This window comes from Reyranella aquatilis, from assembly GCF_020880995.1.
GTDB classification, from domain to species: domain Bacteria; phylum Pseudomonadota; class Alphaproteobacteria; order Reyranellales; family Reyranellaceae; genus Reyranella; species Reyranella aquatilis.
This window is the reverse complement of record NZ_JAJISD010000015.1, coordinates 20,001-76,283: the sequence shown is the minus strand read 5'-3', so window position 1 is coordinate 76,283 and position 56,283 is coordinate 20,001. Positions and strand designations below refer to the sequence as shown.

The window sequence follows — 56,283 nt, the reverse complement described above, 5'->3', positions numbered from 1 at the left end:
CGGCATGCCGGCCGATGCCTGGAACGGCACCACGCTGGCCACGGCCAAGCGGCTCGTCTCCGCCCTGCCGGCGGCCCCGCGCAGCCGGGCGCTGCGTGACCTGCAGTTCAAGGTGCTGGTGAGCCAGCTGAATGCGCCGTCACCGGACGGCAGCCCGCCGCCCGGCCTGTTCGCCCGCAAGGTCGACCGGCTGGCGGCCATGGGCGAAGCCGAGAACCTGAACGAGATGGTGCGCAGCGTCGGCGCCTATGCCGATCCCGCGCTCGCGGCGACGACCGTCAACGCCCTGATGATGGCCGGCGAGAAGGCCTCGGCCTGCCAGATCGTCCGCACCGCCCGGCTGTCCGAGCCGTTCGCGCGCCGTGCCGACACCGTTTGCAAGCTGGTGGCCGGCGACAATGCCGGCGCGCTGTCGGCCGCCCTGCCGCTGAAGAGCGGCGATCCGGCCTTCTACAAGCTTGTCGAGATCGCCGCCGAGGGCCTGTCGCCCACAGCGCCGCCGCCGGGCCAGATCGACGGGCCGGCGATGGTCATGCTCGACCTCGCCTTCGTCCAGCCTTCGGCCGCGACCCTGCGGACCACACAGCCGCCGCTGATGCGCTCGCTGGTCGCGCACCGCACGCTGCCGGTGCCGACGCGGCTCGAGATCGCCGAGCGTGGCGAGGCTCTGGCCATCGTCGAGGCCTCGAAGCTGGGAGACCTCTATCTCGACGCGGTGCGCGACAAGGTCGTCCTGCCGGCACCGATGACCCGCCGGGCTCGGCTCGTCGCGGCGGCGCGCGGCGCCCGGAACGCACAGCAGCTGATCAGCGCGATTGCCACCGTCTATGGCGAGGAGCGCGGCGGCCCGCTCTTTCCCACGATCGCGCGCGCCAGTGCGGGGGCGCTGATGAACGTTGCGCCCAAACCCGAGTATGCCGGCGTGGCGCAGGAGGTCATGCGCGGCCTGCTGCTGCTGGGCGATCGCCAGCAGACGCGGGCCTGGACCCGCCTCGCGCTCTCCGCCGCCTTCAACGATGCGCGGGCGATGGGCTCTCTGGAACGATTGCTGCCGCTGATGGCCATTGCGGGCGTCGATGACGCCAAGCGGCTGCCGCCGGAGGATATCAATCGCTGGTACGAGCTGATCGCCCGGGAGAACCCCGCCCAGGCGCAGGTGCGTGGCTACCTGCTGCTCGAACTGTTCCGCGCCATCGGCTTCGACATTCCCGCCAAGTCGACGACGCTGCCGGAGACGCCTGGCAATGCGCGGCTGGTCTCGCCGCCGGCGGCGACGATGCAGGCCCTGCAGGCGGCCGGGACCGGGAAGCGGCGCGCCGAGGCCGCGTTGCTGTCGTCCATCGCGATCGGCGAGACGCCACTCATCGAGCTGCATCCCGCAGCGGCCGGCGCGATCGTGCGGGCGCTGCGGCAGGTCGGCGAGGACCATACGGGGAGGCTGTTCGCGGTGGAGATCGCGATCGCCCACGGGCTGTGAAGCGCAAGCCCGCCTTCGGCCATGCGCGCGAGGTGCTGGCCTTCCTCGAGATGCTGCAGGCCGAACGCGGCGCCTCGAAGAACACGCTGCTCGCCTATGGGGCCGACCTGGCCGACCTCCAGGCGTTCCTGACGCGTCGCAAGCAGGGCCCGCTGACGGCCGATGCGACGGCACTGCGCGCCTACCTGAAGTCGCTCGACTATGTCGGCATGACGCCGCGCACGGTGGCGCGCCGGCTCTCGGTGATGCGCCAGTTCTTCCGCTTCCTGCTGGCCGAGCGGCTGCGCGAGGACGATCCGGCGAGCACGCTCGATTCGCCGCGGCTGGGTCGGCCGCTGCCCAAGGTGTTGTCGCGCGAGGAGGTCGACCGCCTGATCGATGCAGCGCGTGCCCGGGACGCGGTCGATGGCGGACGCATGGCGACCCTGCTCGAAATCCTCTACGCCGCCGGCCTGCGGGTGTCGGAGCTGGTCAGCCTTCCATTGTCCGCCGTCGAACGCGATCCGTCGATGCTGCTGGTGCGCGGCAAGGGCGACAAGGAGCGGCTGGTGCCGCTGTCGGACCCGGCGCGCCTCGCGATCGTGGCCTGGCTGCACATGCGGCGCGGCCAGCTGGCCGAGGGCGAGACCTCGCGCTTCCTGTTTCCCTCACGCGGCCGCACCGGCCACCTCACGCGCCAGCGGTTCGCGCAGCTCCTCAAGGAGGCGGCGCTGGGGGCCGGGATCGATCCCGCGCGCGTGTCGCCGCATGTGCTGCGCCATGCCTTCGCCAGCCACCTGCTGGCCGGCGGCGCCGATCTGCGCTCGGTGCAATTGATGCTGGGGCATGCAGATATCGCCACTACCCAGATCTACACGCATGTGCTCGACGAGAAGCTGAGATCGTTGGTTCAGGAGCACCATCCGCTGGCCCGGCGAAAGCGGCGGCCGGCCGGTTGACAGGATTCGGCGAGCGGGCGACACCTGACCTTCAATGACGACTTACCTCGACTTCGAGAAGCCGATCGCGGAGCTGGAAGGCAAGATCGCCGAGCTCCGTCATCTGCCCAATTCCGGCGACGTGGACATCGCCGAGGAAGTCATGCGCCTGCAGGACAAGGCGCATAAGCAGATCCGCGCGACCTACGCCAAGCTCACGCCGTGGCAGCGCGTCCAGGTGGCGCGCCATGCCGAGCGGCCGCACGCGCAGGCCTATATCGACCGGCTGATCACCGACTACACGCCGCTGGCCGGCGACCGCGCGTTCGGCGAGGACGCCGCCATCGTGGGCGGCATGGGCCGCCTGCAGGGGCGCAGCATCGTGGTGCTGGGCCAGCAGAAGGGCGACGACACCGAATCGCGCATCAAGCACAATTTCGGCATGGCGAGGCCCGAGGGCTATCGCAAGGCGCAGCGCCTGATGCGGCTGGCCGACCGGTTCAAGCTGCCGGTGCTCACGCTCGTCGACACGCCGGGCGCCTATCCCGGCATCGAGGCCGAGGCGCGCGGCCAGGCGGAAGCCATCGCCAGCTCGATCGAGACCTGCCTGGGCTTGGGCGTGCCGTTGGTCAGCGTCGTGATCGGCGAGGGCGGCTCGGGCGGCGCACTCGCCATCGCCTCGTCGGACCGCGTCTACATGCTGGAGAACTCGGTCTATTCGGTGATCACGCCGGAAGGCTGCGCCTCGATCCTGTGGCGCAACAACGCCAATGCGCAGGACGCCGCCGAGGCGATGAAGGTGACCGCCGCCGACCTGAAGAAGCTCGACGTGATCGACGAGGTGATCCCCGAGCCGATGGGCGGCGCCCATCGCGCACCCGACGAAACGATCGACGTCGTGGGTCGTGTGGTCGGCGAAGCCATCGCCGAGCTCGCGAAGCTCGACGGCGACACGCTGCGCCAGCGGCGCCAGGACAAGTTCCTGGCGATGGGCAAGAAGGGCCTCTGACGGCCTTGCCGCTCCGCCTCAGCGTTCTCGACCAGTCGCCGATCCGCAAGGGCGGCACGCCGGCCGAAGCCGTGCGCGACACGCTGGAACTGGCGCAGCTCTGCGACCGGCTGGGCTACACGCGCTACTGGCTGGCCGAGCATCACAGCAGCGAGGCGCTCGCCGGCTCCACGCCCGAGGTGCTGATCACGCGCGTCGCTGGCCTGACCGAACGCATGCGGATCGGCTCGGGCGGCGTGATGCTGCCGCACTACAGCGCCTTCAAGGTGGCGGAGAATTTCCGCATGCTCGAGACGCTGTTCCCCGGCCGCATCGATGTCGGCATCGGCCGCGCGCCCGGCAGCGACCAGCAGACGATGCGCATCCTGGCCGACGGCAAGCCCAACTGGAGCAATGCCGACAAGTATCCCTACCAGGTGCGCGATCTGGTGGCCTGGCTGCATGACGCACTGCCGCTCAACCACGAGGGCACCGGCATCGTGGCCCAGCCGAGCGGCGAGACGGCGCCCGACGTGTGGCTGCTGGGATCGAGCGACGACAGTGCAGCGCTCGCGGCGCATTTCGGACTGCCTTTCTGCTTTGCGCACTTCATCAATCCCGACGGCGGCGACGGCGTCACGCGCGCCTATCGCGCCCACTTCAAGCCCTCGTCGCTGCACGCAAAGCCGATGCCGCTGATGGCGATCTCGGTGCTCTGCGCGGAGACCGATGAGGAAGCCGACATTCTGTCGCGCAGCCGCGAGGTCTGGGCGATGCGCCTGCGCACGCTCGGCAATCCCGGGCCGGTGCCGCCGGTCGAGGAAGCGCTGGAAGCCGCAAAGCAGCCCGGCGCCGAGCGCTGGCTGCCGGCGCTTCGCCGCCGCTCGGTGGTCGGCTCGCCCAAGACGGTCCGTGCCGGTCTCGAACGCCACGCCGCCGCCTACGAGGTCGACGAGATCATGGCGGTGACGATCTGCTACGACTTCGAGAAGCGGAAGCGGTCGTATGAGTTGCTGGCGGAAGAGTTCGGGTTGAGCTGAGAGGGCGCAACCCGCACTACCTCATCCAGAGGAGCGGCCGCAGGCCGTGTCTCGAAGGATGGGCAACGAGCGGGGTGCGCGTGCCCATGCTTCGAGACGGCTGCTGTGCAGCCTCCTCAGCATGAGGCTTTTGGGTGGGCGCGCTGGGTCTTTTCCTTAAAGCCCCGCCAGAGGGAAGCCCTTGCCCCTGCCGTTCTGCGGCCGGCGCTTCTCGATCATCGCGCGGGCCTCGCTCGCGCGGCCGGCTTTCACCATCGCCGAGGTCACGACGTATTCCAGCAGGTCGCGTTGGGCGCGGCTGCCGCCCAGCCGCTCGTGGGTGGCGAGCAGCGGCTCGATCTCGGCGATCGCGCGCGTCCAGTCGCCCTGCGCATAGGCCTCGAAGCCGCGCGCCATCGGTTGCAGCATGTCGGCCGTAGCGCCCTTCGGGGCCTCGATGAATTTTGCCAGCGCCGCGCCGTCGCCCGCCATCGCATAGGCAAGCACCGTGTGCATGTCGACGAAGCCGAGGCCCGGGCGGCCGAACCATTTGGTGTTGTAGTCCGCGATCTCGCGCCAGCGGGCGGCCTGGCGCGGCTCGCCCGCCATCTCGGCGCGAGCGAGGAAGGCGACGCAATCGGTCGCGACGTTGACCTGCGGCCCCCAGGCGACGGCCGGGCTCAGCGCCTCGTCGTAGATACGCCAGGCCTCTTCCCTGCGGCCGGTCTCCATCGACCACAGCGCCAGGTGCCAGTTGTTGTGGACGTGCATCAGCCCGTCCCGCGAATAGTCCTTCATCCACTCCGTCAGAAAGGCGAGGCCGGCCTCGCGCTCGCCCAGTTCGTAGAAGAGATGGCCGCGGATATGCGCGGCGTGCGCGCTCCTGGGGAAAGCCTCCAGCGCGGCATCGATGTTGCGCCGGCCTTCGTCGAGCTTCTGCAGCTCGATCTGTGCGAAGGCCAGCTGCGTGCGGTACCACCAGTCGTCGCCGTAGTGCTTCTCGAAGGGTTCGAGCAGGGCGAGCTGGTCGACCTCGCGCCCCGTCTTGCCGGAAAAGCCGATCAGGCCGAACACGCTGGTCGCCGGCGCGAGCGCCATGGCGTCGCGCGGCCATTCCTTCATGTGCTCGCGGATCGCGTCGAGCGCCGCAGCGCCCTGGCCGGTCAGGATCTTCTCGAAGATCGCGATCTGGCTCTGCTCGCGCGGGCTGGCGCCGGCGGCCAGTTCCTTCGCGCGCGCGAGCGGCGCCTTGGCCTCGTGTCCGCGGCCCAGCAGCTGCTTGGCGCGGGCGAGCGAGATGTGTCCGAGGGCGAAGTTCTCGTCGGCTTCGACGGACTTCTGGAAGGCCGTGTCCATGCCGGGCGTCGCCGCCATCAGGCTCTCGACGCCGGCGAGGTAGGCGTCGCGCGCCGCGGCCGACTGCGTGCCGAGTTCGTTGCCGTAGCGATCCTGCAGAGCCATCACTTCTCCTTGCCCGCCGTGGGATCCCACATTGGCGAGGCCATGGTTTCGCTGAAATTCTTGAACATCAGGTTGAACGAGATGCTGATGCGCTCGCTCTGCCCGTCATTGGCCGGCACCGTGTGCTTGAGCCACGAGGGAAAGATCACCATGCGGCCCTCCTTGCTGGGCGCATTGGCGCCGTTGGCGGTGAGGCGGGTGTACTGGCGCGGCTTGGGCATGATCATCGAGGCCTGGCCGCGCGGATCCTGGAACAGGATCTGCGAGCCGCCCGCGGGGATCGAGACGTAGTATACGCCGCTCAGATAGTTGTTCGGATGATGGTGCATCGGATGGTAGGCGCCGGGCGGATTGACGTTCGCCCAGCAGCCGGTGATCGCCATCGGATACTGATCGACCTGCAGGAAGCGGGCGACGCCGCGTCCCGCCGTCTCGACCAGTTTCGCGAACTCCGCGAAGGCCGGCCGCGTGTGCAGGTCCTGCGGCGTCTGCCAGTTGCTGCCGGCGGGAACCTTGGGGCGGGGCGAGATCAGCCGCTCGATCTCGGCCTTCAGTTTCGCATTGAGGGTGGCCGCGGCGGCCGGCTGGAGATCCACGATCCACAAGGGGGTCGGGAAGATCTCCTGCACTTCCTGCTTCTCGATCATGGCAGCCAATATATCGCGCGATTGCCCGATTGTCCGTTCGGTGGTCCAATCCGCCGCATAACAAGGGCTTGGGAGAAAACAGCCGATGACCCTGTCGATCCATGCCGTGACGCCCGACTTCGTGGCCGAAGTCGGGGACGTCGCCCTGAACCAGGTCTCGCCCGAGGATCTCGCCGCGATCCGCGAGGCTTTCACCAAGTATGCGGTCCTGGTCTTTCCCGACCAGGAATTCGACGACGACGGCCAGCTCGACTTCGCGCGCAGCTTCGGACCACTCGAGACCACGGTGTTCATGGCGCGCAAGGGCCACAATCTGCGTCTGCACAAGAACCTGGCCGATGTCGGCAATCTCGACGCCGAGAACCGCATCCTCGAAACCAACAACCGCCAGCGCCTCTACAATCTCGGCAACCGGCTGTGGCACACGGATTCATCGTTCAAGCGCCTGCCGGCCTACTGCTCGATGCTGCATGCGCGCTCGATCCCGCCGATCGGCGGACACACCGAGTTCGCCGACATGCGCGCCGCCTACGATGCGCTTCCCGATGCCACCAAGCGGCGCCTCGAAGGGCTGGTCGCCGAGCATTCGATCATGACTTCGCGCGGCAAGCTCGGCTTCAAGGACTTCGATGAAGGCGAACGCGAGGCCTTTGCACCCGTGCCGCAGGTGCTGGTGCGCCGGCTGCAGGACTCGGGCCGCATGAGCCTCTACATCGCCAGCCATGCCGGCTCGATCCGTGGCATGGCCGACGAGGAGGCCCGCCAGCTTCTCGACGAACTGACCGCACACGCGACGCAGCGCCAGTTCGTGCACGCCCATCGCTGGCGCGTGAAGGACCTGGTGATGTGGGACAACCGCTGCACCATGCATCGCGGCATGGAGTTCGACGACCAGCGCTACAAGCGCGACATGCGCCGCGCGACGGTCTCCGACATCGCCCCGACATGCGAGCAGATGGGCCTGGCCGTCGCCGCGGAGTGATTCGTGCGTCATCCCCTCACCTGACCTCTCCCCCTAGCGAGGGAGAGGAACATGAAACTCAAACTCCTCTCCCCCGCTAGGGGTAGAGGTTGGGTGAGGAGGCAGCGCACTCCCATCGGAAAGATCGGCCAGGCTGATCGCAGAGCCCAAAGGAAGCTTCCATGACCATCGACATCGAACCGCTCAAGAAGGAACTTGGCCGCAAGATCGAGGACGAGGACGTCGTCACGCAGGCGCCACTCAAGGCGATGATCGCGACCTTCGACCGCGACGACAAGGTGCCGGCGGACGGCGAGGCGATCGCGCCGGGCTGGCATCTCTGCTTCCTGCATTCGTATGCGCGCCGCAACGTGCTGGCCGAGGACGGGCTGCCGACCGAGGGTGGCGTGCTGCCGAAGATCCCGTTGCCGCGCCGCATGTATGCCGGCTCGACCTTCACGTTCGACGGCGACATCCGTGTCGGCGACAAGCTCCGCCGCGAGACGGAGTTCTCCGACGTCCAGCTCAGAGGCGGCGGCACCGGCAGCCTGATCGTCACCAGCCAGACCCGCCGCATCTACACCCCGCGCGGACTCGCCGTGACCGAGGTGGCGAACACGGTGTTCCGCGAGGAGGTGAAAGCGGGTGAGAAGAGCGGTGTGCCGGTGCGCGAGGCCGCACCGACCGATGTGCCGTGGCGGCGCACCATCAAGGCCGACCCGGTGATGCTCTTCCGCTACTCCGCCATCACCTTCAACCCGCACCGCATCCACTACGACCGCACCTACTGCATCGAGACCGAGGGCTATCCCGGCCTGGTGGTGCACGGGCCTTTCGCCCAGCAGTGCCTGTTCGACCTGCTGCGCGACCACAATCCGGGGCGGCCGATCAAGACCTTCGCCATTCGTGCGCGCGCACCGCTGTTCGACACCGCGCCGTTCGACGCGATCGGCCGGCCGACGGCCGACGGCAAGGGGGCGGAACTCTGGACGGTGACCCCTGCGGGCACGATCGCGGCGCAGGCCACGGCGACCTTCGCCTAGACCAGAAGAGGGCATGCAAGCACCGCCCCTGCCGCGGTTCCTGATCCCGCGGCTGCCGTTCTTCTATGGTTGGGTGGTGCTGGGCTGCATCTGCCTCGCGGGCTTCGCGCGGCAGGGGCCGGCGGTGGCGGTGCTGTCGATCTTCGTGGTGCCGATGACCGACGCGTTCGGCTGGTCGCGCACGGAGATGTCGGGCGCGGTCTCGCTGGGCGGCGTGCTGGCCGCCATCATCTCGCCGGTCATCGGCCCGTTCGTCGACCGCCGTGGTGCGCGCCTCGTGCTCTGCCTCGCGGTCGCCGGCACCGGCATCGCCTGCATGGCGCTGTCGCTCGTTCAGTCGCTGCTGCTTTTCTATCTGCTGTTCTGCTTCGCCCGCATGATCTGGGCCGGACCGTTCGACCTCGGCCTCTACAGCGCGCTCAACAACTGGTTCGTGACGCGGCGAGGCATCGCGGCGTCGTTCGCCACGCTCGCGCAGATGTCGGGACTGGTCGGGCTGCCGCTGATTGCACAGTTCGCCATAAGTGGCGCCGACTGGCGTGCGGGCTGGATCGCGGTCGGCGCCACGGTGCTGCTGGTCGGCTTCGTGCCGTGCTGGCTCCTGCTGGTCCGAAAGCCCGAGGATGTCGGCCTGCAGCCCGATCGACTGGCCGACGGCAAGACGCCACCGCCGGTCGAGCCGCGCTGGAGCCGGGCTCAGGCGATGCGCACGCCGGCCTTCTGGCTGCTCTCGCTCTACACAGTCTTCATCTTCCCCGTGCAGGCCGGCGTCAGTCTGCACAATGCGCCGCACCTGATCGAGCGCGGCCTCACGCCGGTGGCGGCGGCCTCGGTGATCGCCTTCGTGGCCATGCTCTCGGGTGCGTCGAGCTTCGGCATCGGCTTCCTGCCGCGCGGCTGGCCGGTGCGCTTCCTGATGGCCGCCTGTGCCACGTTCATGGCTCTCGGCGCCTTCGGGCTGATCTTCGTCTCAAGCGTCGAAACCGCGATGGCGGCCGCGGGTCTGTTCGGCATCGGCATGGGCGGCGTCATGCTGCTGCTGCCGGTCGCCTGGGCGGACTATTTCGGGCGCGAGAGCTACGGCGCGATCCGCGGCGTGGCGCTGTCGCTGCAGGTGACGGCGCAGGCCGCCGGACCGCTGGCGTCGGGCCTGCTGCGCGACTGGAGCGGCACCTACACCGATTCGCTGCTTCTGTTCGGCACGCTGGCGTCGCTCGCGGTGATGGCGGCGCTGGCGACCCGCAAGCCGCGTTCGCTCGCTTTCTAGTCGTTCGCCGCGCCGTAGCGCAGGGGGCGGAAGAAGGCTCTGATGTCCTCGACCAGCATGTCCGGTTCCTCGAGCGCGGCGAAGTGGCCGCCGCTCGGCATGATCGTGTGACGGCGCAGGTTGAAGGCGCGCTCGATCCATTCTCTCGGCGGTGCCGGCGCGATGTCGGCGGGGAAGGCGGCGAAGCCGGTCGGCGTCTCGACCTTCGCGCCTTCCGGCAGGGCGCGCGGCTTCTGCTCGGTGACGCCGCGATAGAGCCAGGTCGAGGTGCCGGCGGTGCCAGTCAGCCAGTAGACCATGATGTTGTCGAGCAGCGTGTCCATCGAGAAACGCTTCAGCGGATCGCCGCCGCAGTCGCTCCACGCCTGGAACTTCTCGACGATCCACGACGCGAGGCCAACCGGTGAATCGGTGAGCGCGACGCCCAGAGTCTGCGGCCGTGTGGCGTGGATGCGCTGGTAGGCAGTCTTGTCGTCGAGCGCGGAGCCCATCTTCGCCAGCCAGGCCTGCTCGTCGGCGCTGAGCGTCGCGGTCTTGAGATCGATGCCGGGCCGCAATCCCATCATGTTGAGATGGACGCCGAGCACGCCGGCCTCGTCCTTCAAGGGGTGATCGAAGGCCAGCCAGGAGGACACGACCGCACCCCAGTCGCCGCCCTGCACGCCATAGGGCCGGCCGTAGTTCAGCTTCTCCGTGACGAGCCGATGCCACAGGCCGGCGATGGCGCGCGGGCCGATTGGGCCCACAGTGCCGTCGGCGCGGATCGGCGGGCCGGAGAAGCCGTAGCCCGGCAGCGAGGGCACGATGACGTCGAAGGCGTCGAGCGGGTCGCCGCCATGCTCCTCGGGATGGGCGAGCACGTCGATCAGGTGCAGGAACTCGACGATCGATCCCGGCCAGCCGTGCGTCACGACCAGCGGCAGCGGGCGCGGCGCATCCTCGACCTCGGTGCCGGGTTCGCGGATGAAATGGATCCGCTGCGGCCCGATGTCGACCAGGTAGTTGGGCCACTGATTGATCGTCTCCTGGCAGCGCTGCCAGTCGTAGCCGTGGCGCCAGTAGTCGACCAGGTCGGCGAGGAAGGCGGGATCGGTGCCGGCGGCCCAGCTGCCGCCGTCTTCGAGGACGGTGGGCGGGCGCCAGCGGCGCAGGCGTTCGTCGAGATCGATCAGCGCCCGCTCGGGAATGTCGACCTTGAAGGGCTCGGGAGTGTCGTAGCGCGTGTCGGCCATGCCCGCAGGCGTAGCGCGGAACTCACCCTTCCAGCAAATCGCGCTTCAGCCGTTCGCGCGCCGCGGCGTCCAGGCCCAGGGCCTTCTCGGCGAAGTCCTCCGGTGTGCCGAAGTCGTCGCGCACCACGTCGAAGGCGGCCTCGAGGTAGGGGGTGCGCGCCTCGATGATGGCGGCGCGGGTGTCGATGTCGAGTTCGGGGTAGCGGCCGATATGGCCGGTCCACAGGTCGTTGGTGCGAAGGTAGTCCTCCATCACTGTCTCCCAGGGAACGCCCAGCAAGGTGAGGAGGAGGGCCGAGGCGAAGCCGGTGCGGTCCTTGCCGGCGGTGCAGTGGAACACCAGCGGCCGGTGCTCACCGTCGCTCAGGGTCGCGAACAGGGTGCGGAAGCCCGGCGCGCAGCGGCGCGGATAGTCGCGATAATGGTCCGTGAGGAACTGCATCATGATGTGCGGATTGGCCGACCCGTCGGCCACCGCGCCGCGGATCTTGTCGCCGACGCCGGGCTCGATGTGGGCGCCGACGATGCGACAGGCCAGGCCGTCGATCAGATGCGGAGTCTCAGCGGCTTCGTTGACGCCCCGCAGGTCGACGATGGTGCGCACGCCAAGCTTGCCCAGCGCGCTGCGGTCCTCGTCGGTCAGGCCGCCGAGATGGGCGGAACGGAACACCGCGTTGCGGCGGACGGTGCGGCCGTCGGCAGTCTTGTAGCCGCCGAGGTCGCGGAAGTTGGAGCCGCCCTTGAGGTGAAGGACGTAGGGGAGAACAGTGTCGGGCATGGGTGTGGTTCTAGCACGCCCTGCCGCCGCCGATCATGTCGATTGCGGGTCAGAATTTTTGCGCCAGCGTCACGAAGAAGGCGCGACGCATTCCGTACTGCGGTGCGCCCACGCCGACGCCCTCGCCGGTGCGCAACTGATAGATGCCGTCGGTCACGTTGATCGCATCGAGGCGGATCTGCGTGCCCTTGCTGCCGCTGATCGGCACCTTCTGCGTCACCGACAGGTTCAGCGTGGCATAGGCCGGCAGGGACGTGTCGTTGGGCGTCACGATGCTGGTGCGCAGGCCGCTGCCGAACAGCATGTCGGCCGAGACGCGCGTGGCCCATTCGCTGCCGGAATTGAAGATGTAGGCGGCGCCGGCGGATCCGGTCCAGCCCTGGTCGTGGTCGGCGGCGATCCAGTAGTTGCCGATATAGGAGAGATCGCCCGGCGAGAAATTGTACTGCGCCGAGGTGATGTTGGTGGCGCTGACCTTGGACCAGGCGAGGTTGCCGTAGAGCGACCACGGGCCCTTGTCGTAGTTGGCGTAGAGTTCGAAGCCCTTCACCTGGGCGTTCGCGTAGTTGAAGGAGGCGAGCTGGATGGGCGCCCCGAACTGGCCTTTGTCGAGATAGTTTTCCGCGAACTTGTAGTAGCCGGCAAAGCCGACGGTCAGGCCGTCGAGCGGCTTCACCGTCAGGCCGACGTCGAAATAGTCGGACCGCTCCGCCTTCACCGGATCGTTCTGGAAGTTCTCCGGCTCGGCGGTGGTGCCGGTACGGACGGCGAGCGAGCCGAAGCCGACCTGGTTGAGCGGCGCGGGCACGAAGTAGCGCGAGTACCCGGCACGCATGCTGATCTGAGGCGTCGGCTCCCAGACGACGTTGATGCGGGGGCTGACCTGGTTCTCCGAGGTCTGGCCGGAGATCGCGTCGAAGCGCGCGCCGAAGTTCACCGTGACGGTCGGCGTCACCTTCCATTCGTCCTGTAGATAGACGCTGTAGGTCCAGCCGACGATTTCCGACCCGTCGGTGAAGCCCACGGGATCGGTACCGGGGATCAGCGCCGTCGGATCGTTGGGATCGGGGACGAGGGGCAGCGCATTGTTCTGGCTGTAGCTCGTGACCCGTTCGCGCTGCACGAGGAAGCCGCCGCGCAGCGTGTGGCTGGGGGCGATCTTCCAACTCGCATCGCCTTGAGCGCCCACCGCGAAGCTCGACCGTTGCGACCAGGGGGCGAGCCCGTTGTAGAGCAGGTCGCCCAGCGCATCCGGCTGGTAGGAGAGCTTGGAGTAGCGTGCAAAGCCGGAGAGCTGAAGGTTGAAGTCCTGGTAGCTCTTCTGCAGCGAGGCGATGCCGAAATAAGTGTCTTCCCACTGGCGCTGATCGAGAATCGCGCTGTTCCAGTCGGAGATGCCGTTGACGGTGAAGGCCGGGACCTGTCCCGGCACGTTCGGGATCTGGTAGCGCGCGCTGGCGCCGCCGCCGATGAAGCTGAGGCGCGTGTTCTCGTCCACAAGGGCTGTGAGCTTTGCCAGCGCATACCATTGCGCGGTGTCGTCGTGCAGCGGCGCCGTCGACGAAGTCGGGTTCTCGATGCCGATGCTGTTGCTGACATACTGGCCGACGGCGAAATAGTCGAACTTGTCGGAGCGGCCGCCGTACTGCAGCGCGGGCTGCAGCCAGTTGTAGGAGCCCGTCATCATCGAGGCTTCGCCCCCGGGATTGGTCGTGCCGGATTTCACCGTGATGTCGACCACGCCCGCGGTGCGCAGGCCGTACTGGGCGGGCAGCGCGCCGGTGATCAGCGACAGCTGGTCGGCGAAGCGCGGCGAGAGAATGCTGCTGAACAGCGCCAGGCCCTCCGGCAGCTGCACGCCGTCGAGCCGGTACTGCAGGCTGCCGTGGTCGCCGCGAACATGGATCTGGCCGAAACCGTCCTGCACCACGCCCGGGGCGCGCAGCAGCACCTGGTTCAGCGTCGCATTCTCGCCCAGTGGTGTGTTGCTGATCGCCGTCTTGCTGAAGTCGTAGCGCGTGGCGCCGAGGCTGGGCTGGATCTCGGCGCGCTCGCGGTCGAGGCGCTGGCCGACCACCTCGATGGCGAGGGAGCCCGATGGATCCGGCGCGGCCGGCGCCGGGGACCCGGGCTGCGCTTCGACGGGAGGCTGGGCCGCGGGAGCGGACGGCTGTGAGGTTTGCGCCGAAGCCGGATGGGCCGCGGAGAGACCTGCGGCCAGAGCCAGTGCCGATACGCCGATCCGCTTCATCCGAAGTCTCCCCACACCAACGCCACCAACGTTATACCATAATGTGTTATATTATAACATCGTTCGGCGTCAATCGATAGGGCGCGGGCAGGAGCCGGTGTATTCAGGTTCCATGAGTCTCGAGATGCGAAGCGGCGGGCCCGGCCGGTCGCCACAGTGGATCGTCGTCGCCTGCTGCGTGCTGATCGTCGCGATCGTGTTGGGCTACACCGCCGTCAATGCGGTGGTCCGGCCGGTCATCTGGTCCGATAGCGGCTGGGGCCTGCTGGGCTGGGACCTGCGTCACGGCCTGCCCTGGAACCACTGGGCCTCGCCTGATCCCCAGGACATCACGAAGGACATCTCGACCTTCATGTCGATCTGGTCGCCCGGCCAGCATGTCGTGCCGGGTGTCCTGGAGGCGCTGGGCCTCAGCCTCGGTCACGCGGTGATCGCGACCGTCGCGGTCTTCTCGGTGATCGGGTTGCTCGGGTGGTGGGTGCTCTACCGCGCCTTCGGCTTTCCGCCGCATGTCATCGCGATCTCGCTGGCGCTGATCGTCTGCAGCCGCGGCTTCGCCTTTCCCTTCGTGATCTTCATCGGCGGCGAAATCCTGCTGTTCGGCATCGCGCCGTGGTTCCTGCTTCTCGTGTGGCGGCTGCGCGCGCTGCGCTGGTTCGCGGTGCCGCCGTTGGTGCTGGGCACGGCGGTGATGTTCTTCGCCAAGCTCTCCGCCGTCGTCCTCGCCTGCGCGGCCATCTCGGCAGCGGTGCTCTCAGGGCCGCATCCGTGGCGGGACCGGAACGACACGGTGCGCCGCGGCGCGATGGCGGCGCTCGCCATCGCGATCGTCGGCATCGCCCTCTACTACGGCTGGTATTCGCGCGGCTGGACGGCGGCCTCGACGATGGCATCGATCCAGTGGTCGGTGTTCGTCACCCACGGCATTTTCATCCTGAGCTGCGTGTGGGGCGCCGCGCTCTCGTTCGGCGAGATGTGGAACTTCATCCTGCTCCACCCCAGCCGCGCGATCTTCGGCTCGCAGCTTGCGGTGGGCTACATCCTCGCGCTGCCGGCGGCGGTCACGCTGTTCGTGACGGTATGGCAACTGCGCAGGCCCCATCGCGACTATCTGGTCTTCGCGGGCCTGACGACGCTGGCCTATGGCACCGTCTTTCTGCTGCTGTGGGCGCGCGGCGCCACGATCGGCCAGGAGGAGCGCTACTTCCGCCCCGTGTCGCTGCTGCTGCTGGTCGGTGCGGTGCAGGCCTTCCTGATCGTGCCGAGCCGGCTGCTGCGGCTGGCGGGAGTCATGATGGCCGTGGTCGGCATGCTCTACGGCCTCGCGGCCCACGCCAGGCATGTCTTCGTCAATCTCGGCCATCCGCTGGGCGTGCGCGACTTCCGGCACTCCACGGCCAACGACGCGGTCGTGAAGTTCATCCGCACGATCGACGTGCCGGCACCCGACCGCGGCTCGACCCTGATCTTCGTGCCGTCGCCCGAGATCGGCCTCGAGGTGCGCAACGTCCGCGTCATGGCAAACCATGCCGACTTCTGGGCGATCGAGGACATGCGGAACCTCAAGTTCCGCGGCCGCGTGCCGCGCCTCTACATCATCGTGCAGCAGAGGCTGGTCGGCGAGGGCAAGGCAAAGGCGATGATGGAACAGTTCGTCGACTACAAGCCGTCGGAGTGGAAGGAGAAGCCGCTCGACGGCTTCGTCTGCTTCTACGTCGTCGACTGAGGCGCGCGCGCCGTGGAGTGCACGTAGAGGGAGTCGGCCACCGGGGCCAGCCACGGCGCGCGGCGCAGAAGTTCGGAGAGCCCGACGATCGCGCGGTGGTGCGGCAGAAAGTTCTCCGAATCCCGCGCCTGGATTCCCAGGCCGAAGAAGCCGTCGATGGCGAGATGCGACGGCCCGATCGCCGCTTCGAAGGCCCGCAGCAGTTCGCCGGGCGTCCAGTAGCGTACGTCGAATGGGCGGGCCGGCGTCCAGGTCTTGCGTAGCTGATGGTAGAGCGAGCGGATGCCGTAGCGGTTGGGCATCTGGATCATGCCCGTGCCACCCGCCGCGAGGATGCGTCCGACCTCGGCCAGGATCCGGCGCGCCTGGTCCTTGCTGAAATGCTGGACGACGGAATAGCTGAAGGCGACGTCGAACGCGCCGTCGGCGAAGGGCAGCCGGCGGGCGTCGGCGCACAGGAAGTCCGCCTCGACGCCCAGTTGCCGGCAGACGCGGCGGGCGATCACCAGGCGGCCGAAATTGTGGTCGATGCCGGTGACGCGATAGCCCTTGCGGGCCGCCGCGACCGACCAGCGCCCCCAGGCGCAGCCGATGTCGAGCAGCCGCCGCCCCTCGCCGTCGGGCAGGCGCAGTTCCGGGATGGGATAGGTGGTGAAGCGGTCGCGTGCGGCATGGAACATCGCGCCACTGGTGGCCCCCTGTATCTCGCGCACGAAAGGATGGAGGGCGGTCGGCGGCGGTGTCGCGCCATCGTCGAGCGCGAGGTCCTCTGCCCGTTCGTCTTCGTCGAGGGCGCGGGCGACGGAAACATGCATCGCCGCGCCGTCGTCCAGCACCAGAACCGGTATGCCGCCGCACACGGGGAAGTGATGCCCCTGCTCGCAGGTCAGCCGATCGCTGGTGGCCGAGAGGCGCGTGCGGTCGCGCGGGCAGACCAGCGCGGCCACTACTTCGGGGCGCACGGCCAGGTCTGTTCGAGGGCCTCGCTCGCCAGCTGGATGAAGTTCTCGTGCAGGCGCGCGGGTATGGCGTTGATGTAGCTGACGACACCGCGCACCAGCAGCCGGCGCGTGGCAATGGCGGGCAGGCAGATGTTCTGGTTCGTGACCTGCAACGTGTCGATGATGCCCGCGCACACGCCGGCGATCAGCAGTCGCGAGGTCGGAATGGGATCGAGCAGGAAGGCCTCGCAGCCGAGCATGATGTAGTTGGCCGAACTGGTGTCCTGCTGCGCGCGCGCGCCGAGCGAGCCGAGCGGAGAGGCGAGGGAAAGACCCACGAGAATTGCGAGAACGCGTGTCAGTTTCATGCGCCAGTCTTCTCTAGGCGCCGCATCGGCGCGGCGCGAATGATACCGCGGCCGGCGGTCATCGGAACAGGCTTTGACCGGCGCCGAGCGGGCTGTGGTAGGTTGCCGGTCTTAACGGGGGGCTTCGGAGTACTGGAATGCCGCTGCGCTGGGAAATCCTGCATGAGCAGAAACTCATCCATGTCGTTGCAGAAGGCGAGGTGACCCTCAAGGAGATGGAGGAGCATTTCGACGCCCTCGTCGTCGCCAACGCACTGGCCTATTCCAAGCTGTTCGACGCGACGGCGCTGAAGCCGGTCTATGACGACAAGGACGTGATGGCGATGGGCGCGCGGCTCAGCGCCTATACCTCGCATTTCCCGAGCGGCCCCCTGGCCGTTGTCGGCACCAGCGACGCCGTGCAACTGGCGTTCCGGCGCTTCGTCAACATCTCGCCGTCGAAGCGGCCGGCGCAGATCTTCAAGACGGAGGCCAAGGCGCGCGCCTGGCTGAAGCAGCAGCCCGCGGCGGTCTAAGGCTTTCTGCTTAGAGCCGTTCCAGGTCACATTGACCCACTTACCTCATCCTGAGGAGCGCGCCGAAGGCGTGCGTCTCGAAGGATGGGCAACAGGCAAGGTGCGCGTTCCCACCCTTCGAGACGCATCGCTGCGCGATGCTCCTCAGGGTGAGGTCGTTGTTTGAATGTTCGGCTTGATTCAATCTCGCCCAGAAGCGCTCAAGGCCTTTCAGGGGCCGTTCATCGTTTCGGATTGAGGACTTCCAGGCTGTCGTACCGGAAGAGGGCCGGGCACATCGGCGGCGGGAAGGTGAACGGGCGGGAAATGCCCACGCCCCTGACCACCAGGACGAAGTCGAACTTCTCAGGCTGGCTCGTCGACAGGGTCACGTGGCATTCGGCCTGCAGCTCGCCGAACGTATAGCCGCTCACGATGAAGCTGCGGCCGACCTGATCGGGCAATGAGATTCCGGCGGCCCGCAGATCCGAATAGACGCTGTCGATCAGACGGTCGTCACGTGACGCAAGGACGCCCGCGAGCTGTCCGACCAGCGGGCCCTTGACGTTGGCGCTCGCAATGTTCCGCTGGACCTGCTCGAGCAGGTAGCGCTTGGCTTCGCGGGCCGACATCGGTTGCGCCTGGGAGGCTTCGGCGACACGACCGGCGCCGCTTGCGTGATTGCAGACGTTCACTGCCTGCTGTTCGAGGCGGCCGAGCGGCGGCTCCGGTCCGCTCGGGCAGGCGCCGACGGTCAGGAACATTTCGTTAGTGTCGACGTACAGCCAGTTATCGGGCGGGCGGGCGAGCAGTTGCGCGATGAAGCCCGGATCCACGCCGAGGTCGGCGGCATAGCGGATCAGGGCCGATGCGCCGGCCCTGCCCAGTCCGAAGCCGCGGGCGATCCCCGCGGTGGTATCGCCCTTGGTCTCGCTCTGGACCACCGTGGCATCCAGCGTGAAGTTGTGGAAGCCGACCTGACCCCCGATTTCGATGACGCGGCTGGGAAGGGCCGTGGGCGACTGGCGGCTGGCCGTGCCGCCCAGGAACGCCATCGCGCAGGCGGAAAGGCAGATGTCGCCCTTGCGCACGATCGTGGCCACCTCGAACTCGCGGAAGAGATAGCCGACCTTCAGGCCCTCGAGCAGGTCGCCGCCGCTGCTGCTGAGTTCGGCGGTTGCCAGCGGTTGATTGGCGATCCGGGTGGTCTTGGACTTGAGGCCGGCCAGCATGAGGCGCAGCTTGTCACTGTCGCCCTGTTCGAGACGGCCGGTGATGCGAAGCGTGTGGGCGACCAGCGGGGCCTTGGGGTTCAGTCCGGGAATCGACTTGCTGTCGAGGGTGATGCTGAAGGCACGGGCCTCCGGCATCAGGCTCCAGCAGAGGAAGCTGATCACGAACGCCGACAGCCACCTAAACAAGGCAGCCGCCGCGTGATGCCACCGGTTCGGAGTGCCTCACGCTAGTTCCCCGTCTCACGGCAACGCCCCGGAAGAATTTCCTGACGTCGGTTGAAAAAACCGTACCATGCAAACTCTTCTGAGTTCACCATCCCTCTTTAGGACATCCGGGCCGGGTCCATGATTGCGCTGGATCAAGGGCGCTGCGGGCAGCTCGGCTAGAGTGGGGTGGCCCAATACGCGATGCGTTGACGTTTCAATAGGATGCATCCAGGTCGGAGGACGATGAAACAGCAGCAGCTTCCGCCGTCGAGTCCGGAACCCAGGAAGGGTTCTGCGCGGCGGATCTATTGGATCTCCATCGCGACGTTGGCCGGATTGATGCTCCTCGCGGCCCTGCTCACGGTCGAGGAATGGCTGGGTTTGATCCCGTCGTTCCAGCGCGCGATGGGGGACCTGTTTTCGCGATACGCACTTCTGGCCGTCGCGCTCGTCATCGCCCTGATCGGCTTCGGCGTTTTCTTTCGGCGTTCGTTGCGCGAGGGTTGGTGGCAGGCGGGTCCTCCCGACGCGCCGCGCCGGACGAGGAGCCGGTTGCTGCTGACCGTATTCTCCGGCTTTGCACTGGGCATCGCAGCGACCGGATACCTCCTCAACAACGACCTGCGTACGGCCTTTCGCGACGAGCGGCTGTCCCAGCAGGCCGGTATCGCCGGCCTGAAGGCGCAGCAGATCGACCAGTGGGTTGCCGAAAGGGCGATCGACCTGGGATTTCTGGTCACGTCCCTCAAGGGATTGCCGTTTGGCCAGATCGATGCGGGCCCGGAACTGCGCCAGTTCGTCGAACTGCTCCTCTATCAGGTGCTGATCGGACATCCCGAACGGCGTGAGATCATGCTGTTCTCGGGCGATGGGCAATTGCTGGTCGAAGTGGGCGGCGCTCCCGGTCACCTGGATCACGGCGGCGTCGGCGGGCTGGTTCGTGAAGCGGCGCGCGACGGCAAACTGAAAATCGGGTCGCTCGAGCTCGATGCGGGCGACCCCCCGGGCCCCAGCATGGCCTTTGCCCAACCGTTTAATGCCACCGCGTCGGCGCCCGGCCAGCCGGCGAGCCAGTTCGTCGTCGTGCTCGCGGTCGACCCGAGCGTCGACCTCTTTCCCAAGGTTCGCGCATGGCCAACCGACAGCCCGACGTCGGAAGTCCTGGTGGTGCGGCGTGAGGGCGACGATGCGGCCTTTCTGTTTGCGCCGCGCTTCTGGGAGCACCCGATCCCGCCCGAAGGACTCCGCCTGCCTTTGTCGACGCCCAATCTCACCGCCGCCATCGCGATCCGCGAAGGAGATGGTACGCGGGTGGCCGTGGACTATCGCGGCAAGAGGGTCATGGCGGCGTCGCGTGCCGCAAATGCGGTTCCCTGGACCGTCATCGCCAAGTCGGACTACGACGAGGTCATGCGCCCGATCGATCGCCGCTCCGAGAAGATCGCCCTCGTGTTCGGCGCGACCATTCTCGTGGCGGCGTGCCTGGTCTGGTCGCTGTGGAGGAGCCAGCAGGAGGAAACGCGCGAACTGGCGGTGAGCAACCTTCGTTTCGTTCACGCCGTGCAGGACATGTTCATCGTGCTCGACGGCGACAACCGCATTCTGGAGACCAACGAGGCCGCGCAGAAGGCTGTCGGGTACACCGCCGAGGAACTGCGGGGCATGGATGCGCGCAACCTGAGGCTGCCCGACGGGACGAACGAGGACGATCAGGGGGACGCGGCGCTGGCGGCGGCCGGTGGCAGGGTAGAGGTCCGTACGATGATCCGGCGCAAGGACGGCAGCACCTTCCCTGCGGAGGTGCGGGTCAGCGCTTTCGAGCTCGACGGACGGGTCTATCGACAGGCGATGGGCGTCGACATCAGCGATCGCGTGAAGCTGGAGCAGGAGGTGCTGCGACTGGCGCGCGTCAAGCGGTCGCTGCAGGCGGCGACCAGTGTCCTGCTGCGGGCCCGGTCCGAAGCCGAAGTCTTCGATCAGATCTGCACCAGTCTCGTCGAATTCGGAGATTATCAGATGGTGGCGGTCGCGGTGCCCAACGACGATGCCGGCAAGACCTTCCGCTTCCCTGCCATTGCAGGAAACGATGACGGCTATCTCGCCAATGCCCACATCACCTGGAACGACGAGCCCACGGGCAAGGGGCCGCTGGGCATGGCGATCAAGACGGGGACTGTCCAGAGCATCCAGGATTTCGCAAGCAATCCGAACGCACGGCCATGGCGCGAACAGGCGTTGCGCCGGGGCTACCGCTCCAGCATCGCCCTGCCGCTGCGGCGTGAGGGGGCGCTGGTGGCGGCTCTCCTGATCTATGCGGCGGAACCGCAGGCATTCGATGCGGAAGAGGTTCAGCTCCTCACGGCTCTCGCCGACGATATCTCCTATGTCCTGTCGCGGGTCGCCTCGTAGCACGCCGCCGTGTCTTTTCGAGCTGCGCGCAGTCAGCCGTCGCCCTTGTGTGCCCGCAAACTCGGTCGCCGCCGTATCGTCGTCGCTTCCCAAGGACTGCAACGGCGATCGAAAGATTTTCGGCCAGTATCGGAATGCGAGAGGCGGGGCTCGCCTCGTCGATGTCGCGTCCCTAGTATCGATGGATACGGACGCGTTGCGTGGTCACTTTGATTTTGTCCGTGACGCAAACTGCTCCGTGAGTGTTCCCCATGAAGAAGTCTCCCGACGGCGATACTGCCAACCGCGGGTCCCGGCAGGCGAGGAAGGCTTGCCTCGGCGTTCTCGTATCGGTGCGGGGAATGCTGATGATGGCGGCAATGTTTTTCGCCACGGCGTCATTTGCGGCGCCGAGCTATACGGACCATCCACGCTATGGCGGATCGCCCCGTGTCGTGCCCGTCTGGATCGATCCGAACTTCAAGCAGGCCGAGCGTGACCAGATGCTGAGCGCGATCGAGGAATGGAATGCCGCCCTGAATGGTGTGGCCCGCATCGACGTGGTGACCTCGCCGGAGGGACCAGCCGCCAAACAGAGCTGGCTGATCAGGAGAGGGCCGGGCAAGGAGGGTGTGCGCGAACTGGGCAGAAGGACCCAGAGCCTGGGAAGCCCTCAGGGCATGCCGCTGGGAGGTGGCGTGTTGCTGATCTTCCCGGATGCGAGCGCGTACCTGCAGCAGCATTCGCTGAGCCTGCGAGACGTCATGATGCGGGAGATCGGGCACCTCATGGGGCTGCGGCACCTCGAGCACGCGGAACTCCTTGCGGAGGACTATGCGCGCGGCGACCTTGCCTGTGTAAACGAGGCGACGGCGACCGCTGTGGCGGCGATGCTGAACGTACCCGCGATGGCGCTGAACTGGTGCGAACCCAGGTAGATCCGGCTCGCTACGGTTGCCCTTGCCGGCCGTAACCCTGCAGCCGTCTCGAAGCATGGACACCAGCACCGCCTCTGTTGCCCATCCTTCGAGACTGTCCTTCGGGCTTCCTCAGGACGAGGTGGGTGTTTGATCTGTTTGCATCGAAAGGCTCCAGATTCACGGGCTGGCGTCGGGCGATCAGGATCGCCGCCAAAGATCGTGCGAAGCCGAATCGGTTCGTTCTGCCACGGGCGCAGGAAGCGCTGGCTCCGACGGGCGAGAGGTTTCAGTTCCCCTCCGCCACCACCAATGACATCTCCCGTTCGCGCATGAAAGTCGGTGGAGCGAGAATCCTACACGCGTCCGTGGCAGTGCTTGAACCGCTTGCTTCGAATGCAAAGTGAGGAAATGCGTGACCTAATGTCGACGCCGAATGGTGCGACGTTCAATGCGTCACTCGGGAAGCCCCGCCAGCCGCGCCCCCTGGAGCATCTGCTCGTAGTCGGCCTCAGGGAACAGACGATGGCTTCTCTGCCAGGACACGCTGCTCATGGGGCGTAGTTGAAGCAGTTGTTTCATTGATCCGCGCGCCTCTTCAATGGCTCCACTGTGGGCCAATGCGCTCGCCAGGTGCAGGTGCGTCGAGGCATGGAGCGGATTCTCCTGACGGCTCCGCTTCAGCCAGTGAACGGCTTTCTCATACTGGCCGCGGAAGAGATGGCTGTCTCCGCGCGCTTTCGAGAAAGCATGGATCACCGTGTCGTACGGGCTCAATCGGAGAGCGCGTTCGGAGTGCCGCTCTGCCGTATCATAGTCACCGGCAAAGTTCCTGACTGTGGCGCCTTTGCCGAAGGCAAAAGCGGAATTGGGATTGAGCGAAATCGCGCGATCAAGCCAGGGGATCGCGGTCGCCAGATCGGAGTTGAGGTGGCCCAGAGCGAACGCCGCCTCCGTAAGCACGATCGGGTCACTCGGCTCGAGACGAACAGCTTGGTGTGCGAACTTTATGCCTTCGGTGGTTTCCGACTCTTCATCCTGCATCCAGCCATACATGCGGCGACGCTGGATCCAGCTGGCGAGATAGGCGTAGGCAAGACCAAAGCGTGGATCGAGTTCCAGAGCTTTCCGCGCCATTGCTATTGCCCTGTCTACATTCTCGCGCTCGAGCAATTGCTGTTCTCCCAGCGCACGAAGGAGCCAGTCATAAGCCTGCAGATTCTCCGTAGGCTTGTGGCCGGCCCGTCGAATTTCCGCTTTCACGAGAGAGGGCTCGATCGCGGATACGACCGCGGCCGTGACATGATCCTGGAGATCGAACACTTCCTCGAGCGCGCTGTCGAAGCGATCCGCCCATAGATGCGAGCCTGAGTCGGCCTCGATCAACTGACCCGTTATGCGAAGCCTATTTGCCGCTTTCCGTACACTCCCTTCAAGGACGTATCTGACGCCAAGCTCGCGCCCGACCTGGCGGATGTCGACGGCTCGGCCCTTGTAGATGAAGCTCGAATTCCGCGCGATGACGAACAGTCCGCTGATGCGAGATAATGCGGTAATGATGTCTTCGACCATCCCGTCGGCGAAGTACTCCTGTTCCGGGTCGCCGCTCATGTTCTGGAAAGGCAAGACGGCAATCGAAGGCTTGTCGGGCAGGGGCAACGGTGTTGCGTGCGGCGGCATTGTCGGGGCACCCGCCGGTTGTGAGGCTCGGACATTGGTCCAGGCGCCCGGTTTCCACCGCACGGCGTATGCTTGAACCGGCCGTTCGATGTTCTTGAGAGAAAGACGGCCGAGATCTTCGAACTCTGCGCTTACCCTCCCGACAGTCGCTTCAAAGATCGGGCCGGAAACGATGACGCCTCCGGGGGGTGCCTCTGATTCGAGGCGGGCAGCAATGTTGACGCCGTCTCCGTAGATGTCAGTACCTTGAACGATCACATCTCCGGAGTGGACGCCGATTCGAAAGACCAATCTCTCATCTGCCGGGCGCTCAGATTCAGCAGTCACCATCGACTGCTGAAACTCGATCGCGGCGGACAACGCTTCGACGGCGCTTGTGAACTCCATCAGCGCCCCATCGCCGGTCAGCTTGACAATGCGCCCGCCTCGCCTGGAGACGACGGGTTCGAGCAGTTCGGTTCGGGCGGCTCCGAGGCGCCCGACTGTCCCGCTCTCATCCCTGCCGACAAGTCGTGAGTAGCCTGCGACGTCCGCCGCAACTATGGCGGTGAGCCTGCGTAGCTCGTTAGCCAAAGAGGGCCTCTGCTTTCCATCAAAGTGCTGGGCACAGCACAACGTGCAAGGGCCCTGCGTCACGCGCGACGCGTTCGGCTACCGAAGGCCGATGGCGGTGACGGATGCGCAGCGCCAAGACCGTCAAGTGCGGCAATGGCGCTACCAAGGGAAATCCGAAGCAAGACATCGAATCCTCGCTGCTTGTGCGTTTTCAATCTTGCTGAATCGCGCGCCGCAGGTAAATAAGTATTCGGCTGCGCTGCCGGCTTGCCTGCCCCCGTTACGCATTCGCAACGCAATTGGGATCTCGCATGAAATTATCGCGCCGCAACCTTGTCTGCTCGATGGGGTGGCCTCTGTTGTCTGTTGCGATCCTGCAAAGGAAAGCGTGGGCACAGCATGCTTGGCCGACACGCCCCGTCCGAATCGTTGTGGGTTACGCTCCAGGCGGCGTGAACGATTTGCTCGCGCGCTTGGTGGGCCCCTTTCTGGCGGAACGGTTGGGGCAGCCGTTCCCCGTTGAGAATCGGCCAGGTGCGGCAAGTAACATTGCCACGGAAGCCGTCGCTCGGGCCGCTCCGGATGGATATACGCTCCTGCTCGTCGGTTCCGCGAACGCCATCAACACGACATTGTACGACAAGCTTGGCTTCGACTTCGCCAAGGACATCGCGCCTGTTGCGTCGCTATGCAGCGTGCCGATCGCCCTGCTGGTCAATCCCGCAGTACCTGCCCGGACGCTCTCTGAGCTGATCTCCTTTGCCAAGGCTAATCCGGGGAAGCTCAGCATGGCGTCGCCCGGTAACGGCAGCCCGCAGCATCTTGCGGGTGAACTTTTCAAGATGATGGCCGGCATCGACATGGTGCACATCCCGTATCGTGGAGGCGGCCCGGCGATGACCGATCTTCTGTCGGGTCAGGTGCAGGTGTCGTTCGGTAGTGTCGCTTCGTCGATGCAGTATGTTCGCGGTGGCCAGCTGCGGGCGTTGGGTGTGGCCTCGTCCGGACGTCTGGATGTGCTTCCGGATGTGCCGGCAATCGCTGAGTTGCTGCCCGGCTACTTTGCGATTGGCTGGTATGGGCTCGGGGCACCTGCTGGAACGTCGGCTGAGGTCGTAGCGCGCCTGAATGAGGCCTCGAACGCGGCAATCGCCGATCCGAAAATAAGTGCACGGTTGGCTGAACTGGGGGCGACCCCATTGCCGGGGTCTCCTGCCGATTTCGCCAAGCTGATTGCCGACGAAACCGAGCGCTGGGCCAGGGTCGTGCGATTTTCTGGCGCGAGGCCGAACTGATTACAGGGGTATCGAGGAAGAGCGCGGATACGACGCCGACCAGTCTCGGCATTGACGTCCCAGTATGCGCGCTTGCCTAATGCCGTTGCGCGTGAGCAAAAGGAGCTTTCCGCCCACTAGGCGGCGCTCATCTTCCATTAGGTGCAGTGCCCGGCATTTGCCCGGAAATCAAACACTTCCTGCCGGTGCACGACCATTGCCCAACAAGAAGGCGTCACGAAGTGGATCTTCTAGTCAGTGAGACTGACGATCCTATACGCGCCCGTGGCAGTGCTTGAACTTCTTGCCCGAGCCGCAGGGGCAGGGGGCGTTGCGTGAGACCTTGCCCCAGGTCGACGGATCGTTCGGATCGATGGGGCCGTTGGTGATCGGTCGCGGGCGGTGCAGCGTCGCCACGCCGCCGCCGTCCGGATCGGCGGGATCGTAGGCGGGATCGTCGGCCATCGCCGTCGCCAGCGCCGGATCCTCGTGCACCTCGTGCATGTTGGTCGGCATCTCCGGCATCGGCGGCGCTTCCATGCGGATCTGCAGGGTCGCCAGCAGCGTCACGACCTGTTCGCGCATGTTGGTCAGCAGGTCGCTGAACAGGTTGAACGCCTCGCGTTTGTACTCGTTCAGCGGATCCTTCTGGCCGTAGGCCCGCAGCCCGATGCCCTGGCGCAGATGGTCCAGGTGGAGGAGGTGGTCCTTCCAGTTCTGGTCGAAGATCTGCATCAGCACGCTCTTCTCGACCTGGCGCCAGACGTCGGGGCCGTATTGCGCCGCCTTCTGCGCGAACACGCGCTCGACGGCGTCGTTCAGGCGCGTCTTGATCTCCTCGTCGGCGATGCCTTCTTCCTTCGCCCACTCGTCGACCGGCAGGTCGAGGCCGAAGATGCGCTGCACCTCTTCCTTCAGTTCGCCGATCTTCCACTGCTCGGCATAGACACCCTCGGGGATGGTCCGCTTGACGAGCGTGTCGACCACGTCGCGGCGCATGCCGGCAACGGTCTCGGACACGTCCTCCGTGCCCATCAGCTCGATGCGCTCCTTGTAGATCTCCTGGCGCTGGGCGTTCATCACGTCGTCGAAGCGCAGCAGATTCTTGCGGATCTCGAAGTTGCGCGCCTCGACCTTGCCCTGCGCCGTCTCCAGCGCCTTGTTCAGCCAGCGATGGGTCAGCGCCTCGTCGTCGGCCATGCCCTTCTTCTGGACCCAATCGAGCACCTTGTTGTTGCCGAAGATGCGCATCAGGTCGTCTTCGAGCGACAGGAAGAAGCGCGACGCGCCGGGATCGCCCTGGCGGCCCGAACGACCGCGCAGCTGGTTGTCGATGCGCCGGGATTCGTGGCGCTCGGTGCCGACCACGAACAGGCCGCCCGCCTCGCGCACGATCGCGCGGTCGCGCTCGACGCCGGCGCGGATCTCCGCCTCGACGCGGGCGATCTCGGCGTTGCGCGCCGCCTCGTCGGGGAACTTCGCCATGATCTCGGGCACGCTCTGCTGCACCAGCATCTCGACGTTGCCGCCGAGCTGGATGTCGGTGCCGCGGCCGGCCATGTTGGTGGCGATGGTGACGGCGCCCGGCCGTCCGGCCTGGGCCACGATCTGCGCTTCCTGGTCGTGGAAGCGGGCATTGAGCACGTTGTGCGGGATGCCGGCCTTCTTCAGCGCCTCGGACAGTTCCTCTGACTTCTCGATCGAGACGGTGCCGACCAGCATCGGTTGCTGGCGTGCGCGGCACTCGCCGATCAGCTTGACGATGGCGCGCGTCTTGTCGGCCAGCGTGCGATAGATCTCGTCGTCGGCGTCCTTGCGCGCCACCGGCACGTTGGTCGGGATTTCGACCACGTCGAGCTTGTAGATCTCGGAGAACTCGGCCGCCTCGGTCAGGGCCGTGCCGGTCATGCCCGAGAGCTTCGGGTACATGCGGAACAGGTTCTGGAAGGTGATCGAGGCCAGCGTCTGGTTCTCGCGCTGGATCTCGACATGCTCCTTGGCCTCGAGCGCCTGGTGCAGGCCTTCCGAGTAACGACGGCCCTGCATCATGCGGCCGGTGAACTCGTCGATGATGACGACCTGGCCGTCCTTCACGATGTAGTCGACGTCGCGGGCGAAAAGCTTGTGGGCGCGCAGTGCCTGCGTGATGTGGTGCAGCACCGACACCATGGTGGGCGCGTAGAGGCTGATGCCTTCGGCCAGCAGCCCGTCGGCGCGCAGGATGTCCTCGATCGCCTCGATGCCGGCATCGGTCAGGACGACCGTGCGGTTCTTCTCGTCCTTCTCGAAATGCTCGGGCTTGAGCTGCGGAATCACCGTGTCGGCGCGGCGGTACAGCTCCGAGGAATCCTCGGCCGGGCCGGAGATGATGAGGGGCGTGCGCGCCTCGTCGATCAGGATCGAATCGACCTCGTCGACGATGGCGTGATTGAAGGGCCGCTGGACCATCGCGTCCAGTCGATACTTCATGTTGTCGCGCAGGTAGTCGAAGCCGATCTCGTTGTTGGTGCCGTAGGTGACGTCGCAGGCATAGGCCGCCTTGCGCTGCTCGTCGTCGAGTTCGTGGACGATGATGCCGACGGTGAGACCGAGGAACTTGTAGACCCGGCCCATCCATTCGGCGTCGCGGCGCGCGAGGTAGTCGTTGACCGTGACGACGTGCACGCCCTTGCCGGGCAGGGCGTTGAGATAGACCGCGAGGGTGGCGACGAGCGTCTTGCCCTCGCCCGTCTTCATTTCGGCGATCTTGCCCTGGTGCAGGACCATGCCGCCCTTGAGCTGCACGTCGAAGTGGCGCTGGCCCAGGGTCCGCTTGGCCGCCTCGCGCACGGTCGCGAAGGCTTCCGGCAACAGATCGTCGAGCGTTTCGCCCTTGGCCAGGCGCTCGCGGAACTCGGCGGTCTTGCCGCGGAGCTGTTCGTCCGTGAGTTTGACCATCTCCGGCTCGAGGGCGTTGATCTTCGCCACCGTCTTGTCGAAGCCCTTGACGATCCGGTCGTTGGCCGTCCCGAAGAGTGTCCGGGCGAGCGCGCCAAACATGAAAACCTCGATATTCTAATGACTTAGGCGGGCACACAGGCCCGCCACCCGATTGAGAGATAGAGAGCGGGTCGGGGAGTGTCAACGCAAGCGACCGGCGCGCGGGCCCGCTGCGGCGCCGGCCATCGCTTTGCAGTCGTAGCGTCATCCGCCCGAAACCGGGGCCGCCGCGGCGAACGCCCCGCCAAGGACGCAGGCCTCACGAAAAAGTGCCGCAATTCAAGGCCATTACGCCGACCGTCGGGGAGGCGGCGCTTGCTTGGCCCGAGTGGGCCTGTGTAAACGGTTTGCGCCTTTCGTAATGAATGAATCCGCTGGAGTCCGCCATGAGTCATGACCTGCGTAACCTGCGCCTTGCCCTCCTGAGCGGCGCGGTCGCCCTCTTCGCGGGACCCGTCCTGGCCCAGACTCCACCGGCGCAGGCCCCCAAGCCGCCCGCCGGACAGCCCGCGGCCAAGCCGCCTGCCGCTGCCGCGACTCCGGCCCCGACCGCCGTCAAGGACCCGGTCGTGGCGGTCGTCAACGGCCAGCAGATCCGCCTGTCCGAACTCGAGATCGCCCAGCAGTCCTTGCCGCAGCAGTATCGTTCTATGCCGCTGCAGGCGGTGTTCCCGGCGCTGCTCGAGCGCATCATCGACAGCAAGCTGGTCGTCCAGGAAGGCAAGAAGAACAAGACCAACGAGGACCCGGCGTTCAAGAAGCGCATGGCCTTCGTCGAGGAGCAGGTGCTGCAGGATTTCTGGATCCAGCGCGAGATCGCCCGCCTGGTCACTCTGGAGAAGATCCAGCAGCGCTACCAGGAGCGCCTGAAGTCGATGCCGCCGGAAGAGGAGGTGCACGCGCGCCACATCCTCGTGGCCACCGAGGACGAGGCCAAGGCGATCATCGCCGAGCTGAAGAAGGGCACGCCCTTCGACAAGCTCGCCAAGGAGAAGTCGACCGACAAGGCGTCCGGCGCCGAGGGCGGCGATCTCGGCTGGTTCAAGAAGTCCGACATGGTGAAGGAATTCGCCGATGCCGCCTTCGACCTGAAGAAGGGCCAGACCTCCGAGGCGCCGACCAAGACCCAGTTCGGCTACCACATCATTTCGATCGACGACCGTCGCACCGCGCCGCCGCCGGCGCTGGAGGAACTGTCCGAGCAGATCCGCGAGGAACTGGCGCGCGAGGCCATCACGGCCCAGCTCGACAAGATCCGCTCCGGCTCGAAGATCGAGAAGTTCAACATCGACGGGTCCAAGGCCGAGGCGGCTCCCGCCGCTCCGGCCGCTCCGGCGGCACCCGCCGCCGCGCCGGCCAAGCCCGCGACGCCGCCGAAGTAGGACCGCGCATAAGCCGCCTCAACTAAAACTCACGTTTTGGGGCGTTTCTGGTGTAGTCTCCGCCGCTGGCCGGCTGCGTTTCCGCAGCCGTGCCCCAGGGGAGAACCATGTCCGCCAACCACGCCGTTTCGCCGCTCGCCCCCAAGACGACGCCGACGTTGCCCCGCATCGCCGGCGTAAAGCTGGGCGTCGCGCGCTCCGGCGTGCGTTACAAGGACCGCGACGACGTCCTGCTGGCCGTGGTGCCCGCCGGTGCCACCATCGCGGGTGTCCTGACCAAGTCCAAGACCTGCTCGGCGCCGGTCGACTGGTGCCGCAAGAACCTCGCCCGCGGCAAGGTCCGCGCCATCGTCGTGAATGCCGGCAACGCCAACGCCTTCACCGGCAAGGTCGGCGACAAGGCGGTCGAGGAGACGACCCGCTCCATCGCCCAGGCGCTGGGCTGTCCGCGCAACGAGGTCTTCATGGCCTCGACCGGCGTGATCGGCCAGCCGCTCGACTGGGAGAAGATCGCCGCCGTCGTGCCGGCGCTCATCAAGTCGGGCAAGGAAGACGCCTGGCCGGCCGCCGCGGCCGCCATCATGACCACCGACACGTTCCCGAAGCTGGCGACGCGCCAGGCCAAGATCGGCGAGCGCACGGTGACGGTGAACGGCTTCCTGAAGGGCTCGGGCATGATCGCGCCTGACATGGCGACGATGCTGGGCTTCTGCTTCACCGACGCCAAGATCCCCGGACCGGTGCTGCAGAAGCTGCTGTCCGACGCCGCCGACAAGTCGTTGAACTGCGTCACCGTCGATGGCGACACCTCGACCAGCGACACGCTGCTGATGGTCGCCACCGGGGCGGCCCGGCATGCGCCGATCGAGGAAGCCGACGATCCCGTGCTGGTCGACTTCAAGCGCGCGCTCGACGAGGTGCTGATCGAACTGGCGCAGCTGCTGGCGCGCGACGGCGAGGGCGCCACCAAGTTCGTCACCATCAACGTGACCGGCGCCTCGTCGAACGGGGCGGCCCGCAAGATCGGCCTGGCGGTCGCCAACTCGCCGCTGGTCAAGACGGCGATCGCCGGCGAGGACGCGAACTGGGGCCGCATCGTTATGGCCGTGGGCAAGTCGGGCGAGCGCGCCGATCGCGACAAGCTGCGCATCTCGATCGGTGGCGTGCGCATCACCGACCAGGGCCAGGTCGTGCCGAACTACGACGAGGCCCCGGTCGCGCAGCACATCAAGGGCTCCGACGTGGTGATCGACATCGATCTCGGCATCGGCCGCGGCCGTGCCACGGTCTGGACCTGCGATCTCACGCACGGCTACATCGACATCAACGGCAGCTACCGTTCTTGATCTCGTTCGCAGACGAATGCCCGGGCGGCCCGCCGCCGCTGGGCGAGCGGCCGCTCGTGCTGGTGGCCGCCGTCGCGCTGGTCGATGCCGATAGCCGGGTCCTGATCGCCCAGCGTCCGCCCGGCAAGTCGATGGCAGGTCTCTGGGAGTTCCCGGGCGGGAAGGTCGATGCAGGCGAGACGCCTGAGCATGCGCTGGTGCGCGAGCTGCACGAGGAGCTCGGCATCGAGACGGCGACGAGTTGCCTGGCGCCGATCGCCTTCGCCAGCCACGGCTACGAGAAGTTCCACCTGCTGATGCCGGTCTTCGCCTGCCGCAAATGGAACGGCACCCCGCAGCCGCGCGAGGGCCAGACGCTGAAATGGGTCGCGCCGATGGACCTCAACAAGTACCCGATGCCGCCCGCAGACCTGCCGCTGGTCGGCCTGCTGCGCGATCTTCTGTAATCACGGCACCGGCGCGATCTGGGCGCCGGGACGCCAGCCCACCAGGTCGCGGAAGATCAACGCCTGTGCGGTCGCCGCGACAGCAGTGCCGCCATAGGAGACGAGAAGGGCGGCCGTCCAGGTGATCACGGCGGCTGACTCGCCGGCACCCAGCATGCCGCGCGTGAGCCCGAGCACGACCAGCGTGGCCACCGTCGTGGCCATCGCGCCGCTGAAGAAGACCAGGAAGAGCACGCCGATGATCGTCCAGGCATTGCCGCGGCTGTAGGCCCAGGACAGGCGCGGCGTGAAGGGCTCGTCGATGGCGGTTGCCGCGAGCCCGTAGCTGACCCGCAGCGCCAGGATGATCGAGATCGTGAAGCCGAGACCGATCGGCGCCGCCAGCGCCTGCTTGCGGGCGATCTCGGGATCGGTCGCCGCTCCCGCCGCCAGCAACTCGGGATCGACCGTGCCCAGCGTCAGCACGAAGGCGGCGAGTAGCAGGAAGGTGAAGCCGCCGATCTTGACGAGATGGACCAGGAACGCCGTCTCCCGCGGCGACCAGCCGAGGCCGGGCAGGCGGCCGATGTTCTGCGGGCCCAGCAGGACGAAGCGCTGCCACGCCACCATGAACATCACGGTCGGCACCATGTCGGCGGCCTTCTCGATCAGCACCGGCATCATCGAATCGCGCGTCATCAGCGAGCCGATGAGCCGGATCGCGAGCGACGCGATCCACGGGATGGTCACGAGATGGAAGAACAGGCCGAGGTTGGCGAAGACGAAGGCGAAGCTCTGGGCGACCAGGCCACCGAACGAGAGTTTCCTTGCAGGCACGTCGTCTAGCTCCGTTCCACTTTTTCGCCGGCGCTCAGTTCGGCAGTGCCCAGCGCCTCGGCGAGGCGATGCGCCGCGCTGCCGGGCTTGAGCGGTCTGGGCTGCGAGGCGTGCGGCGCCCAGCCATGCAGGAAGAGCACCTCGAAGCTCGCGACGACCCGGCCGCTCGGCCGCGCGAACCGCTCGCCGTAGAGTTCGGCGGCGCGCAGCAGCACGGCGCGGCCGGTCAGGCCGCGGCGGCGACCGGCCACGAGGTTGCTTTCCCCCATGGCGCTCAGGTCGCGCATCAGCGCGAGCGCGCTTTCGTATTCGACGTCTATCGTCTCGCTGTCGGCCACCGGCAGGGCAAACCCCGCGCGTTGCAGCAGGCCGGCCGCGTCGCGCAGGTCGGCGAAGGGCGATACGCGCGGGCTCAGCCCGCCGTCGATCTCGCTCTCCGCCGCCGCCAGCGCCTGGCGCAGCTGCCACAGCGTGGCGCCGCCCAGCAGGGCGCCCAGGAACAGGCCGTCGGGTTTCAGGACCCGCGCGATCTGGATCAGGGTGCCGGGCAGGTCGTTCACCCAGTGCAGGTCCATGGCGCTCAGGACCAGGTCGAAGCGGCCGGGCGCGAAGGGGAGGAACTCCTCGTCGGCGACGACGGCCGGTCCGCGCGCCCGGGCCGCGAAGCCGCGCCCGAGGTCGGCGCGCACCAGATGCTCCACCGTTGCCCGGCCGGCGAGGGCCGTGGCGACCTCGTCGCCGTGGCTGCCGAGGTCGAGCGCGAGGGGAAAGGTGCGGCGCACGTCGCCCAGCCGGTCGACCAGCCGCTCGGCGATCTCGCGCTTCAGGAAGTCGTGCCGCTCCCACGCGTGGGCAGCACGCTCGCGCCGCAGACGCAGGGTGGCGCGGTCGAACACCAGCAGGGGATCGGAACTCGTCACAGTGGGTATGTAGGGGGAAAGGGCGGCGGCGGGTAGGGGACCGCCTTCCTGTGGGCGCATTTGCCCGCCCCAATCCGCACCATGTTGCCGACGGGTGTCAGCGGGGTCTTTGCCGGCATGGGCCGGGCGGTGCTCGATGCCGTGCTGCCGCCGCTTTGCCTCGGCTGCAACGAGATCGTGGGCGCGCCGGGCGCCCTTTGTGCCCGCTGCTGGCAGGGCTTCTCCTTCATCTCGGCGCCCCAGTGCACCTGTTGCGGCACGCCGTTCGCGGAAGATCTCGGGCGGGATGCGCTGTGCGCCGGCTGCCTCGCGCGCCGGCCGCGCTATCACCAGGCACGCGCCGCGCTCGTCTACGACGACGGCAGCAAGCGGCTCGTCCTGCCGTTCAAGCACGGCGACCGCACCGACATCGCGCGCGCCTGCGGGGCCTGGATGGCGCGGGCGGGTGCGGACCTGCTGGCCTCGGCCGACCTCGTGGCGCCGGTGCCGCTGCATTGGCGGCGGCTGTTCGTGCGCCGCTACAACCAGGCACAGTTGCTGGCGCGGATCGTCGTGCGGACGGCCGCGACCGAACGCAAACCGCGGCTGGTGCCCGACCTGCTGCGCCGACGGCGCTGGACGGGGTCGCAGGCCGGGCTCAAGGCGCGGGAACGGCGCAGCAACGTCCGGGAGGCTTTCGACGTCCATCCGAAATGGGGACCCGAGATTTCCGGCACGACGGTGCTTCTGGTCGACGACGTGCTGACGACCGGCGCGACGGTCGAGGCCTGCGCACGCGTGCTGGAACGCGCCGGAGCCCGGCGGGTCGATGTCCTGACGCTGGCGCGGGTTGTCCGGCCGGCGTTATAATCCGCGAAAGAGGTTAACCATGGCCAAGATCGAGATCTACACCTCGCCGTTCTGCGGCTACTGCGCGCGGGCCAAGAGCCTGCTCGACAGCAAGGGCGCCGAGTACGAAGAGACGGACGTGATGATGGACGACAAGAAGCGTGCCGAGATGCGGTCGCGCACCAATCGCACGTCGGTGCCGCAAATCTTCATCAACGGCCAGCATATCGGTGGCTCCGACGATCTCGCCGCCCTCGAGCAGGCGGGCAAGCTCGACGCGCTGCTCGCGCAGCCGGGCTAGGGGAACTCCGACATGACCGCGTTCAAGGCCGGCCTCATCCAGACCAACGTCAGCAACGAGATGGCCGAGAACGTGGCCTTCCTGCGCGAGCAGGCGAAGCTCGCGCGCGACGCCGGCGCCGACTTCATAATGACGCCCGAAAATACCGGCCTGATCGGCGCCAACCGCACCGAGACGCTGGCCAAGGCGCAGACCGAGGAAGAGCACGCGATGCTCGCAGCCTGTCGCGCCAGCGCGCGCGACACCGGCACGTGGTTCCTGCTCGGCTCGATCCATGTACGCGTGCCCGGTGAGGAGCAGATCCGCAACCGTTCGTACCTGATCGATTCGTCGGGCGGCATCGTGGCCAGCTACGACAAGATCCACATGTTCGACGTCCAGCTCGCGGGCGGCGAGAGCTACCGCGAATCCTCGACGTTCAAGCCGGGTGAGAAGGCGGTCCTGGCCGAGACGCCGTGGGGCGTGCTCGGCATGACGATCTGCTACGACCTGCGCTTCCCTTATCTCTATCGCGAACTGGCGCATGCCGGCGCCACGATGCTGGCGATCCCGTCCTCGTTCACCGTACCGACGGGCCAGGCGCACTGGCACACGTTGATGCGCGCCCGCGCCATCGAGACGGGATGCTTCGTCTTCGCGCCCGCCCAGGTCGGCGCGCACAAGGGTTCCAACCGCAAGACCTACGGCCACTCGATCGCCGTCGCCCCGTGGGGCGAGGTCATCGCCGATGCCGGGGCTGAGAAGGCCGGCTTCGTCATCGCCGACGTCGACATGGCGAAGATCGAGGAAGCCCGGAAGATGGTCCCGTCGCTAACCCACGATCGCAAGTACGCAGCGCCCGAGCTGCACAAGGCCGCAATCGCCAAGGCGGCGGAGTAAGCCTCAGGATGAAGAGCTAGAACGCCTCGAACAGGTGTTCGTAGCTCGCGACGAGGCCCTCCTCGTCGAGGTCGAGCTGCGCGTTGAATCCGTCGGCCACCCCTTTGTCGAGATAGAGCCACGCACGAGGGCCGAGCGCCTCGTAGCGTTGTCGCGACGGCTGGCAGGTGAGCGATGGAGCATCGACGAACAACGCCAGCAGGTCGCCGTCGGCCCGCCCGAGGCGCCGGATCGCCAGCGAATTGCAGAAGGGCGTCGCCGACACGTCGACCTCGTGGCAACCCGCCAGATCGGGCCGGACCTGGCCGTCGACCCGCCAGTCCGTGTCGCCGGTCCGCTCGATGCAGAGCGACGTCCCGGCATCATCGGTGCGCTCGAGGTGGAGTGTCCGCGTGTGCCACGAGGCATCGAGCTCCCAGCGATACCGCAGGCCGTAGCTCTCCTCGCCAGCGTACACCAGCGTCGAACGAACTGTGAGGCCCGAAGCATCGCGCGACAGGGTCATGAGTTCGAGGCCGGGCGCGTCGATGCGCCGCCATCTGCGCAGGAGCTTATGGTTCTGCATGGGAGAACTCTTGCGACGGATCGTGGGCAAATTGCGGCCCGCCGGCTCGACCGGGGTGTCGAATCGCGCCACTCTCGGCGGGCCCACCCTGGAGTCTCCGATGTCCTCTCCCAGCCTGGTGATTCGCAACGGCACCATCGTCGACGGATCGGGCGGCGATCCCTACGAGGCCGACCTCTCGATCGAGGACGGCAGGATCGTCGCGATCGGCAACAACCTGCCCAAGGGACGAGAGGAGATCGACGCGCGCGGCAAGCTCGTGACGCCGGGCTTCGTCGACGTGCACACCCATTACGACGCGCAGGTGACGTGGAGCGAGCGGCTGTCGCCGTCCTCGTGGAATGGCGCCACCACCGTCGTCCTCGGCAACTGCGGCGTGGGCTTCGCGCCCTGTCACGAAGACCAGCACGCCATGCTGATCAATTTGATGGAGGGCGTGGAGGACATACCCGAGGTCGTATTGTCCGAAGGCCTGCCTTGGAACTGGCACAGCTTCCCGGATTTCATGGATGCCATCGCCGCGCGTTCCTACGATGCCGACGTGGCAACCCAGGTGCCGCACGCGGCGTTGCGCGTCTATGTGATGGGCAAGCGCGGCGCCGACCGCGAGCCCGCGACCGAGCAGGATCGGCAGCGGATGGCGGAGCTGACGGTCGAGGGGTTGCGCGCAGGCGCGCTGGGCTTCTCGACATCGCGCACGCTCAATCACCGCTCGGCCGACGGCAAGCACATACCGACCCTGCGCGCGGAGGAGGCCGAACTCACCGCCATCGCCCGCGCCATGCGCGAGGCCGGCGCCGGCTGGCTACAGATCGTGTCGGATTTCCAGGAGGGCGAGGTGGCCCTGTTCCGCCGGCTGGCGAGAGAGTCCGGCCGGCCGGTCACCATCACGCTCTTGCAGTCCAACGCGCGCCCCGAGGGTTGGCGAGAGACCATGGCCGAGATCGACGAGGCCAACCGCGAGGGTCTGCGCATCACCGCCCAGGTCCGCACGCGGCCGACCAGCGTGCTGCTGGGGCTGGAACTGTCGCAGACGCCGTTCACCGGCCGTCCCAGCGCTGACCGCATCGCCCGCCTGCCGTTCGCCGAGCGTCTCGCGCACTGGCGCGACCCCGGGTTTCGCGCGCGCGTCCTCGCTGAAACCTTCCAGGGTGACAAGCAGCGGCGGCTGGTCGACCGCTGGGACCGCATGTTCCCGCTCGACGATCCGCCGGACTATGAACCGACCGCCGAGCAGAGCGTCGCCGCCATCGCCGCGCGGCAGGGCCGTCCGGCCGCCGAGGTCGCCTACGATCTGATGCTGGAGCGCGATGGCAGACAGATTCTCTATCTTCCGGTCACGAACTATGTCGCCGGCAATCTCGACGTGGTGCGCGAGATGATCGACCGGCCCAACACGCTGCTGGGCCTGGGCGACGGCGGCGCCCATGTCGGCATCATGTGCGACGCCACGGCGACCAGTTACACATTGACCCACTGGACGCGCGACCGGCCGCGCGGCTCGCTGCTGCCCGTGTCGTGGGCGATCAAGCGGCTGACGGCGGACAACGCCGCAGAGATCGGCCTGCGCGACCGGGGCCTGCTGAAGGTCGGGCTCAAGGCGGACCTCAACGTCATAGACTACGACCGGATGAAGCTGCGCCGGCCCGAGGTGGTCTACGACCTGCCGGCGGGCGGCAAGCGCCTGATCCAGCGGACCGATGGCTTCGACGCGACCATCGTGTCGGGCGCGATCGTCTATCGCGGCGGCGAGGCGACCGGCGCCTTGCCGGGCCGCCTGGTGCGCGGCGCACGCGGCTGAGGCGCCGTCCTACAGCCGCCGCGCGGCGATCCTCTGCACCATGGCCATCTTTGGCTGACTGATCATCCGCGCCTCGTAGGCGGTCACCGAGAATCTTCCGCGCACGAGGTCCAGAAGCTCGCCATCCATCAGCAGGAACTCGGGCCGGCTCGGTTTGCCGAACCGTTCGTTGCCTTCCATGAAGGTCTCGTAGAGCAGGATGCCGCCGGGCAGCAGCGCGTCGAACAACAGCGGGAAGAGCGGACGGTGCAGGTAGTTCGTCACGACGATCGCACCGAATCGGCGGCCGGCCAGCGGCCAGGGGGAACCGTCCTCGAGATCGGCCTGGATCGCCTCGATCGTCCCCGAGGCGGGGATCGCCGTCACGTCGCGGTCGACCGCGGTCACGCGATGGCCGCGGTCCGCGAAGAACTGGGTGTGCCGGCCGCTTCCGGCCGCGACGTCGAGCACCGCGGCGTCGGGTGGGACCAGGCCGGCCCATACGGCGATCCAGGGGGAGGGCGTCATGACCGGCGTACTCCCGTGCCCTTCAGGTTGAGCAGATTGCCCGACAGGATCAGCGCTGCGCCGAGGATGGTGAGCATGTCCAGCCGTTCGTTGTAGAGCAGCCAGCCGGCCAGTGCGGTCAGCGGCACACGCAGGAAATCCATCGGGACGACCACCGTGGCGTCGGCATGCAGCATCGCGCGCGTCAGGCAGTAATGCGAGAAGGTGCCGCAGAAAGCGATCGCGACGATCCACGCCCAGGCATAGGCGGAGGGCCAACGCCAGACGTCGAGGGCCGGGATGAGGCCGATCACCGACTGGATGACCAGCATCCAGAACAGGATGGTCAGCACGCTGTCGGTGCGGGTGAGCGATTTCACCATGGTGACCGAGATCGCGAAGCCCACCGCGGCTGCGAGCGCGATGAGCTGGCCGGGCACGATCTCGTTGGTGCCGGGCCGCACGATCATGACGACGCCGACGATGCCCAGCACCACCGCGAGGTTCTTCCAGAGCCCCATGCGCTCGCCGAGGAAGGCGACGGCCAGGATCGCCGTCCAGATCGGCATCGTGAACTCGATCGAGATGACCTGGGCCAGCGGGATCAGGGTCAGGGCCTTGAACCAGGCGAACTGCGCGCCGTAATGGGCGACGTTGCGCCCGACCTGTTGCCAGGGCCGTGTCGTCCCGAGCTTGGCGAAGCCGCCGCCCAGATGGATCAGCGGATAGAGCATCGCGAGGCCGATCACCGAGCGCATCTCCATGATCTGGAAGACGTCGAGCTCGCGCGTCGTCTCGCGGCCGGCGATCGCCATGACGAGCATCGCCGTCAGCCAGCCCGCCATCCAGAAGGCGGCCTTGAGGTTCGAAGGCTGGGGCGCGGTCATCGGTGCGGGCGACGAGTTGTCTTGGCGGGCGTGGTGGGCGGGGCGCGACAATCGGGCCTTGCGTCCGGCGCGACAAGCCACCATTTTTCGGTTTGTCATGATTTTGTATCGCTTGCGCTGCGCCAAGGGCCACGAGTTCGACAGCTGGTTCAAGGACAGCAAGACCTATGAACGGCAGGAGAAGAAGTCGCTGATCGGCTGCGCCGTCTGCGGCTCGGACAAGGTCGAGCGCGCCCTGATGGCGCCCCGCATCGGCAAGAAGGGCAAGGACGCCGCCGTACCGGCCACCGTCGAGCCGTCCGCGGAAGCCGCCGTCGCGCCGTCGCCCGAGCAGCAGCAGATCGCCGCGCTGGCCCGCCACATGCCCAAGGAACTGCGCGAGGCCCTGCTCAAGGTCCGCGCCGAGGTCGAGAAGAACTGCGAGCATGTCGGCGACAGGTTCGCCGACGAGGCGCGCAAGATTCACTACGGCGAAAGCGACAAGCGTGGCATCTACGGCGAGACCACCGACGAGGAAGCCGAGGCCCTGGCCGAAGAGGGAATCGAGTTCGGCCGCCTTCCCTGGATCCCGCGCGGCAATTGAGGCCGGGCGGTAGCGTCACATTATCCGGCGCCGCTCAAAGGTCCTTCGCTGCGCTCAGGATGACAATATTGCTGGAATAGGCACGGTGCGCCGATGGCGAAACATCTGTCATCCTGAGCGCAGCGAGGGACCTTTCGTCGGCTCTCAACGCATCGGTGCGCCGGCTGCAGTCCCATACAGCATGTAGTTCACGTCGAGGTCGTTCTTGTTCAGCGACCATTTGCGGCTGAGCGGGGCGTAGACGACCCCGACGATCTCCTGAGGCTCGATCCCGCCGGCCCGCAGGCCGCGCGCGACCTCCGAGGGTTTCAGAAACTTCTTCCAGTCGTGCGTGCCGCGCGGCAGCCAGCCCAGCACGTATTCGGCGCCGACGATGGCCAGCGCCCAGGCCTTGGCGGTGCGGTTGAGGGTCGACAGGAACAGGAGCCCACCGGGCTTCACCAGCCGGCCGCACGACCGCAGAAACAGATCGACGTCGGCCACATGCTCGACGATCTCGAGCGCCAGTACGACGTCAAACTGCGCGCCGCTCTCGGCCAGCGCCTCGGCGGTGCCCTGGCGGTAGTCGATGGCGAGGTCCTGGCCTGTGGCATGCACCGAGGCCGTCCCGACGTTGCGCTCCGAGGCATCGACGCCGGTGACGGTGGCGCCCAGCCGTGCCATCGGCTCGCTCATCAGGCCGCCGCCGCAGCCGATATCGAGGAGCGACAGGTCCTTCAACGGCTCGCCGTTCAGGGCGTCGCGCCCCCAGTGGGCGGCCACGCGGTCGCGGATGTAGCCGATCCGCACGGGATTGAGCCGGTGCAGGGGCGCGAACTTGCCGGCGGGATCCCACCACTCGTCCGCAATGCGGGAAAACCGTTCGACTTCGGCCGGATCGACCGTGCCGGCAGTGGGGATATGCGTGGTTTCGACCATGGCTACCCTTGACCCATATGGCGCCGACGGTGTCTATAGCCCGCTTTCCGGGCAGAAGCTTGCCCTTCGAGTAGGCTCATGGCGCGCATCGTTCTGAAATTTGGCGGCACTTCCGTCGGCGACACCGACCGTATCAAGAACGTCGCGCGCAAGGTCAAAGCCGAAGTGCAGCGCGGCAACGAGGTCGCCGTGGTCGTTTCGGCCATGTCGGGCGCCACCAACCAGCTCGTGAAGTGGGTCAACGAAATCTCCCCGCTGCACGATCCGCGCGAATACGACGTGGTTGTCGCGACGGGCGAGCAGGTCACGATCGGCCTTCTCGCCATGGCGCTGCAGCAGGAAGGCGTGAAGTCACGCTCCTGGGTGTCATGGCAGCTTCCGATCAAGACCGACGATGCCTACGCCAAGGCGCGCATCGTCGAGATCGACACGGAAGAGATGGCCCGCACCATGGCGGCAGGCGAGGTCCCCGTCGTGCCGGGCTTCCAGGGCATCTCTCCGGAAGGCCGCATCACCACCCTGGGCCGCGGCGGCTCGGACACCTCGGCGGTGGCGCTGGCAGCCGCCCTCAAGGCCGATCGTTGCGACATCTATACCGATGTCGACGGCGTCTACACGACCGATCCGCGGATCGTCGACAAGGCGCAGAAGATCGACCGCGTGACCTACGAGGAAATGCTCGAAATGGCCTCGCTGGGCTCGAAGGTGCTGCAGACGCGCTCCGTCGAGTTGGCGATGAACCATCATGTGCGCGTGCAGGTGCTGTCGTCGTTCGACGAGGCGCTCGGCAGCGATCTGCCCGGAACTCTGGTTGTGGACGAGGAAGAGATCATGGCCCAGGGCCTCGAGAAGTCCGTCGTGAGCGGCATCGCCTTCGCCAAGGACGAGGCGAAGATCACCGTGGTCCAGGTGCCGGACCGTCCGGGCGTCGCCGCCGCCATCTTCGGCCCGCTGGCCGAGGCCAACATCAACGTCGACATGATCGTGCAGAACGTCTCGGTCGACGGCAGCGCCACCGACATGACCTTCACGGTTCCCAAGGCCGATCTCGCCCGCGCCGTGGAAAGGCTCGAACGGGCGAAGGCCGAGCTGAAGTTCGCCGAGGTGAAGTCCGACCTCAACGTCTCCAAGGTGTCGGTGATCGGCGTCGGCATGCGCAGCCACGCGGGCGTCGCCCTCAAAATGTTCGAAACCCTGGCCGCCAAGGGGATCAACATCCAGGTCATCTCCACCTCGGAGATCAAGATCAGCGTGCTGGTGGCCGCCGAGTACACCGAACTTGCGGTGCGGGCCCTTCACACCGCCTATGGACTGGACGCGGCCTGAGATTCCGTCCCTAAAGTGCAGTCGGACTCTGCGAATTAGCCGGTAGGCAGTCCGGCGCGGGTCTTGCTATAAGCGGCGCATGGACGCCGCACTCGCCCATGAGCCTTGCCTTGACGCCCGACCGACCAAGTCGGCGGCCGCGGCCTGGCGAGTTTGCGCCTGCGTCATCGACCGCAGCTTCGTCGTCATTCGACTCAAGCATCCCGCGGTCTGACCATGGAGAGATCAACTCCCCTGGCCGGACCGCGAATGCTCCTCAAGCGGCTCCGGGACACGATGGCGCGTGCCGAGTCCGTCGAAGTGACGCTGGGCGAGGTCGTGCGGCTCGTCGCCAACGAGATGGTGGCGGAGGTCTGCTCGATCTATCTGCTGCGCGCCGGCGAGGTGCTGGAACTGTTCGCCACGCAGGGCCTCAACCCCTCGGCGGTCCATAGCACGCGCCTGCGGGTCGGCGAGGGCCTGGTGGGCGACATCGCCGCCCATGGGCGGCCGCTGGCGCTCGACGATGCCCAGCACCATCCGCAGTTCGCCTATCGCCCCGAAACGGGGGAGGAAATCTACCATTCGCTGGCGGGCGTGCCGATCCTGCGCGCCGGCCGTGTGCTCGGCGTGCTGGTCGTCCAGAACCGCACGCGCCGGCAGTACGACGAGGAAGAAGTCGAGACGCTGCAGACCATCGCCATGGTGCTGGCGGAACTGGTCTCGGCCAGCCACGTTGTCAGTCCCAACGAGGTCCAGCAGGTCGACGGGATCGGCCTGCTGCCCCTGCGGGTCGACGGCGTGCAGCTCACGCCCGGCGTCGCCATCGGCCGCGCCGTGCTGCACGAGCCGCGAATCGTCATCCAGCGGGTGGTCGCCGAGAACGTCGAGCAGGAGCTGGTCCGCTTTCAGGAGGCCTTGCACGGTGTCCGGGAGGACGTCGACCGGATGCTCGAGGCACACGACATGCAGTCGGGCGAGCAGCGCGAAATCCTCGAGACCTTCCGCATGTTCGTCGACGATCGCGGCTGGGCCGAGCGGGTGCGTGAGGCCATCGATTCCGGCCTGACCGCAGAGGCCGGCGTCCAGCGCGCCTTCGACGACGTGCGCACGCGCCTGGGGCAGTCGACCGATCCCTATATCCGCGAGCGGCTGAGCGACCTGCAGGATCTCAGCAATCGCCTGTTGCTGCGCCTCACCGGCCGCGTCGCCACCGACCCCGCGTCGCTGCCCGAGGACATGATCGTGATCGCCCGCGACATGGGGCCGGCCGAACTGCTGGACTATGACCGCAACCGGCTGCGCGGCCTCGTGCTGGAAGAGGGGTCGGCGCTGAGCCACGTGGCGATCGTGGCGCGGGCCCTCGACATCCCGGTCGTCGGCCGCGCGCCCAACGTGCTGGCGCGCGTCGAGGCCGGCGATCCGATCGTGGTCGACGGCGACAATGCGCAGGTCCTGGTGCGGCCGGCCGAGGACATCCTGCAGACCGTCCATCTGGCGCTCGACGCACGGGCGGAGCGGCGTCGCAAGTACGCGGCATTGCGCGACCTGCCTTCGACGACACGCGACCAGGCACGTGTCTCGCTCAACATGAATGCCGGCCTGCTGATCGACATGCAGCATCTCGACGATACCGGTGCCGACGGCGTCGGTCTCTATCGAACCGAGATCCCGTTCATGGTGCGTTCGGAGTTTCCCGACGTCGATGCACAGGCCTGGCTCTACGGTCGTGTGCTCGATCTTGCGGATGGACGGCCCGTGACTTTTCGCACGCTCGATGTGGGAGGCGACAAGGTTCTTCCGTACATCGACTCGTTCGGAGATGAAAATCCTGCGATGGGATGGCGTGCCATCCGCATCGGGCTCGACCGGCCGGCGATGCTGCGGCGTCAGCTGCGCGCGATGATCATGGCCGCGAACGGACGCGCCCTCTCGATCATGTTTCCGATGATCGCCGAGGTCACCGAATTGCTACGCGCGCGCCATCTGCTCGAACTGGAACTCGATCGTGCGAAGCGCCGTGGCCAGCCGGTGCCGGAACGCGTGCGCGTTGGCGTCATGTTCGAGGTGCCGGCGCTGGCCTGGCAGCTCGACAGTCTGCTGCCGCACATCGATTTCATATCGGTGGGCACCAACGATCTGATGCAGTTCCTGTATGCGGCCGATCGCGGTAACAGCAGACTTGCCGGGCGCTACGACAGCTTGTCACCGGCCCTCCTGAGACTGCTACATTTTGTAGTGGATAAGGTGCGTCCCGCGGGTGTCGATGTTTCCGTGTGCGGCGAGATGGCGGGGCGTCCCGTCGAGGCGCTGGCCCTGCTCGCCATAGGCGTACGATCGTTGTCGATGTCGCCCGGTTCGATCGGTCCGGTGAAGGCCATGATCCGTTCGCTCGATCTCAATGAGGCCGTTGGTTTCATGAGCTCTGCGCTTGCTCAACCGGATCGGCCGTTGCGTGAGACGTTGCGTCTCTTCGCCGCCGATCATGCGATCGAAATTTAGCGACTCGAAGTCGAATCGCTTTTGCCCTGCCATGGGGCCTCTGCTAAGAGTCGCGACGAGGGGACAATCAGGGAATATCAATGCCGGATCAGGTTGACTGGCGGGCGATGGAGCGCGAGGCCGGACCAGGCCAGGCGGTCGGTCGACTCCTACGCGATCAACGCGAGGCGCGCGGTCTGGACCTGACTCAAGTCGAGAAGAGCATCCGCATCCGGCGTGCCCATCTCGAGGCCATCGAGGAAGGCCGCTACGACCAGCTTCCCGGCGCTGCCTACATTCCCGCGTTCCTCCGCGCTTATGCCGCCCATGTCGGTCTCGATCCGGAAAAGGTCATGACCGCGTATCACCTGTCGGGCGCCGTCCCCATCAAGCGTCCCGTCACGCTACCCGCCGATTTCCCGGTGATGGAGCGGCGGGCTCCGATCGGCCTCGCTGTCCTCACCGTCCTGCTCGTCGTCGCTGCCGGCTACGGCGTGTGGCACTACATGCCGCGCGATCAGGCCATCGTGGCAGAGAAGGTTCCGCCGGTGCCGGACCGGCTGCTGTCGGAAAGACCGGCCGCCCCGGCCGCCCAGGGTGCCGCAAAGCCGGCGGCGCCGTCCAATCCGTTCGTGCCCCAGCTGCCGCCGGCTCCGGGCCAGGATACCCGCACCATCAACGGTTCGCTCCCGGCCCAGGTCTGGCCGGCGCAGCGCGTCGACAGCGGCACTCCGGCTGCGCCTCTGGCGCCGCCGCCCGTCGTCGTGGCGGTCCCCGCACCCCCGCCGCCGGTCGTGATGAACGTGCCGTCGATCGGCCAGGCTCAGGCCGCCCAGCCGCCGGCACCGATCGAGCCGCCGCGCCTCGACCCGCCGAAGCCGGTCGAGGAAGCCACGGCGCGCCAGCCCGATCCGGCCACCCAGCCGTCGCTGCCGGTCCGGGTCAATACCCCGATCAGCGTGAAGACCAACAGCTGGGTCGAGCTGCGGGCTCCCAATGGCGACGTGCTGACGCAGACCTATGTGCGGGCCGGCGAGAGCTACGTCGTCCCGGCCGGGATCGCCTACCGCATTACCGAAGCGCGCTGACGCGGGCTCTCTGGCGGAGGCGAGGCCTCGCCGCTACATTGTCGTCATGAGCATCAGACCGTACCGCGACATCCAGCGCCGCAAGTCGCGGCGGGTGATGGTCGGGTCCGTACCGGTGGGCGGCGATTCGCCGATCACCGTCCAGACCATGACCAACACGTTGACCGCGGACGCCGAGGCGACCATCGCCCAGATCCGCCGCTGCGAAGAGGCGGGTGTGGATATCATCCGCGTGTCCTGCCCCGACGAGGAGTCGACGGCGGCGCTGCCGCGCATCGTGAAGGCCGCCAAGGTCCCGGTCGTGGCCGACATCCACTTTCACTATCGGCGCGCCATCGAGGCCGCCGAGGCGGGGGCCGCCTGCCTGCGCATCAATCCGGGCAACATCGGCAGTGCCGAGCGGGTCCGCGAGGTCGTCAAGGCCGCCAAGGACCATGGCTGTTCCATGCGCATCGGTGTCAATGCCGGCTCGCTGGAAAAGGATCTGCTGGAGAAGTACGGCGAGCCCTGTCCCGAGGCGATGGTCGAGAGCGCGCTCGATCACGCGCGTATCCTGCAGGACCACGACTTCCACGAGTTCAAGATCAGCGTGAAGGCGTCCGACGTCTTCCTCGCGGTCGCGGCCTACCAGCAGCTGGCCGAGGCCTGCGACTATCCCCTGCATGTCGGCGTCACCGAGGCGGGTGGCATCCGGGCCGGAACCGTGAAGTCGTCGATCGGCATGGGATCACTCCTGTGGGCCGGCATCGGCGACACGATCCGCGTCTCGCTCTCGGCCGAGCCCGAGGAAGAGGTCCGTGTCGGCTTCGAGATGCTGAAGGCGCTGAACCTGCGCCATCGCGGCGTCAACATCATCTCCTGCCCGTCCTGCGCGCGTCAGCAGTATGACGTGATTCGTACGGTCGAGGCGCTGGAGAAGCGTGTCGCCCACATCACCACGCCGATGACGGTGTCGGTGATCGGCTGCGTGGTGAACGGGCCGGGCGAGGCGCGCGAGACCGACATCGGTTTCACCGGCGGCGGCTCGAACACCCACCAGGTCTACATCGCCGGCGTTCCGCACCATCGGCTGAAGGACGCCAACGTCGTCGACCATCTTGTCGGGCTGATCGAGAAGAAGGCTGCCGAGATCGAGGCGGCCAAGGCGCACGAGGGCCGGTTGAAAGAAGCCGAGCGACATCGCACCGCCGCGGAGTAGCGGTCCCAGGCTTCCCTTCCCGACGATTTTCCAAGGCGATTTCCCGTGAGCAAGATGCAACCCGTGCGTGGCACGCACGACCTCCTTCCCGACGACTACCGGCGCTTCGCGCACGTCGTCGACACGGCGCGCGATGTCGCGCGCCTCTACGGCTACCGCGAGATGGCGACGCCGATCTTCGAGTTCACCGAGCTGTTCGCGCGCGGCATCGGCGAGACGACCGACGTCGTGTCGAAGGAAATGTACACGTTCAAGGATCGCGGCGACGAATCGCTGACCTTGCGGCCAGAGTACACGGCCGGCATCTGCCGCGCCTTCGTGTCGAACGGCGAGCTCGCGCAGCAGCTGCCGCTCAAGGTCTTCGCGGCCGGGCCGATGTTCCGCTACGAGCGGCCGCAGAAGGGCCGGCAGCGTCAGTTCCACCAGATCGACCTCGAGGTGCTGGGCGCACCCGAGCCCGGCGCCGACATCGAGGTGATCTCGGTCGCGGCCGACATCCTCGACCGGCTCACGATCCTCGATCGCTGCACGCTCAAGATCAATTCGCTGGGTGATCCGGAAAGCCGCGCCGGTTACCGCAAGGTGCTGACCGACTACTATTCAGCACACGCAGACAAGCTGTCGGAGGATTCGCGCACCCGGCTTGCGCGCAATCCGCTGCGCATCCTCGACAGCAAGGACGAGGGCGACAAGGCGATCAATGCGAATGCGCCGAGCTTCTCCGATCACCTGAACGAGGCCAGCCGAGACTTCTTCAAGTCGGTGCAGGACGGGCTCACGGCCGCGGGCATCGCCTTCGAGGTCGATCCGGCCCTGGTGCGCGGGCTCGACTACTACACTCACACCGCCTTCGAGTTCGTGACCACCCATCTCGGCGCACAGGGCACGGTGCTGGGCGGCGGCCGCTACGACGGGCTGATCGCCGAACTGGGGGGGCCGCCCACCGCCGGCATCGGCTGGGCCGGCGGCATCGAACGCCTGATGATGCTGGCCGACGAGCCCCGGCCGCTGCCGCGGCCCGTCGTCATCGCACCGCTCGGCGCGGCCGCCGAGGCGAAGGCCCTGGGCATCGCGCGGACCTTGCGCAAGCAGGGCATCGCCGTCGAGCAGGACTATCGCGGCAACATGAAGCGGCGCATGCAGCGGGCCAACAAGCTCAATGCCCGCGCCGCGGTCATCATCGGCGACGACGAACTGGCAAAGGGCGTGGCCCAGCTGAAGGACCTCGACAGCGGTGCGCAGCGCGAAGTGCCGCTCGACACCCTCGCCGAAGCTCTGAAGGTCTGAGATGTCGCTCCTGCTGAAACTGAACCAGGTCGTGGCGCGCCATGCCGAACTGCAGGCAGCGCTGTCCGCCGGCACGCTCGACTCGCAGAAGTTCGTCGCGGCCTCGAAGGAATATGCCGATCTCGGCCCGCTCGTCGAGGCCGTGAACGAGTGGCACAAGGCCGAGCAGGAACTGAAGGATGCGGAGGCGATGGCCTCCGATCCCGACATGAAGGCGATGGCCGAGGAGGAGGCAGCGGAGCTGCGCAAGCGCCTGCCCGAGCTGGAGCGCACCGTGAAGCGGATGCTGCTGCCCAAGGATGCGGCCGACGAGAAGAACGCCATCCTGGAAATCCGCGCCGGCACCGGCGGCGACGAGGCGGCGCTGTTCGCCGCGGACCTGTTCCGCATGTACCAGCGCTACGCCGCCGAGAAGGGCTGGAAGTTCGAGGTCATGGAACTGTCCGACACCGGCATCGGCGGCTACCGCGAGGCGATCGCCACGGTGACGGGGCGCAGCGTCTTCGCCCGCCTCAAGTTCGAATCGGGCGTGCATCGCGTGCAGCGTGTGCCGGCCACCGAGGCACAGGGCCGGATCCACACGTCGGCGGCGACGGTGGCGGTGCTGCCGGAAGCCGAGGAGGTCGACATCAAGATCGACGAGAAGGACCTGCGCATCGACGTGTTCCGCGCCTCCGGGCCGGGTGGCCAGTCGGTCAACACGACCGACTCGGCGGTGCGCATCACCCACATCCCGACCGGCGTCGTGGTCAGCCAGCAGGACGAGAAGAGCCAGCACAAGAACCGCGCCAAGGCGATGAAGATCCTGCGTGCCCGCCTCTACGATGCCGAGCGTCAGCGGCTCGACGCGCAGCGCGCGGCGGACCGCAAAGGCCAGGTCGGCAGTGGCGACCGCAGCGAACGCATCCGCACCTACAATTTCCCGCAGAGCCGCGTCACCGATCACCGCATCAACCTGACCCTCTACAATCTGGCCGAGGTGATGGACGGGCGGGGGCTGGATGCGATCGTCGATGCGCTGACCGCGGACGATGAGGCTTCGCGGCTGGCGGAGCTCGCGGCCTAGCGGGTGGCAGCGGGCGGCTCCTACGACGCGCTCCTGCGCGATACCGCCGTCGCTCTGACCGCGGCCGGCATCGACAACGTGCGTTTCGAGGCCCGCCTGCTGCTGAGCCACGCCGCGGGTCTTTCGATTGAGCAGCTGATCGCCCGTGGGCCCGACCAGGCGCCGGCGGCGGTGACGACCACGCTGCGGGATCTCACGGCGCGGCGCGTGCGGCGCGAGCCGATGGCCTACATTCTGGGCGAGCGTGAATTCTGGGGGCTCGTGTTCCGGGTCTCGCCCGCCGTGCTGGTGCCGCGGCCCGACAGCGAGACGGTGATCGAGACCGTCCTCGACCTGTTTCCCGACCGCGGCCGGCCGCTGCGCATCGCCGACCTCGGCCTGGGATCGGGCTGCCTGCTGCTCACGCTGCTGCGGGAGTATCCGCAGGCGAGCGGCGTCGGGATCGACGCCTCGTCGGCGGCGCTCGAAGTGGCCCGCGCCAACGCGGAGGCCCTGGGTGTGGCGCCCCGGGCGCGCCTGCTGGCGGGCGACTGGCGAGAGCCCGGCTGGGCCGGACGTCTGGGTGGCCCGTTCGATCTTCTCGTATCAAACCCGCCCTACATCGAGAGCGGCACGGTCGATGGCCTTATGCCCGAAGTGTCCAGGCACGAGCCGCGGCTGGCGCTGGACGGCGGGGCCGACGGGCTTGCGGCGTATCGCGCCATCGCCGCCGACGCGGCCAGCCTGGTGGTTCCGGGCGGCTGGGCGGTCGTCGAGGGAGGCGAGGGCCAAGCGGCTGAGATCGCAACCCTTTTTGCGGCGGCGGGATTCCGGCCCGGGCCACCCCGCCGGGATCTGGGCGGGGTCGAGCGGGTGATCCCGGCCCAATATTAAGTGGTTGGCAATCAAGGGGAATGAGACTAGGTTCCGCTTACCCCTTGGGGGGTACTGGTCCGACCGGTTGTGGCGGCGGACACCAAACCCCCTGAAATCAGCCGTGACGGCGCCCGTGAAGGGCAGAGGGGCTCCAACAACAACATCCGTCCGGCGTGTAACTGGCCCAGGTTTAATGAGACCCAACAATCGTCAGCGGTCGCGCGGCGGTCGCAGTGGTGGCGGCGGTGGCGGTGGCAACAACCATCATCACAAGCCCCAGCATCACAATCCGAATCGCCCGCCCAATCGAAACCAGATTTTCGATAGCAGTGGCCCCGACGTCCGGGTCCGCGGCAACGCCCATCAGGTTTTCGACAAGTATCAGTCGCTGGCTCGCGAGGCCGCCTCTTCCGGCGATCGCATCCTGGCCGAAGCCTATTACCAGTACGCCGACCATTACTTCCGGGTGATCCAGTCGATGGGCGGCTTCGTCCAGCGCAACCCGGGCTGGGAAGGCGGCGAGGACGGGCAGCAGCAGGGCCAGCCGGGGCAGCAGGCCGGCCAGCCGCAGCAGGGCCAGGCCGGCGGGCAGCCGCACGGCGGCGATGGCCCGTCCGGCGAGCAGGCCCCCTCCGAGCATCGGGCCCAGGAGAATCGCCAGGGCGAGCATCGGCAAGGCGAGCACCGACAGGGTGAGCATCGCCAGTCCGAGCACCGCCAGGGCAACCAGCGCCACAACGACCGGCGCCAGAGCGACTTCCGGCCGAACGACCGCGAGCGGGATCGTGACCGCGACGATCACGGCGAGGCCGAGCCCGGTCTCAACGGCGTGGCCTTTCTCCAGAACGGTCGCACGAGCCCGGTCGGCAGCGACCCCTCGATCGAGGAGCAGCCCGAGGTTCCGGAGCTGGTGCCAGCGAGCGGCGGCCGGCGCGCCTGATCGCACGCCCGAAGGACTATCCAGGAGAACGCCCGCTGGCCGCTGCCAGCGGGCGTTTTGCTGTGTCCGGCGTGTCGCTGGGACCTAGAGGTGGATCAGGGTCGGCGCGACGAACGCCAACAGCGTGAAACCGAAGCCGAGCACGCCCAGGCCGACCGACAGGAAAGTGAGCCACACGACCGTCGTGAGCGCGGCCGCACCGGCCAGCACGATGGCGAGCTGGAAGCAGGCCGAGCCGTACTCGAACATGTGATAGGCGGCCATCGAGCGGTCGCGATGCGCCTCCTTTGCCTTGGCGCGGGCGGCCAGTTCCTTGCGGCCCTCGTTGGTGTCGGGCTCGGTCTCGTAGCGCTGCGCCGTCTGGCGCCACCGCTCGGCCTGCGCCTTGAGCGCCGGCGGCACGGTTCCCGGACTGTCCTTGAAGGTGGCCTCCACCTCCTCGGCGGCGGTCCTCAGCGTCGTCTGCCGGATGGTCTTGGACTGGAAGAAGGACCAGATGTTGGAGGCGTCGATGTGGCTCGACAGGGCGTTGGTCTGCGAGCTCTTGCCGCCCATTTCCGACACCGCGAGCAATGCCGCCAGGATCGCCACCAGCAGCGCGATTTTCTTGTTGGAACTGTCGACGTGGCCGTGTCCGCCGGACATTCGGAAGCCTCCCCCTCTGCGTCGATCGTGTTCTTAACGCACGTTTTCAGGGTGCGAAAGCCGCACGCGGTTTGAGGTCTTGTACCCCGCGGATCCGATCCCATATCGCCTTCAGGACGCCTCCCAGGAGGGTCCGCTCTTCCGCCCGCCGCTCGACGGGGGCGTAAAGGAAAGGGTTGAGTATGAATCAGGAAAAATACACCGAACGCATGCGGGGCTTCCTGCAGAGCGCCCAGATGATGGCGCTTCGCGAAGGCCACCAGCGGCTTATTCCAGACCATGTCCTGAAGGTGCTGCTCGACGATCCGGAAGGCCTCGCGGCCAACCTGATTGCCGCTGCGGGAGGCGATTCGCGCGCGGTCTATCGCGCTGTCGAGGCCAATCTTGCCAAGCAGCCCAAGGTCGAGGGCCAGGGCTCCGGCCAGATCTACCTGGCGCCCGAGACCGCGCGCCTGTTCGACCAGGCCGAGACCATTGCCGAGAAGGCCGGCGATTCCTTCGTCACGGTCGAGCGCATGCTGATTGCGCTGGTGCTCGCCAAGGGCACCGACGCGGCCGAGGCGCTGGCCAAGGGCGGGGTGAAGCCGCAGGCGCTCGAAAAGGCCGTGCAGGAGCTGCGCAAGGGCCGCACCGCCGATTCGGCGTCGGCCGAGGACAGCTACGACGCGCTGAAGAAGTACGCGCGCGACCTCACCCAGGCCGCCCGGGACGGCAAGCTCGACCCGGTGATCGGCCGTGACGAGGAGATTCGCCGCACCATCCAGGTGCTGAGCCGCCGCACCAAGAACAATCCGGTGCTGATCGGCGAGCCCGGCGTCGGCAAGACCGCCATCGCCGAGGGCCTCGCGCTGCGCATCGTCAACGACGACGTGCCGGAATCTCTCAAGAACAAGAAGCTGATGTCGCTCGACCTCGGCTCCATGGTCGCGGGCGCCAAGTTCCGCGGCGAGTTCGAGGAGCGCCTGAAGGGCGTGCTGTCGGAAATCTCGTCGGCCGAGGGCGAGATCATCGTCTTCATCGACGAGCTGCACACGCTGATCGGGGCGGGCAAGGCCGACGGCGCGATGGACGCGTCCAACATGCTGAAGCCCGCGCTGGCGCGCGGCGAACTGCACTGCGTGGGCGCCACGACGCTCGACGAGTATCGCAAGCACATCGAGAAGGACGCGGCGCTCGCGCGGCGCTTCCAGCCGGTGTTCGTGGCCGAGCCGACGGTCGAGGACACGATCTCGATCCTGCGCGGTCTCAAGGAGAAGTACGAGCTGCATCACGGCGTCCGGATCGCGGACTCCTCGATCGTGGCCGCCGCGACGCTCTCCAACCGCTACATCGCCGACCGGTTCCTGCCGGACAAGGCGATCGACCTCATGGACGAGGCGGCCAGCCGCATCCGCATGCAGGTCGACAGCAAGCCCGAGGCGCTGGACGAGCTCGACCGGCGCATCATGCAGCTCAAGATCGAGAAGGAGGCGCTCAGGAAGGAAAGCGACGACGCGTCGCGCGATCGCCTGGGGCGCCTCGAGAAAGAACTGTCGGAACTCGAGGAGAAGTCCGCCGCGCTGACCGCGCAGTGGACCTCGGCCAAGGACAAGCTCGCCGATTCCCAGAAGGTGAAGGAGCAGCTCGACAAGGCGCGTTCCGAGCTCGACATCGCGCAGCGCCGGGGCGAACTCGCCAAGGCGGGCGAACTGGCCTACGGCGTGATCCCCGATCTCGAGAAGAAGCTCAAGGAGGCCGAGAGCCAGGAAGTCGCGGGCGGAAAGGGCGTGAAGGAAGAGGTCATGCCCGAGGACATCGCGGCCGTCGTGTCGCGCTGGACCGGCGTGCCTGTCGACAAGATGCTGGAAGGCGAGCGCTCCAAGCTCCTGCGCATGGAGGAGGAGATCCACAAGCGGGTGATCGGCCAGGACGAGGCCGTCGTCGCGGTGGCGAACGCGGTGCGGCGCGCCCGCGCAGGCCTGCAGGACCCGAACCGTCCGATCGGTTCGTTCCTGTTCCTCGGCCCCACGGGCGTCGGCAAGACCGAGCTCACCAAGGCGATCGCGGCGTTCCTGTTCGACGACGACACCGCAATGGTGCGCATCGACATGAGCGAGTTCATGGAGAAGCACTCCGTCAGCCGCCTGATCGGCGCGCCGCCGGGCTATGTCGGCTACGACGAGGGTGGCGTTCTCACCGAGGCGGTGCGGCGCCGGCCCTACCAGGTGATCCTGTTCGACGAGGTCGAGAAGGCGCACCCGGACGTGTTCAACGTGCTGCTGCAGGTGCTGGACGACGGTCGCCTGACCGATGGCCAGGGCCGCACGGTCGACTTCAAGAACACGCTGATCATCCTGACGTCCAACCTCGGCAGTTCGCACCTGGCGGCCCTGAAGGACGGCGAGCCCGCCGAGTCGGTGCGCGAGCAGGTCATGGAGGAGGTGCGCCGGGCGTTCCGTCCGGAGTTCCTGAACCGTCTCGACGAGATCCTGCTGTTCAACCGCCTCAGCCGGGCGCACATGACGGACATCGTCGAAGTGCAGATGCAAAAGCTGCTGAAGCTGCTGGCGGATCGCAAGATCCAGCTGAAGCTCGACGGCAAGGCGATGCAGTGGCTGGCCAACCGCGGCTACGACCCGGTCTACGGGGCGCGGCCGCTCAAGCGGGTGATCCAGCGCAGCCTGCAGAACCCGCTGGCGACCCAGCTTCTCGAGGGCAAGATCCGCGACGGCGACACCGTCGAGGTCGGTGTCGAGAACGGCGAACTGACCGTCGGCGGCGAGCGCGTGATGAGCGACGCTGCCGACTAGGAGCTAGTCGCCCTTGGCGACCTGAGACGGCGCGGGTTCCTTCGGAGCCTGCGCCGTTTTCTTTGGTGCGGGCTTCGGCTGTTCGGCCGGCTTGTCGATGTCGCCGGCGACCGGCGCGCTCTTCAGCTGCGCGAGATACTGCTTAGCCAGGGCCTGGAAGCGCGCCGCGTCCTTGCCGCCCACGGTGCCGCGCATGGCGAACTTCTGGGTGAGCGGATTGACGTGCTTGCCGCCCTTCAGGAACTCGTAGTGCAGATGCGGACCCGTCGACATGCCGGTCGATCCGACGAAGCCGATCACCTGTCCCTGCCGCACCGAGACGCCGGGCTTGATGCCCGGGCCGATGCGCGACATGTGGGCGTAGGCCGTCGCCACGTCCTGCGTGTGCTGCAACTTGACGTAGAGACCGTATCCGCCGTTGGGCCCCGCCGATACGACCTTTCCTGTACCGGCAGCCAGAATCGGCGTGCCGGACGGTGCGGCGAAGTCAACGCCCGCGTGCAGCGCGCTGAAGCCCAGGATGGGGTGCTCGCGCATGCCGAAGCGCGAGGTGATGCGCGAAGCGTCCATCGGCGTGCGCAGGAAGGAGCGCACCACGCTCTCGCCTTGGGGGTTGTAGAAGCCTTCGGCGCCGCCCTGGGGCCGGTAGCGGATCACGGTGACCGTGCGCTTGAAGAGCCGCAGTTCGCCCGCAAGCAGGCGGCCGGGATGGGTGACCTTGCCGTCGCTGGTCACAAGCTGCTCGAGCAGGACGGTGAACTTCTGCCCCTGCTTCAGTTCGCGCTGGAAATCGACGTCGTAGGACAGGGCGCGCACGAACTCGATCATCGCCGCCGAAGGCGCGCCGGCCTTGATCCCGCTCTGCTGCAGCGAGCCGTCGCGCTCGCCTTCCACACGCACGATCCGCGGGCTGACCTTGTAGACCTTCTCGTCGGCCTCGTAGTTGCCGTCGTCGGTGCGGCTGACGATGTATTCCCGCTCGGGTTGAGGCCGGACCGACAATGCAAGCACGCGCGGCGCATCGGGCTGCTCGGGGATCGTCTGCATGGTGAGCTCGATCGTCTCGCCGACCGCCAGGCGCCGCTTCTTCAGTAGCGACTGGAGCTTCTCGGCGATCTGCTTGCGGTCGGCCGGGGCGACGTCGATGTCGGCCAGCAGCTTCTCGATCGTGTCGCCTTTCTCGAGGCGCAACGTGAGATCGTAGATGTCGCTGGCCGGCGGCTCGGCTTCTGCGGCCGCCGCGGGCGCGCCCGGCGGCTTCATCTGGAAGCCCCGGAAGTCGATCGGCGGCGTCGTCCTACCGAAATCGGCGGCGCTCGGTGGCGGCGGGGGCTCGCTGTCGGCGAGGATTACGGGCGCAGATCCGGGCTTTGCGGGGGGCGCAGCGACCGGGGCGGCCGGAACGACGGGGCCGGCGGGGGCGTTGGCAGAGGGCGGCAAGGCCGCAATTTCAGGGTTGGAGCGGTGGCTGAGAACCAGGCCTGCCATGGCCAGGCCAATGATGCCGATCGCGAACAGGACAGGCCGGAAGAGCCCGAAAGTCATGCTTCCGGGGTTTTTCGACCGGTCCGACGGTGGGGGGGAACCCGTCATGACCTCTGACCTATGTGTGCCCCGGTTGGTCCGGGGCCTCGGTTAGGGGTGGGGCCGGGGCGTTAAATCTTTT

The 56,283-nt window shown here is 67.2% G+C and carries 47 protein-coding genes (1 of these 47 cut by a window edge); 29 read left to right on the top strand and 18 right to left on the bottom strand.

Annotation, left to right across the window (positions count from 1 at the left end):
- The 4 genes in view from LJ725_RS26430 to LJ725_RS26415 are tightly spaced (at most 34 nt apart) and all read left to right on the top strand, a layout consistent with a single transcriptional unit that may run on beyond the window.
- Positions 1-1,477 carry the 3' portion of a hypothetical protein gene (locus LJ725_RS26430; protein ID WP_230553950.1) on the top strand. The gene continues 119 nt to the left of window position 1, outside the view, so the window shows 1,477 of its 1,596 coding nt (coding positions 120-1,596); its start codon lies beyond the left edge, outside the window; it ends in the stop codon at positions 1,475-1,477.
- Positions 1,474-2,415 (top strand): site-specific tyrosine recombinase XerD, encoded by a 942-nt coding sequence (locus LJ725_RS26425; RefSeq protein ID WP_230553949.1) that lies wholly within the window; start codon positions 1,474-1,476, stop codon positions 2,413-2,415. The genes LJ725_RS26430 and LJ725_RS26425 overlap by 4 nt, the downstream gene beginning before the upstream one ends.
- 34 nt (positions 2,416-2,449) lie before the next feature.
- Positions 2,450-3,403: an acetyl-CoA carboxylase carboxyltransferase subunit alpha gene (locus tag LJ725_RS26420; protein WP_230553948.1), complete on the top strand. Its 954-nt coding sequence runs from the start codon at positions 2,450-2,452 to the stop codon at positions 3,401-3,403.
- A gap of 5 nt (positions 3,404-3,408) precedes the next feature.
- On the top strand, positions 3,409-4,422 hold the full coding sequence (locus LJ725_RS26415) for an LLM class flavin-dependent oxidoreductase (RefSeq protein WP_230553947.1): 1,014 nt from the start codon (positions 3,409-3,411) through the stop codon (positions 4,420-4,422).
- 156 nt (positions 4,423-4,578) lie between these two features.
- Here the strand turns inward: LJ725_RS26415 and LJ725_RS26410 are convergent, their stop codons facing one another.
- Both LJ725_RS26410 and LJ725_RS26405 read right to left on the bottom strand, forming a co-directional pair.
- Positions 4,579-5,862, bottom strand: a complete 1,284-nt coding sequence (locus LJ725_RS26410) for a tetratricopeptide repeat protein (protein WP_230553946.1) — start codon at positions 5,860-5,862, stop codon at positions 4,579-4,581.
- Complete coding sequence (locus LJ725_RS26405; RefSeq protein WP_230553945.1) at positions 5,862-6,509, bottom strand: TIGR02466 family protein; 648 nt, start codon at positions 6,507-6,509, stop codon at positions 5,862-5,864. Before LJ725_RS26405 ends, LJ725_RS26410 begins: the two co-directional genes overlap by 1 nt.
- A gap of 85 nt (positions 6,510-6,594) precedes the next feature.
- Here LJ725_RS26405 and LJ725_RS26400 point away from each other — a divergent pair, with 85 nt between their 5' ends.
- The 3 genes from LJ725_RS26400 (at position 6,595) to LJ725_RS26390 (ending at position 9,780) form a co-directional block, all read left to right on the top strand.
- Positions 6,595-7,491 (top strand): TauD/TfdA dioxygenase family protein, encoded by an 897-nt coding sequence (locus LJ725_RS26400; RefSeq protein ID WP_230553944.1) that lies wholly within the window; start codon positions 6,595-6,597, stop codon positions 7,489-7,491.
- A 161-nt stretch (positions 7,492-7,652) separates the two neighbouring features.
- Complete coding sequence (locus tag LJ725_RS26395; protein WP_230553943.1) at positions 7,653-8,513, top strand: FAS1-like dehydratase domain-containing protein; 861 nt, start codon at positions 7,653-7,655, stop codon at positions 8,511-8,513.
- Positions 8,514-8,526: 13 nt separating this feature from the next.
- A complete protein-coding gene (locus tag LJ725_RS26390) occupies positions 8,527-9,780 on the top strand; it encodes an MFS transporter (protein WP_230553942.1) in 1,254 nt (417 codons plus the stop codon).
- Here the strand turns inward: LJ725_RS26390 and LJ725_RS26385 are convergent.
- The 3 genes from LJ725_RS26385 to LJ725_RS26375 are packed head-to-tail and all read right to left on the bottom strand — an operon-like array spanning position 9,777 to position 14,041.
- Positions 9,777-11,012, bottom strand: a complete 1,236-nt coding sequence (locus tag LJ725_RS26385) for an epoxide hydrolase family protein (RefSeq protein WP_230553941.1) — start codon at positions 11,010-11,012, stop codon at positions 9,777-9,779. The two genes, LJ725_RS26390 and LJ725_RS26385, sit on opposite strands and share 4 nt — an antisense overlap.
- Positions 11,013-11,034: 22 nt before the next feature.
- Positions 11,035-11,790 (bottom strand): tyrosine-protein phosphatase, encoded by a 756-nt coding sequence (locus LJ725_RS26380; RefSeq protein WP_230553940.1) that lies wholly within the window; start codon positions 11,788-11,790, stop codon positions 11,035-11,037.
- Between the two features lie 49 nt (positions 11,791-11,839).
- Entirely contained in the window at positions 11,840-14,041 is a 2,202-nt protein-coding gene (locus tag LJ725_RS26375; protein ID WP_230553939.1) for a TonB-dependent receptor, read from the bottom strand.
- A 112-nt stretch (positions 14,042-14,153) separates the two neighbouring features.
- On the opposite strand from LJ725_RS26375, the gene LJ725_RS26370 reads away from it, so the two are divergent.
- Positions 14,154-15,767 carry a hypothetical protein gene (locus LJ725_RS26370; RefSeq protein ID WP_230553938.1) on the top strand — a complete coding sequence of 538 codons (1,614 nt, stop codon included), beginning with the start codon at positions 14,154-14,156 and terminating at the stop codon, positions 15,765-15,767.
- On the opposite strand, the gene LJ725_RS26365 is transcribed toward LJ725_RS26370, so the two are convergent.
- Together LJ725_RS26365 and LJ725_RS26360 are read right to left on the bottom strand one after the other, a co-directional pair.
- Positions 15,752-16,729: a class I SAM-dependent methyltransferase gene (locus LJ725_RS26365; protein WP_230553937.1), complete on the bottom strand. Its 978-nt coding sequence runs from the start codon at positions 16,727-16,729 to the stop codon at positions 15,752-15,754. The genes LJ725_RS26370 and LJ725_RS26365 overlap by 16 nt on opposite strands.
- Positions 16,714-17,076, bottom strand: a complete 363-nt coding sequence (locus LJ725_RS26360; protein ID WP_230553936.1) for a Rap1a/Tai family immunity protein — start codon at positions 17,074-17,076, stop codon at positions 16,714-16,716. Before LJ725_RS26360 ends, LJ725_RS26365 begins: the two co-directional genes overlap by 16 nt.
- Positions 17,077-17,213: 137 nt before the next feature.
- Here LJ725_RS26360 and LJ725_RS26355 point away from each other — a divergent pair, with 137 nt between their 5' ends.
- Positions 17,214-17,591, top strand: coding sequence for an STAS/SEC14 domain-containing protein (locus tag LJ725_RS26355; RefSeq protein ID WP_230553935.1), 378 nt, complete (start codon positions 17,214-17,216; stop codon positions 17,589-17,591).
- Positions 17,592-17,812: 221 nt separating this feature from the next.
- On the opposite strand, the gene LJ725_RS26350 is transcribed toward LJ725_RS26355, so the two are convergent.
- The gene (locus tag LJ725_RS26350; protein WP_230553934.1) at positions 17,813-18,991 is read right to left on the bottom strand and encodes a hypothetical protein; all 1,179 of its coding nucleotides are present in this window, start codon (positions 18,989-18,991) and stop codon (positions 17,813-17,815) included.
- A 264-nt stretch (positions 18,992-19,255) separates the two neighbouring features.
- Here LJ725_RS26350 and LJ725_RS26345 point away from each other — a divergent pair, with 264 nt between their 5' ends.
- Positions 19,256-21,421 carry a GAF domain-containing protein gene (locus tag LJ725_RS26345; RefSeq protein ID WP_230553933.1) on the top strand — a complete coding sequence of 722 codons (2,166 nt, stop codon included), beginning with the start codon at positions 19,256-19,258 and terminating at the stop codon, positions 21,419-21,421.
- A 251-nt stretch (positions 21,422-21,672) separates the two neighbouring features.
- Positions 21,673-22,338 carry a zinc metalloprotease gene (locus LJ725_RS26340; protein WP_230553932.1) on the top strand — a complete coding sequence of 222 codons (666 nt, stop codon included), beginning with the start codon at positions 21,673-21,675 and terminating at the stop codon, positions 22,336-22,338.
- A 435-nt stretch (positions 22,339-22,773) separates the two neighbouring features.
- On the opposite strand, the gene LJ725_RS26335 is transcribed toward LJ725_RS26340, so the two are convergent.
- The gene (locus LJ725_RS26335; RefSeq protein WP_230553931.1) at positions 22,774-24,633 is read right to left on the bottom strand and encodes an adenylate/guanylate cyclase domain-containing protein; all 1,860 of its coding nucleotides are present in this window, start codon (positions 24,631-24,633) and stop codon (positions 22,774-22,776) included.
- A gap of 230 nt (positions 24,634-24,863) precedes the next feature.
- On the opposite strand from LJ725_RS26335, the gene LJ725_RS26330 reads away from it, so the two are divergent.
- On the top strand, positions 24,864-25,847 hold the full coding sequence (locus LJ725_RS26330) for a tripartite tricarboxylate transporter substrate binding protein (protein ID WP_230553930.1): 984 nt from the start codon (positions 24,864-24,866) through the stop codon (positions 25,845-25,847).
- Between the two features lie 252 nt (positions 25,848-26,099).
- Here LJ725_RS26330 and secA read toward each other — a convergent pair whose 3' ends face one another.
- On the bottom strand, positions 26,100-28,865 hold the full coding sequence (gene secA, locus LJ725_RS26325; protein ID WP_230553929.1) for a preprotein translocase subunit SecA: 2,766 nt from the start codon (positions 28,863-28,865) through the stop codon (positions 26,100-26,102).
- Between the two features lie 326 nt (positions 28,866-29,191).
- Here secA and LJ725_RS26320 point away from each other — a divergent pair, with 326 nt between their 5' ends.
- The 3 genes from LJ725_RS26320 (at position 29,192) to mutT (ending at position 31,979) form a co-directional block, all read left to right on the top strand.
- Positions 29,192-30,187 (top strand): peptidylprolyl isomerase, encoded by a 996-nt coding sequence (locus LJ725_RS26320; protein ID WP_230553928.1) that lies wholly within the window; start codon positions 29,192-29,194, stop codon positions 30,185-30,187.
- A 107-nt stretch (positions 30,188-30,294) separates the two neighbouring features.
- Positions 30,295-31,533, top strand: coding sequence for a bifunctional glutamate N-acetyltransferase/amino-acid acetyltransferase ArgJ (gene argJ / locus LJ725_RS26315; protein WP_230553927.1), 1,239 nt, complete (start codon positions 30,295-30,297; stop codon positions 31,531-31,533).
- Complete coding sequence (mutT, locus tag LJ725_RS26310) at positions 31,530-31,979, top strand: 8-oxo-dGTP diphosphatase MutT (RefSeq protein ID WP_230553926.1); 450 nt, start codon at positions 31,530-31,532, stop codon at positions 31,977-31,979. The genes argJ and mutT overlap by 4 nt, the downstream gene beginning before the upstream one ends.
- Here the strand turns inward: mutT and LJ725_RS26305 are convergent, their stop codons facing one another.
- The gene (locus LJ725_RS26305; protein WP_230553925.1) at positions 31,980-32,795 is read right to left on the bottom strand and encodes a hypothetical protein; all 816 of its coding nucleotides are present in this window, start codon (positions 32,793-32,795) and stop codon (positions 31,980-31,982) included.
- 5 nt (positions 32,796-32,800) lie between these two features.
- Positions 32,801-33,775, bottom strand: coding sequence for a methyltransferase domain-containing protein (locus LJ725_RS26300; protein ID WP_230553924.1), 975 nt, complete (start codon positions 33,773-33,775; stop codon positions 32,801-32,803).
- A gap of 21 nt (positions 33,776-33,796) precedes the next feature.
- Between LJ725_RS26300 and LJ725_RS26295 the strand changes: the two genes are divergently transcribed.
- From LJ725_RS26295 to LJ725_RS26285, 3 genes are read left to right on the top strand one after another with little or no spacing between them, the layout of a single operon-like run.
- Positions 33,797-34,564: a ComF family protein gene (locus tag LJ725_RS26295; protein WP_230553923.1), complete on the top strand. Its 768-nt coding sequence runs from the start codon at positions 33,797-33,799 to the stop codon at positions 34,562-34,564.
- A gap of 19 nt (positions 34,565-34,583) precedes the next feature.
- Entirely contained in the window at positions 34,584-34,844 is a 261-nt protein-coding gene (grxC, locus tag LJ725_RS26290; protein ID WP_230553922.1) for a glutaredoxin 3, read from the top strand.
- A 12-nt stretch (positions 34,845-34,856) separates the two neighbouring features.
- Positions 34,857-35,723, top strand: a complete 867-nt coding sequence (locus LJ725_RS26285; RefSeq protein WP_230553921.1) for a carbon-nitrogen hydrolase family protein — start codon at positions 34,857-34,859, stop codon at positions 35,721-35,723.
- 16 nt (positions 35,724-35,739) lie between these two features.
- Here LJ725_RS26285 and LJ725_RS26280 read toward each other — a convergent pair whose 3' ends face one another.
- The gene (locus tag LJ725_RS26280; RefSeq protein ID WP_230553920.1) at positions 35,740-36,288 is read right to left on the bottom strand and encodes a putative glycolipid-binding domain-containing protein; all 549 of its coding nucleotides are present in this window, start codon (positions 36,286-36,288) and stop codon (positions 35,740-35,742) included.
- Positions 36,289-36,388: 100 nt separating this feature from the next.
- Here LJ725_RS26280 and LJ725_RS26275 point away from each other — a divergent pair, with 100 nt between their 5' ends.
- A complete protein-coding gene (locus LJ725_RS26275; protein ID WP_230553919.1) occupies positions 36,389-38,089 on the top strand; it encodes an N-acyl-D-amino-acid deacylase family protein in 1,701 nt (566 codons plus the stop codon).
- 9 nt (positions 38,090-38,098) lie between these two features.
- Here the strand turns inward: LJ725_RS26275 and LJ725_RS26270 are convergent, their stop codons facing one another.
- Positions 38,099-38,596 (bottom strand): class I SAM-dependent methyltransferase, encoded by a 498-nt coding sequence (locus LJ725_RS26270; RefSeq protein ID WP_230553918.1) that lies wholly within the window; start codon positions 38,594-38,596, stop codon positions 38,099-38,101.
- Positions 38,593-39,462, bottom strand: a complete 870-nt coding sequence (locus LJ725_RS26265) for a DMT family transporter (protein WP_230553917.1) — start codon at positions 39,460-39,462, stop codon at positions 38,593-38,595. Before LJ725_RS26265 ends, LJ725_RS26270 begins: the two co-directional genes overlap by 4 nt.
- 97 nt (positions 39,463-39,559) lie before the next feature.
- Between LJ725_RS26265 and LJ725_RS26260 the strand changes: the two genes are divergently transcribed.
- Positions 39,560-40,045 carry a DUF1178 family protein gene (locus LJ725_RS26260; protein ID WP_230553916.1) on the top strand — a complete coding sequence of 162 codons (486 nt, stop codon included), beginning with the start codon at positions 39,560-39,562 and terminating at the stop codon, positions 40,043-40,045.
- A 144-nt stretch (positions 40,046-40,189) separates the two neighbouring features.
- Here the strand turns inward: LJ725_RS26260 and ubiG are convergent, their stop codons facing one another.
- On the bottom strand, positions 40,190-40,963 hold the full coding sequence (ubiG, locus tag LJ725_RS26255; RefSeq protein WP_230553915.1) for a bifunctional 2-polyprenyl-6-hydroxyphenol methylase/3-demethylubiquinol 3-O-methyltransferase UbiG: 774 nt from the start codon (positions 40,961-40,963) through the stop codon (positions 40,190-40,192).
- Between the two features lie 78 nt (positions 40,964-41,041).
- Between ubiG and LJ725_RS26250 the strand changes: the two genes are divergently transcribed.
- From LJ725_RS26250 to LJ725_RS26215, 8 genes are all read left to right on the top strand, one after another.
- Positions 41,042-42,289, top strand: coding sequence for an aspartate kinase (locus LJ725_RS26250; RefSeq protein ID WP_230553914.1), 1,248 nt, complete (start codon positions 41,042-41,044; stop codon positions 42,287-42,289).
- 249 nt (positions 42,290-42,538) lie between these two features.
- Complete coding sequence (gene ptsP, locus LJ725_RS26245; RefSeq protein WP_230553913.1) at positions 42,539-44,770, top strand: phosphoenolpyruvate--protein phosphotransferase; 2,232 nt, start codon at positions 42,539-42,541, stop codon at positions 44,768-44,770.
- 80 nt (positions 44,771-44,850) lie between these two features.
- Positions 44,851-45,837 (top strand): helix-turn-helix domain-containing protein, encoded by a 987-nt coding sequence (locus LJ725_RS26240; protein WP_230553912.1) that lies wholly within the window; start codon positions 44,851-44,853, stop codon positions 45,835-45,837.
- Positions 45,838-45,883: 46 nt separating this feature from the next.
- Positions 45,884-47,035, top strand: coding sequence for a flavodoxin-dependent (E)-4-hydroxy-3-methylbut-2-enyl-diphosphate synthase (ispG, locus tag LJ725_RS26235; RefSeq protein ID WP_230553911.1), 1,152 nt, complete (start codon positions 45,884-45,886; stop codon positions 47,033-47,035).
- 54 nt (positions 47,036-47,089) lie between these two features.
- A complete protein-coding gene (gene hisS / locus LJ725_RS26230; RefSeq protein WP_230553985.1) occupies positions 47,090-48,322 on the top strand; it encodes a histidine--tRNA ligase in 1,233 nt (410 codons plus the stop codon).
- Position 48,323: 1 nt separating this feature from the next.
- On the top strand, positions 48,324-49,388 hold the full coding sequence (gene prfA, locus LJ725_RS26225) for a peptide chain release factor 1 (RefSeq protein WP_230553910.1): 1,065 nt from the start codon (positions 48,324-48,326) through the stop codon (positions 49,386-49,388).
- 3 nt (positions 49,389-49,391) lie between these two features.
- Entirely contained in the window at positions 49,392-50,261 is an 870-nt protein-coding gene (gene prmC / locus LJ725_RS26220) for a peptide chain release factor N(5)-glutamine methyltransferase (protein ID WP_230553909.1), read from the top strand.
- A 175-nt stretch (positions 50,262-50,436) separates the two neighbouring features.
- The gene (locus LJ725_RS26215) at positions 50,437-51,183 is read left to right on the top strand and encodes a DUF4167 domain-containing protein (protein WP_230553908.1); all 747 of its coding nucleotides are present in this window, start codon (positions 50,437-50,439) and stop codon (positions 51,181-51,183) included.
- 84 nt (positions 51,184-51,267) lie between these two features.
- On the opposite strand, the gene LJ725_RS26210 is transcribed toward LJ725_RS26215, so the two are convergent.
- Positions 51,268-51,828, bottom strand: a complete 561-nt coding sequence (locus LJ725_RS26210; protein WP_230553907.1) for a DUF4337 domain-containing protein — start codon at positions 51,826-51,828, stop codon at positions 51,268-51,270.
- 182 nt (positions 51,829-52,010) lie between these two features.
- Between LJ725_RS26210 and clpB the strand changes: the two genes are divergently transcribed.
- Positions 52,011-54,617, top strand: a complete 2,607-nt coding sequence (gene clpB, locus LJ725_RS26205; protein WP_230553906.1) for an ATP-dependent chaperone ClpB — start codon at positions 52,011-52,013, stop codon at positions 54,615-54,617.
- Between the two features lie 3 nt (positions 54,618-54,620).
- Here clpB and LJ725_RS26200 read toward each other — a convergent pair whose 3' ends face one another.
- Positions 54,621-56,162 carry a M23 family metallopeptidase gene (locus tag LJ725_RS26200; protein ID WP_230553905.1) on the bottom strand — a complete coding sequence of 514 codons (1,542 nt, stop codon included), beginning with the start codon at positions 56,160-56,162 and terminating at the stop codon, positions 54,621-54,623.
- Positions 56,163-56,283 lie beyond the last annotated feature (121 nt).

What these genes read in the sequence shown, in the direction of transcription:
- LJ725_RS26280 (WP_230553920.1), bottom strand. Translation starts at nt 36,288, where the DNA reads ATGCAGAACCATAAGCTCCTGCGCAGATGGCGGCGCATCGACGCGCCC.
- LJ725_RS26270 (WP_230553918.1), bottom strand. Translation starts at nt 38,596, where the DNA reads ATGACGCCCTCCCCCTGGATCGCCGTATGGGCCGGCCTGGTCCCACCC.
- LJ725_RS26340 (WP_230553932.1), top strand. Translation starts at nt 21,673, where the DNA reads ATGAAGAAGTCTCCCGACGGCGATACTGCCAACCGCGGGTCCCGGCAG.
- LJ725_RS26405 (WP_230553945.1), bottom strand. Translation starts at nt 6,509, where the DNA reads ATGATCGAGAAGCAGGAAGTGCAGGAGATCTTCCCGACCCCCTTGTGG.
- LJ725_RS26385 (WP_230553941.1), bottom strand. Translation starts at nt 11,012, where the DNA reads ATGGCCGACACGCGCTACGACACTCCCGAGCCCTTCAAGGTCGACATT.
- LJ725_RS26380 (WP_230553940.1), bottom strand. Translation starts at nt 11,790, where the DNA reads ATGCCCGACACTGTTCTCCCCTACGTCCTTCACCTCAAGGGCGGCTCC.
- argJ (WP_230553927.1), top strand. Translation starts at nt 30,295, where the DNA reads ATGTCCGCCAACCACGCCGTTTCGCCGCTCGCCCCCAAGACGACGCCG.
- LJ725_RS26390 (WP_230553942.1), top strand. Translation starts at nt 8,527, where the DNA reads ATGCAAGCACCGCCCCTGCCGCGGTTCCTGATCCCGCGGCTGCCGTTC.
- LJ725_RS26200 (WP_230553905.1), bottom strand. Translation starts at nt 56,162, where the DNA reads ATGACTTTCGGGCTCTTCCGGCCTGTCCTGTTCGCGATCGGCATCATT.
- LJ725_RS26375 (WP_230553939.1), bottom strand. Translation starts at nt 14,041, where the DNA reads ATGAAGCGGATCGGCGTATCGGCACTGGCTCTGGCCGCAGGTCTCTCC.
- ispG (WP_230553911.1), top strand. Translation starts at nt 45,884, where the DNA reads ATGAGCATCAGACCGTACCGCGACATCCAGCGCCGCAAGTCGCGGCGG.
- grxC (WP_230553922.1), top strand. Translation starts at nt 34,584, where the DNA reads ATGGCCAAGATCGAGATCTACACCTCGCCGTTCTGCGGCTACTGCGCG.
- LJ725_RS26260 (WP_230553916.1), top strand. Translation starts at nt 39,560, where the DNA reads ATGATTTTGTATCGCTTGCGCTGCGCCAAGGGCCACGAGTTCGACAGC.
- LJ725_RS26265 (WP_230553917.1), bottom strand. Translation starts at nt 39,462, where the DNA reads ATGACCGCGCCCCAGCCTTCGAACCTCAAGGCCGCCTTCTGGATGGCG.
- ptsP (WP_230553913.1), top strand. Translation starts at nt 42,539, where the DNA reads ATGCTCCTCAAGCGGCTCCGGGACACGATGGCGCGTGCCGAGTCCGTC.
- LJ725_RS26240 (WP_230553912.1), top strand. Translation starts at nt 44,851, where the DNA reads ATGCCGGATCAGGTTGACTGGCGGGCGATGGAGCGCGAGGCCGGACCA.
- LJ725_RS26355 (WP_230553935.1), top strand. Translation starts at nt 17,214, where the DNA reads ATGCCGCTGCGCTGGGAAATCCTGCATGAGCAGAAACTCATCCATGTC.
- LJ725_RS26210 (WP_230553907.1), bottom strand. Translation starts at nt 51,828, where the DNA reads ATGTCCGGCGGACACGGCCACGTCGACAGTTCCAACAAGAAAATCGCG.
- LJ725_RS26295 (WP_230553923.1), top strand. Translation starts at nt 33,797, where the DNA reads ATGTTGCCGACGGGTGTCAGCGGGGTCTTTGCCGGCATGGGCCGGGCG.
- LJ725_RS26215 (WP_230553908.1), top strand. Translation starts at nt 50,437, where the DNA reads ATGAGACCCAACAATCGTCAGCGGTCGCGCGGCGGTCGCAGTGGTGGC.
- clpB (WP_230553906.1), top strand. Translation starts at nt 52,011, where the DNA reads ATGAATCAGGAAAAATACACCGAACGCATGCGGGGCTTCCTGCAGAGC.
- LJ725_RS26345 (WP_230553933.1), top strand. Translation starts at nt 19,256, where the DNA reads ATGAAACAGCAGCAGCTTCCGCCGTCGAGTCCGGAACCCAGGAAGGGT.
- LJ725_RS26400 (WP_230553944.1), top strand. Translation starts at nt 6,595, where the DNA reads ATGACCCTGTCGATCCATGCCGTGACGCCCGACTTCGTGGCCGAAGTC.
- ubiG (WP_230553915.1), bottom strand. Translation starts at nt 40,963, where the DNA reads ATGGTCGAAACCACGCATATCCCCACTGCCGGCACGGTCGATCCGGCC.
- LJ725_RS26360 (WP_230553936.1), bottom strand. Translation starts at nt 17,076, where the DNA reads ATGAAACTGACACGCGTTCTCGCAATTCTCGTGGGTCTTTCCCTCGCC.
- LJ725_RS26275 (WP_230553919.1), top strand. Translation starts at nt 36,389, where the DNA reads ATGTCCTCTCCCAGCCTGGTGATTCGCAACGGCACCATCGTCGACGGA.
- LJ725_RS26300 (WP_230553924.1), bottom strand. Translation starts at nt 33,775, where the DNA reads ATGCGCCCACAGGAAGGCGGTCCCCTACCCGCCGCCGCCCTTTCCCCC.
- LJ725_RS26410 (WP_230553946.1), bottom strand. Translation starts at nt 5,862, where the DNA reads ATGGCTCTGCAGGATCGCTACGGCAACGAACTCGGCACGCAGTCGGCC.
- LJ725_RS26330 (WP_230553930.1), top strand. Translation starts at nt 24,864, where the DNA reads ATGAAATTATCGCGCCGCAACCTTGTCTGCTCGATGGGGTGGCCTCTG.
- LJ725_RS26395 (WP_230553943.1), top strand. Translation starts at nt 7,653, where the DNA reads ATGACCATCGACATCGAACCGCTCAAGAAGGAACTTGGCCGCAAGATC.
- LJ725_RS26320 (WP_230553928.1), top strand. Translation starts at nt 29,192, where the DNA reads ATGAGTCATGACCTGCGTAACCTGCGCCTTGCCCTCCTGAGCGGCGCG.
- LJ725_RS26250 (WP_230553914.1), top strand. Translation starts at nt 41,042, where the DNA reads ATGGCGCGCATCGTTCTGAAATTTGGCGGCACTTCCGTCGGCGACACC.
- LJ725_RS26370 (WP_230553938.1), top strand. Translation starts at nt 14,154, where the DNA reads ATGAGTCTCGAGATGCGAAGCGGCGGGCCCGGCCGGTCGCCACAGTGG.
- LJ725_RS26420 (WP_230553948.1), top strand. Translation starts at nt 2,450, where the DNA reads ATGACGACTTACCTCGACTTCGAGAAGCCGATCGCGGAGCTGGAAGGC.
- secA (WP_230553929.1), bottom strand. Translation starts at nt 28,865, where the DNA reads ATGTTTGGCGCGCTCGCCCGGACACTCTTCGGGACGGCCAACGACCGG.
- LJ725_RS26285 (WP_230553921.1), top strand. Translation starts at nt 34,857, where the DNA reads ATGACCGCGTTCAAGGCCGGCCTCATCCAGACCAACGTCAGCAACGAG.
- prfA (WP_230553910.1), top strand. Translation starts at nt 48,324, where the DNA reads ATGTCGCTCCTGCTGAAACTGAACCAGGTCGTGGCGCGCCATGCCGAA.
- hisS (WP_230553985.1), top strand. Translation starts at nt 47,090, where the DNA reads ATGCAACCCGTGCGTGGCACGCACGACCTCCTTCCCGACGACTACCGG.